52 protein-coding genes and 1 pseudogene (1 of these 53 cut by a window edge) are annotated in these 56835 nt (G+C 63.1%); 25 read left to right on the top strand and 28 right to left on the bottom strand.

The features are described from left to right. Both BLW05_RS30520 and BLW05_RS30525 read right to left on the bottom strand, forming a co-directional pair. Positions 1-449, bottom strand: partial view of a CBS domain-containing protein gene (locus tag BLW05_RS30520; RefSeq protein ID WP_093167750.1) — the 5' portion only. 13 nt of this gene lie to the left of the window's left edge; only the first 449 of its 462 coding nucleotides appear in the window; its start codon is at positions 447-449; its stop codon lies beyond the left edge, outside the window. A gap of 19 nt (positions 450-468) precedes the next feature. Further along, positions 469-822 (bottom strand): BON domain-containing protein, encoded by a 354-nt coding sequence (locus BLW05_RS30525; protein ID WP_177142874.1) that lies wholly within the window; start codon positions 820-822, stop codon positions 469-471. Between the two features lie 255 nt (positions 823-1077). Between BLW05_RS30525 and BLW05_RS30530 the strand changes: the two genes are divergently transcribed. Both BLW05_RS30530 and BLW05_RS30535 read left to right on the top strand, forming a co-directional pair. Continuing rightward, the gene (locus BLW05_RS30530) at positions 1078-5571 is read left to right on the top strand and encodes a LodA/GoxA family CTQ-dependent oxidase (protein ID WP_093167754.1); all 4494 of its coding nucleotides are present in this window, start codon (positions 1078-1080) and stop codon (positions 5569-5571) included. Continuing rightward, a complete protein-coding gene (locus BLW05_RS30535; protein ID WP_093167756.1) occupies positions 5568-6659 on the top strand; it encodes an NAD(P)/FAD-dependent oxidoreductase in 1092 nt (363 codons plus the stop codon). The genes BLW05_RS30530 and BLW05_RS30535 overlap by 4 nt, the downstream gene beginning before the upstream one ends. Before the next feature lie 167 nt (positions 6660-6826). On the opposite strand, the gene BLW05_RS30540 is transcribed toward BLW05_RS30535, so the two are convergent. Further along, entirely contained in the window at positions 6827-7210 is a 384-nt protein-coding gene (locus BLW05_RS30540; protein ID WP_093167758.1) for a dienelactone hydrolase family protein, read from the bottom strand. A gap of 202 nt (positions 7211-7412) precedes the next feature. Here BLW05_RS30540 and BLW05_RS30545 point away from each other — a divergent pair, with 202 nt between their 5' ends. Beyond that, positions 7413-8558, top strand: a complete 1146-nt coding sequence (locus tag BLW05_RS30545) for a DUF3095 domain-containing protein (RefSeq protein ID WP_177142876.1) — start codon at positions 7413-7415, stop codon at positions 8556-8558. 615 nt (positions 8559-9173) lie between these two features. Continuing rightward, positions 9174-10577, top strand: coding sequence for an eCIS core domain-containing protein (locus BLW05_RS30550; protein WP_177142877.1), 1404 nt, complete (start codon positions 9174-9176; stop codon positions 10575-10577). 155 nt (positions 10578-10732) lie between these two features. Here BLW05_RS30550 and BLW05_RS30555 read toward each other — a convergent pair whose 3' ends face one another. Both BLW05_RS30555 and BLW05_RS30560 read right to left on the bottom strand, forming a co-directional pair. After that, a complete protein-coding gene (locus BLW05_RS30555; RefSeq protein ID WP_093167764.1) occupies positions 10733-10948 on the bottom strand; it encodes a hypothetical protein in 216 nt (71 codons plus the stop codon). 310 nt (positions 10949-11258) lie between these two features. Beyond that, a complete protein-coding gene (locus tag BLW05_RS30560) occupies positions 11259-11540 on the bottom strand; it encodes an HU family DNA-binding protein (protein ID WP_093167766.1) in 282 nt (93 codons plus the stop codon). An 892-nt stretch (positions 11541-12432) separates the two neighbouring features. Between BLW05_RS30560 and BLW05_RS30570 the strand changes: the two genes are divergently transcribed. Then, positions 12433-12615: a hypothetical protein gene (locus BLW05_RS30570; RefSeq protein WP_093167770.1), complete on the top strand. Its 183-nt coding sequence runs from the start codon at positions 12433-12435 to the stop codon at positions 12613-12615. 447 nt (positions 12616-13062) lie between these two features. Here the strand turns inward: BLW05_RS30570 and BLW05_RS30580 are convergent, their stop codons facing one another. The 3 genes and pseudogenes from BLW05_RS30580 to BLW05_RS35675 form a co-directional block, all read right to left on the bottom strand. Beyond that, entirely contained in the window at positions 13063-13608 is a 546-nt protein-coding gene (locus BLW05_RS30580; protein ID WP_093167774.1) for a hypothetical protein, read from the bottom strand. Between the two features lie 247 nt (positions 13609-13855). Continuing rightward, positions 13856-14172: pseudogene (locus BLW05_RS30585) on the bottom strand (aminotransferase class IV); the annotation flags it as partial. 246 nt (positions 14173-14418) lie between these two features. Next, entirely contained in the window at positions 14419-14850 is a 432-nt protein-coding gene (locus tag BLW05_RS35675; RefSeq protein ID WP_143044970.1) for a hypothetical protein, read from the bottom strand. Between the two features lie 20 nt (positions 14851-14870). Here BLW05_RS35675 and BLW05_RS30595 point away from each other — a divergent pair, with 20 nt between their 5' ends. The 5 genes from BLW05_RS30595 (at position 14871) to BLW05_RS30615 (ending at position 19154) form a co-directional block, all read left to right on the top strand. Then, entirely contained in the window at positions 14871-15074 is a 204-nt protein-coding gene (locus BLW05_RS30595; protein WP_093167777.1) for a hypothetical protein, read from the top strand. Between the two features lie 518 nt (positions 15075-15592). Then, positions 15593-16351, top strand: a complete 759-nt coding sequence (locus BLW05_RS30600) for a hypothetical protein (protein WP_093167779.1) — start codon at positions 15593-15595, stop codon at positions 16349-16351. A gap of 64 nt (positions 16352-16415) precedes the next feature. After that, positions 16416-16682, top strand: a complete 267-nt coding sequence (locus BLW05_RS30605) for a hypothetical protein (protein WP_256330562.1) — start codon at positions 16416-16418, stop codon at positions 16680-16682. 378 nt (positions 16683-17060) lie between these two features. After that, positions 17061-17414, top strand: coding sequence for a putative Ig domain-containing protein (locus BLW05_RS36925; protein WP_093167781.1), 354 nt, complete (start codon positions 17061-17063; stop codon positions 17412-17414). A gap of 294 nt (positions 17415-17708) precedes the next feature. Further along, a complete protein-coding gene (locus BLW05_RS30615) occupies positions 17709-19154 on the top strand; it encodes an FAD-binding oxidoreductase (protein WP_256330563.1) in 1446 nt (481 codons plus the stop codon). 458 nt (positions 19155-19612) lie between these two features. On the opposite strand, the gene BLW05_RS30620 is transcribed toward BLW05_RS30615, so the two are convergent. From BLW05_RS30620 to BLW05_RS30645, 5 genes are all read right to left on the bottom strand, one after another. Continuing rightward, positions 19613-22954 carry an adenylate/guanylate cyclase domain-containing protein gene (locus BLW05_RS30620; protein WP_093167783.1) on the bottom strand — a complete coding sequence of 1114 codons (3342 nt, stop codon included), beginning with the start codon at positions 22952-22954 and terminating at the stop codon, positions 19613-19615. Between the two features lie 467 nt (positions 22955-23421). Continuing rightward, positions 23422-24213 (bottom strand): type IV pili methyl-accepting chemotaxis transducer N-terminal domain-containing protein, encoded by a 792-nt coding sequence (locus BLW05_RS30630; protein WP_093167787.1) that lies wholly within the window; start codon positions 24211-24213, stop codon positions 23422-23424. A gap of 828 nt (positions 24214-25041) precedes the next feature. Further along, a complete protein-coding gene (locus tag BLW05_RS30635) occupies positions 25042-25407 on the bottom strand; it encodes a hypothetical protein (protein ID WP_177142878.1) in 366 nt (121 codons plus the stop codon). Between the two features lie 171 nt (positions 25408-25578). Then, positions 25579-26139 carry a hypothetical protein gene (locus BLW05_RS30640; RefSeq protein WP_093167788.1) on the bottom strand — a complete coding sequence of 187 codons (561 nt, stop codon included), beginning with the start codon at positions 26137-26139 and terminating at the stop codon, positions 25579-25581. 28 nt (positions 26140-26167) lie between these two features. After that, a complete protein-coding gene (locus BLW05_RS30645) occupies positions 26168-27727 on the bottom strand; it encodes a methyl-accepting chemotaxis protein (RefSeq protein ID WP_093167790.1) in 1560 nt (519 codons plus the stop codon). Between the two features lie 342 nt (positions 27728-28069). Between BLW05_RS30645 and BLW05_RS30650 the strand changes: the two genes are divergently transcribed. Continuing rightward, a complete protein-coding gene (locus BLW05_RS30650) occupies positions 28070-28480 on the top strand; it encodes a hypothetical protein (protein ID WP_093167792.1) in 411 nt (136 codons plus the stop codon). Positions 28481-29715: 1235 nt separating this feature from the next. Here the strand turns inward: BLW05_RS30650 and BLW05_RS30660 are convergent. From BLW05_RS30660 to BLW05_RS30670, 3 genes are all read right to left on the bottom strand, one after another. After that, complete coding sequence (locus BLW05_RS30660; protein WP_093167796.1) at positions 29716-30921, bottom strand: metallophosphoesterase family protein; 1206 nt, start codon at positions 30919-30921, stop codon at positions 29716-29718. Between the two features lie 493 nt (positions 30922-31414). Continuing rightward, on the bottom strand, positions 31415-31801 hold the full coding sequence (locus BLW05_RS30665; RefSeq protein WP_093167798.1) for a hypothetical protein: 387 nt from the start codon (positions 31799-31801) through the stop codon (positions 31415-31417). 361 nt (positions 31802-32162) lie between these two features. After that, a complete protein-coding gene (locus tag BLW05_RS30670; RefSeq protein WP_093167800.1) occupies positions 32163-33965 on the bottom strand; it encodes a chorismate-binding protein in 1803 nt (600 codons plus the stop codon). Positions 33966-34055: 90 nt separating this feature from the next. Between BLW05_RS30670 and BLW05_RS30675 the strand changes: the two genes are divergently transcribed. After that, positions 34056-34766, top strand: a complete 711-nt coding sequence (locus BLW05_RS30675; protein WP_177142879.1) for a nitroreductase — start codon at positions 34056-34058, stop codon at positions 34764-34766. A gap of 6 nt (positions 34767-34772) precedes the next feature. Here the strand turns inward: BLW05_RS30675 and BLW05_RS30680 are convergent, their stop codons facing one another. The 5 genes from BLW05_RS30680 to BLW05_RS36170 form a co-directional block, all read right to left on the bottom strand. Then, the gene (locus BLW05_RS30680; RefSeq protein WP_093167803.1) at positions 34773-35942 is read right to left on the bottom strand and encodes a thiolase family protein; all 1170 of its coding nucleotides are present in this window, start codon (positions 35940-35942) and stop codon (positions 34773-34775) included. Then, the gene (locus BLW05_RS30685; RefSeq protein ID WP_093167804.1) at positions 35939-37453 is read right to left on the bottom strand and encodes an AMP-binding protein; all 1515 of its coding nucleotides are present in this window, start codon (positions 37451-37453) and stop codon (positions 35939-35941) included. The genes BLW05_RS30680 and BLW05_RS30685 overlap by 4 nt, the downstream gene beginning before the upstream one ends. A gap of 22 nt (positions 37454-37475) precedes the next feature. Then, complete coding sequence (locus BLW05_RS30690) at positions 37476-38051, bottom strand: biotin transporter BioY (protein WP_093167806.1); 576 nt, start codon at positions 38049-38051, stop codon at positions 37476-37478. Positions 38052-38441: 390 nt separating this feature from the next. Next, positions 38442-38576, bottom strand: a complete 135-nt coding sequence (locus tag BLW05_RS36325) for an aspartate 1-decarboxylase (protein ID WP_143044971.1) — start codon at positions 38574-38576, stop codon at positions 38442-38444. 267 nt (positions 38577-38843) lie between these two features. Then, entirely contained in the window at positions 38844-39098 is a 255-nt protein-coding gene (locus BLW05_RS36170; RefSeq protein ID WP_177142866.1) for a hypothetical protein, read from the bottom strand. Between BLW05_RS36170 and BLW05_RS30700 the strand changes: the two genes are divergently transcribed. Further along, complete coding sequence (locus tag BLW05_RS30700) at positions 39090-39341, top strand: SixA phosphatase family protein (RefSeq protein WP_256330564.1); 252 nt, start codon at positions 39090-39092, stop codon at positions 39339-39341. The two genes, BLW05_RS36170 and BLW05_RS30700, sit on opposite strands and share 9 nt — an antisense overlap. A 23-nt stretch (positions 39342-39364) precedes the next feature. On the opposite strand, the gene BLW05_RS30705 is transcribed toward BLW05_RS30700, so the two are convergent. Further along, the gene (locus tag BLW05_RS30705) at positions 39365-40036 is read right to left on the bottom strand and encodes a hypothetical protein (RefSeq protein WP_143044972.1); all 672 of its coding nucleotides are present in this window, start codon (positions 40034-40036) and stop codon (positions 39365-39367) included. A gap of 21 nt (positions 40037-40057) precedes the next feature. Here BLW05_RS30705 and BLW05_RS35685 point away from each other — a divergent pair, with 21 nt between their 5' ends. Next, entirely contained in the window at positions 40058-40426 is a 369-nt protein-coding gene (locus BLW05_RS35685; protein WP_143044973.1) for a type II toxin-antitoxin system RelE/ParE family toxin, read from the top strand. Between the two features lie 80 nt (positions 40427-40506). Here the strand turns inward: BLW05_RS35685 and BLW05_RS36625 are convergent, their stop codons facing one another. Continuing rightward, positions 40507-41013, bottom strand: a complete 507-nt coding sequence (locus BLW05_RS36625) for an H-NS histone family protein (protein ID WP_093167814.1) — start codon at positions 41011-41013, stop codon at positions 40507-40509. A gap of 206 nt (positions 41014-41219) precedes the next feature. Here BLW05_RS36625 and BLW05_RS30720 point away from each other — a divergent pair, with 206 nt between their 5' ends. From BLW05_RS30720 to BLW05_RS30730, 3 genes are all read left to right on the top strand, one after another. Then, on the top strand, positions 41220-41918 hold the full coding sequence (locus BLW05_RS30720) for a hypothetical protein (RefSeq protein WP_143044974.1): 699 nt from the start codon (positions 41220-41222) through the stop codon (positions 41916-41918). Between the two features lie 231 nt (positions 41919-42149). After that, entirely contained in the window at positions 42150-43187 is a 1038-nt protein-coding gene (locus BLW05_RS30725) for a tyrosine-type recombinase/integrase (RefSeq protein WP_093167818.1), read from the top strand. Between the two features lie 94 nt (positions 43188-43281). After that, positions 43282-43503 carry a hypothetical protein gene (locus BLW05_RS30730; RefSeq protein WP_093167820.1) on the top strand — a complete coding sequence of 74 codons (222 nt, stop codon included), beginning with the start codon at positions 43282-43284 and terminating at the stop codon, positions 43501-43503. Positions 43504-43689: 186 nt separating this feature from the next. Here the strand turns inward: BLW05_RS30730 and BLW05_RS35695 are convergent, their stop codons facing one another. Further along, positions 43690-44127, bottom strand: coding sequence for a hypothetical protein (locus BLW05_RS35695; protein ID WP_143044975.1), 438 nt, complete (start codon positions 44125-44127; stop codon positions 43690-43692). 209 nt (positions 44128-44336) lie between these two features. Here BLW05_RS35695 and BLW05_RS30735 point away from each other — a divergent pair, with 209 nt between their 5' ends. Further along, a complete protein-coding gene (locus BLW05_RS30735; RefSeq protein ID WP_093167822.1) occupies positions 44337-44552 on the top strand; it encodes a hypothetical protein in 216 nt (71 codons plus the stop codon). 130 nt (positions 44553-44682) lie between these two features. After that, positions 44683-46722, top strand: a complete 2040-nt coding sequence (locus tag BLW05_RS30740; RefSeq protein WP_093167824.1) for a T6SS phospholipase effector Tle1-like catalytic domain-containing protein — start codon at positions 44683-44685, stop codon at positions 46720-46722. A gap of 114 nt (positions 46723-46836) precedes the next feature. On the opposite strand, the gene BLW05_RS30745 is transcribed toward BLW05_RS30740, so the two are convergent. Further along, complete coding sequence (locus BLW05_RS30745; protein ID WP_093167826.1) at positions 46837-47379, bottom strand: SET domain-containing protein; 543 nt, start codon at positions 47377-47379, stop codon at positions 46837-46839. 417 nt (positions 47380-47796) lie between these two features. Here BLW05_RS30745 and BLW05_RS30755 point away from each other — a divergent pair, with 417 nt between their 5' ends. After that, complete coding sequence (locus BLW05_RS30755; protein ID WP_093167864.1) at positions 47797-48018, top strand: hypothetical protein; 222 nt, start codon at positions 47797-47799, stop codon at positions 48016-48018. An 816-nt stretch (positions 48019-48834) separates the two neighbouring features. On the opposite strand, the gene BLW05_RS30760 is transcribed toward BLW05_RS30755, so the two are convergent. Continuing rightward, positions 48835-49578, bottom strand: a complete 744-nt coding sequence (locus BLW05_RS30760) for an IclR family transcriptional regulator (RefSeq protein ID WP_093167830.1) — start codon at positions 49576-49578, stop codon at positions 48835-48837. A 100-nt stretch (positions 49579-49678) separates the two neighbouring features. On the opposite strand from BLW05_RS30760, the gene BLW05_RS30765 reads away from it, so the two are divergent. The 4 genes from BLW05_RS30765 to BLW05_RS30780 are packed head-to-tail and all read left to right on the top strand — an operon-like array spanning position 49679 to position 53091. Then, a complete protein-coding gene (locus tag BLW05_RS30765) occupies positions 49679-50656 on the top strand; it encodes a Bug family tripartite tricarboxylate transporter substrate binding protein (protein ID WP_177142880.1) in 978 nt (325 codons plus the stop codon). 34 nt (positions 50657-50690) lie between these two features. Next, the gene (locus tag BLW05_RS30770) at positions 50691-51368 is read left to right on the top strand and encodes an RraA family protein (protein ID WP_093167834.1); all 678 of its coding nucleotides are present in this window, start codon (positions 50691-50693) and stop codon (positions 51366-51368) included. A 39-nt stretch (positions 51369-51407) separates the two neighbouring features. After that, on the top strand, positions 51408-52439 hold the full coding sequence (locus BLW05_RS30775) for an amidohydrolase family protein (protein ID WP_093167836.1): 1032 nt from the start codon (positions 51408-51410) through the stop codon (positions 52437-52439). Between the two features lie 10 nt (positions 52440-52449). Then, complete coding sequence (locus BLW05_RS30780) at positions 52450-53091, top strand: hypothetical protein (protein ID WP_093167838.1); 642 nt, start codon at positions 52450-52452, stop codon at positions 53089-53091. 86 nt (positions 53092-53177) lie between these two features. Here BLW05_RS30780 and BLW05_RS30785 read toward each other — a convergent pair whose 3' ends face one another. After that, positions 53178-54152 (bottom strand): AraC-like ligand-binding domain-containing protein, encoded by a 975-nt coding sequence (locus BLW05_RS30785; RefSeq protein WP_093167840.1) that lies wholly within the window; start codon positions 54150-54152, stop codon positions 53178-53180. A 106-nt stretch (positions 54153-54258) separates the two neighbouring features. Here BLW05_RS30785 and BLW05_RS30790 point away from each other — a divergent pair, with 106 nt between their 5' ends. After that, complete coding sequence (locus tag BLW05_RS30790; protein ID WP_093167842.1) at positions 54259-55506, top strand: acyl-CoA dehydrogenase family protein; 1248 nt, start codon at positions 54259-54261, stop codon at positions 55504-55506. 489 nt (positions 55507-55995) lie between these two features. On the opposite strand, the gene BLW05_RS30795 is transcribed toward BLW05_RS30790, so the two are convergent. Next, a complete protein-coding gene (locus BLW05_RS30795; protein WP_177142881.1) occupies positions 55996-56367 on the bottom strand; it encodes a hypothetical protein in 372 nt (123 codons plus the stop codon). Positions 56368-56835 lie beyond the last annotated feature (468 nt).

Here is a 56835-nt window from a genome sequence, read left to right on the forward strand (position 1 = left end):
GTGTGCACCCGCCTGCGACCGCTCGCGACAACTCCGGCCAGTGCCTGCATCTCCTCAGCCAGCACCTCAAACAGGTCATCGAGGGTGACAATGCCGACCAGGACGCCTTCTGGCGTCGTCACGGGCATGCGCCGGACGCCCTTGCGCCGCATCGTCTCCAGCACGTCGAGCGCCGAGTCCTGCTCGCGGGCCACCGCCGGATCGGCGGTCATCGCTTCGGCCACTGTCATCACGCGGGCGTCCAAGTCCTTGGCAACGACAGAAGTGACGATGTCACGGTCGGTCAGGACGCCGACCACCACCCGGCCGGGATCGGCCTCCTCGACCACCAGCAGGCAGCCGACCTCCTGCTCGCGCATCAGCCGGGCTGCCTCGGCCAGACGCGTGCCACGGAACGCGATAGTCACGATGCGGGTGCAGATCTCGCCCGCGGTGAGTCTTTGGTACATCCTGGCCTCCCGTTCGTCGCTAGCCCATCGTCAACTCATTGGTCACCGCGATCGCGCCGGACGCCGACCACGCGACCCCTTGCACTGCATCGCGCTCGTGCCAAGCGTTCACCCGGCCGCGCAAAGTGGCCTCGGTGCCGTCGAGCCGAATGTCGGTCCTGTTCACCTCGTGCTCGACCTGCCGCTTCGGCGCCTGGGTGATGCGGCTCCGCAGGTCGGACGGTGTCACGGCCGGTGTCTTGATGGTGATCTCGTTGCTGATTCTGACCACGCCTGGCACGGCTTCCGTCGCGCCACGCCGCCCGCAGTCACGATGCCCTCCTTTGCCGTTACGTCGATCGACGGCGAGCGGATGCCCGGGGTCTATCTTCACGGCAGCGTTTCCTTGCAAATTTCACCTTCGTCAATCTATGCGAGACGGGCGCAGCCGTACTTGACGCGCGTCAATCCGGTTCATCTGCGCTCTCCAGCATTGCACCGTCATGGCAAAAGGCAGCCCGCCAAGCGGCCGTAGCGACCTTTGTGCCCGGGTACCAGGCTCGCGAGGATGCGCCCCCCCAATGTTGAGGATGTTTGCACACACGCTGGGGGTCTCAAATGAGGCATCTTTACCTTCAGGGGGCGAGCCATGTCCGCATGCGTCAGTCGCGACATCTTCCTGCAAATCGAACCCCTCCCTGACTACAGTCCGCTTGCGCCACTTCTGTGCGCACGGCGATACGGTCGCGACTGCCAGTTCAACGATGGCCATGAGCTCGGCCGGATTCCCGCCGAGGAGATTCTCGACGCGCGCGTCGACGCGCTGGTCTATCGCGAGTACCTGGACGCCGACTACACCGTGCCGAACACCGCGCCCCTGGTGCCGTCCGACGTCGCGGAGCCGCCTTGGGACCGCCGCGTCCCGAGCGCGCTGATCTGGGCCAAGCCCGGCGAGCGCCTGCGTATCCACGTACGCAATGCCGACCCGCACGACTGTCACAGCCTGCACGTGCACGGCCTGCGCTACGGCATCGACTCCGATGGCGCGTGGCCGCGTGGCGTGGCGACCAAGGACGGGCGGCGCAGCGACGAGATCCTGCCCGGCCAGACCTGGACCTACGTGTTCGACATCGGCGCCGAGATGATCGGTGCGTGGCCCTTCCACGACCACGTGCGGCACGTGCAAATGAACATCAACCGCGGGCTGCTGGGCGGAATCATCGTGCGCGACCCGCACGCCGCGCGTGTTGACCACGAGGTGCCGATGTTCTTCCACGTGATGGCCGGCTCCAGCGGTAGCGTGCAGTTCGAAAGCCCGATGCTCTCGCACGGCGACGTGTTCAAGTTCAAGTTCCTGGTGGCCGACCAGATCACCGACTACATCTGCCGGATTCATGGGCCCAGCATGGCGGGGCGGGTGCGCGTGGTGGCTGGTGCGCCCACTGCCGCGGTGAACGTGAAGGTCGAGGACAACAAGTTCACCCCGGCGGACGTCACCATCACCGCCGGCACCGAGGTGATCTGGACCAACTTCGGCGACAACCAGCACATCGTGTTCTCGGGCGGTGGCGGCAAGGCGAGCTTCTGCCTCAACGGCCGCGCCTTCGTCGGCAACACGCCGATCATCAGCGCCAACTCGGGTGAGACGATCCGCTGGTACTTGTTCAATCTCGACACCGGCAGCATGTGGCACAACTTCCACCCGCATGCGTCGCGCTGGCAGATTCCGTCGCCGCCTGGCGGCGCCAGCGACGTGCATGCGCTGAGCCCGGTTGAGACCTTCATTGTCGACACCGAGGTCCCGCCGGCCCTGCGCCTGCCCTGCGAGCTGGAGCAACTGCAGTGCTGCCCTCCCGCCGATGCGTGCCTGACGGAGCTGTGCGCGGACTTCCTCTTCCACTGCCATGTCGAAGAGCACATGATGGCCGGCCTCGTCGGTTTGATTCGCGCGAAGCAGAAGATCTGGATCACGGACGCGGTGCTCAAGCAGACCCAACTGGTGCTGCCCCTGGGGTGCTGCGACAACGAGTGCACACCGGTGGACCTGACGCGCTGCATGGGCCGCAAACCTCTGCCCCCGAAGCCGCCGCAGCAACCCTCGGCGCACGGCGACAATCCGATGGTCATGGCCATGCCAGCCACCGCGGGCGTACCCGAGCATGTGGTGCAGATGCAGCCGCATGCCCACACGCTGGACGCGCTCGTGCACGAGCACCCGTTCGAACCCGTGGTGGTGCCTGCGACAGGCCCGGTGGATGCGCTGACCGTAGCAAAGACAGGCTACTGGGAGCTGCTTCCCTGCGAGCTTCCGGTGCTCGCGGTGCACGCCGCGTTGATGCACACCGGCAGGATCGTGTTCTTCGCCGGCAGCGGCAACGACGAGCTCTACACAACGGGCTTCCGCAGCGCCGTCTACGACTACGAGAACGGCACCATGACGATGCCGACCACACCCGCCGATGTGTTCTGCGCCGGCCAGTCGTTCCTGCCCGACGGGCGATTGCTGGTGGCCGGCGGAACCGAGCGTTACGACCCATTCGTCGGCCTGAAGACTGCCTTGCTGTTTGACCCGGCCACCGAGCAGTGGACCTTCGTGCATCCCATGAAATGGGGCCGCTGGTACCCGGCGCTGATGACGCTCGGTGACGGTCGGGTGATGGCCACCTCGGGCGGCGGCAGCCCCGAGAATGAGCTCTATAGCAACCCCACCGGCTGGTCGGTGGCAGGGCCCGGATTCGGCTGGCCACTGTACCCGCACCTGACCCTGTTGGCCGACGGCCGCGTGTTCCATTCGGGCATGCGCTTGGGCGGCTCGGCTGTGTTGCCCGGTTTCCTGACGCCGGCCACCGGTGCCTATACGCCGCTGCCCGCGGCCGCCATTCCCGCCAGCTTCAACTTCGGCGCGCGCGACCAGGGCGCGACCGTGCTTCTGCCTCCGGCGCAGACGCAGAAGGTGATGGTGATGGGCGGAGGCAGTCCGAGCATCAACGCGGTCCACGTCATCGATACCGATGCGCCCGGTCCGCACTACGTCGCCGCACCATCGATGCTGCGCAACCGCATCCACGTCAATGCGGTCATCCTGCCCGACCGCACCGTGGTCGCGACCGGTGGCAGCGGCATCGCCGAGAACGCGCTGACCGCCTCGACCGAAGCCGAGATCTACGACCCCGTCGCCAACACCTGGACCACCGGCGCTCGCGCTCGCGTGCCGCGCATGTACCACTCGATCGCGCTACTGCTGCCGGACGCGCGCGTGCTCACAGCCGGCTCCAACCCGAGTCGGCGCAACGACGAGATGCGGCTCGAGGTCTATCACCCGCCATACCTGTTCCGAGGGCCGCGGCCCTGCATCGAGAGCGCGCCCGACGATCTGACGCTGGGCGATTCGTTCACCCTGCACATTCCCGACGCGGCGAACATCAAGTGGCTGAGCCTGGTGCGGCCGATGGCCACCACGCACTCGTGCGACAGCGAGCAGCGCCTGATTGACATTGCGTTCAAGCACAGCGGCGTGTGCAAGCTCGTCGCGCGCCTGAGTGACAACCCGAACCTGGTGCCGCCGGGCTACTACATGCTGTTCGCGGTGAATCAGGCCGGTGTGCCGTCGATCGCGCATTGGCTGCGCGTGAAATCCAAGCTCGAGACCATCCGCACGGTGAAGATCCACCCGGCCATCGGCATCGCCCGTGTTGGCAACAGCCCCAGCGAGTTCTTTATCGGACCGGAGGTTCCCGGCGACAGCACGGCGCCGGCCGGCGGTTACAAGGACAAGCAGCATCGCGTGAAGCGCCAGGCCGCACGCTTTCGCTTGTTCGGCTACGACGAGCACGGCAAACTCGTTCAGGAACTGGACGCGAAGGATGCCACCATCCACTGGACCGCTCACCTGGCCAACAAGAAGGCGGCCGGGCCCCGCTTCGAGGGCCTCAAGCAGGACACGTCGTTGCGCAACGAGAGCGTTGCTGATCGCAACACGCTGGTCATCGACCCAGGTCCCCGCTCGATCAGCGGGGTCGCGCAATCGGCCAGCTTCGACAGCGGAAGCTTCCTGGGCACCAAGGTGCCGCTCGGCGAGATCCGCACCGACGAACAGGGCCGGCTGCTGGTGCTTGGCGGCTTCGGCCATTCGGCGTCACCCTCGCATGCGCCGATCACCACCTTCGCCAATAACGACGGTTGGCATGACGATGTGTCCGACGGCCCCGTCAACGCGACGGTGGAACTGCATGGCCTCAACCAGACGCTGCATGCGGTTGGTGCATGGGTCATCGTCGGGCCCCCCAAGTTCGCACCTGCCTTCCAGAGCATCAGCACGCTGTACGACGTTCTCCTGCAAACCGCGGTGGACAAGCTCGGCTTTGCGCTGCCGGAGCAGCCCTCTTTCACCCGCGACATCTTCCCGGTGTTGGCTCGCGTGACGCAGATGAAGTGGGTCAGTTCGCTGGCGGGTTCGGCGCACAGGACCTTGGCCGCTGTCCTTCCACCCCCCGGGCCCGACGCGGTGCGCGCGGCAATATTCGAGCGTTTGCGCAACCCCAACGACGGCTCGGGCGGCGATATGCCGATGGTATGGTCGGAGCACTATGGCTCGCAGGCCGACGAGCGGGCTGCGCCGCGCGAGATGGCCGACATGGACGAGGCCCAGAATCAGCCTGTCACGCGCATCCAGTACCGCGTACTGGAACAGTGGAAGGACGGCGACTTCATCAATGACTGGAATGGGCCGCCGGCGCCCGGGGCCGAGGTCACGCCAGAGGGGCTGGACCGCGCGGCCCTTGAGACCTGTGTCGGCGGGCCGTTCTACCCGGGTATTGAGGCGGGTTGGGCCTTGCGTGATGTATTTCCCTTCGCCGAGCCGTTCAGGCTCTGGCAGGCCTCGCTGTCGGCGGGCGATGTGACGCAGCAGATGTCGGTGCCGTGGCAATCGGACTTCAACGACTGCCAGTTCGAGGAGCCGCTCGCGTGGTGGCCGGCGCAGCGGCCCGACGATGTCTTCGTCGGCAATAGCGACACGCCGGTGAAGTGGACCCGCGGCATCGTCGGCGGTCCGGAGGACATGATCAAGTCCTGGCACCGGCTGGGCTTCGTGGTGAAGGACGGCACGCGTTTCGTGGAACGCGAGCGCGAAGACCATCAATGATGCGACGGCCGCCGATCGTCGACGTGGCCGTGGTCGGCGCCGGCCCGGCCGGTTGCGCCACCGCGCTGGCGTTGCGCCAGCGCGGGCACAGTTGCCTGCTGATCGAAAGCGCCGGCAACGCGCGAGTGCGCGTCGGCGAAACCCTGCCACCCGCCGCCTGTCGTCCGCTCGCCGCCCTGGGCGTATGGGACGCGTTCGTCGCGTCGAGGCCGCTGCCTTCGGTGGCGATCCGCTCGATCTGGGGCAGCAGGGAGCCCCAGGAGCGCGAGTTCATCTTCGACCCCTACGGCAACGGGTGGCATCTCGACCGCGCGCGCTTCGACGCAATGCTGCTCGAGCAGGCGACAAAGGCGGGCGCCACTTTGCTTCAGCCGGCCCGACTGCAATCGGCGGAACTCGACCGACACGGAATCTGGGCACTGCGCATCGCCGGTGACCTACTGCGCGCGCGCTTGGTTGTCGATGCCAGCGGCCGCGCCGCTTCGTTCGCGCGCCGCCAAGGCGCGATGCGAACGGCACGCGACCACCTGATCGGGGTCGTCGCGCGCTACCGGCTTCCGACCCGCCAGCGCGCCGAGGCAGGTGTGATGCTGCTGGAAGCCGCGCAGGACGGCTGGTGGTACGGCGCACGTCTGCCCAACGCCGGGCTCGTCGTCAGCTACATGACCGACCGCGACCTGCTCCCGCGCGGCCTGTCCGAGTTCGAGTCCGTACTGGGTCGGACCGAGGAGGTGGCGCAGGCTGTCGAGGGACACGTCCTCGACAGCCCGCCGCACTCCGTACCAGCCGACACCGCCTGTTTGTGGCCGATGTGCGGCGCCGGGTGGTTGGCCGTCGGCGATGCTGCCGCCTCCTACGATCCGCTATCGGGTCAGGGTATCTTCAAGGCCCTTTCGAGTGGGCGGCTCGCGGCTGACGCCATCAGTGCGAACCTGGCCGGTGACGACTCCGCGCTTCGGTACTACGGCGCCGAGGTCTGCGCCGACTTCAGGCGCGCACTGGCCCTGCGTAGCGTCTACTACGCTCATGAGCACCGCTGGCCCAAATCGATGTTCTGGCACCGTCGCCACGCAGCGGCGGATGCATGACTACAAAGAAGCCACAAGGGACCCTCGAACTGTGTGGCGCGAGCACGCCGACAAAATCCGTATGCGCATCATTGATTCATGCACACGTTCGGCACGTCCACTGATGGCGGATGGCAAGGCCATCGGGCCTGAAATTTTCCGCAATGGTCAGGCACTCGCGGCACTCCTCACCGGGTGGTCGGCGGTAGGCCCTGACGCAGCCATGAGATCGTCCGCACCATGGCATCCGCGGCTGCTGCCTGGTCCTTGGGCGGTGCATTTGATAGGCTGAAACCGTGGCCAACTCCCGCGTACTCATGCAGCGTCAGCAAGGAAAGTGACGAGGCCTTGGACGCCAGCTCGAGCTGGCGCGTCTCTTCGATCAGACAGCAGTCCCTGTAGGTATCGGCTATGCCGGCCATCATCAGGACCGGCACCTTCATCTTGCCGAGAAACTCGGCCGGATCTTTTATGAAGTTGGTCAGCGGGTAGGAAACCGCCACCGTTTCAACCAGCTCCGGCATGCGCGTGGCAGACGCGAGCGCCACTCCGCCACTCAACGAGTACCCCATGCCGGCCTACCGTGCGTTGGCGCCCGACTGAGATGGCCCACGGCCTGCAACCAGTTGCTTAGCCAGATCGGAACAACGCGCGAGAATGAGCGCGTGCCCAGCTGATGGGATGCCTTCGCAACGTACTACTACACTTGCGCTGCAGGCGGCCTCGGAGGCCGCGATCGGTACAACGCCCATGTCTTCGCGTGCAGCTGAACACTTGAGCTCCTCTGAAGGGTTCTTTGGCGCACTGCCGTTGTTGGAGCGCGAGCGCGACGCTTTCGACGTGACCCGCTTTCGCCCAGCACCGGACGACTGGGCACTCGCGGTCACCGACATCGTCGACTCGACCGGCGCCGTCGCGAGAGGACGTCACAAGACGGTCAATTTCGTGGCCGCCATGGGGATCGCGGGTCTTCGCAACCTTTGCGCGCCGACGCGAATCCCGTTTTTGTTCGGCGGGGACGGAGCGGTCGTGATGGTGCCGCCATCGAAGGTCGGTGCGGCACGCGCCGAACTCGCGCGTGTCCGGGGGCAGTCGAGGCGCGACTTCGATCTCGTGTTGCGCGTGGGTCTGGTCACCGTCGAAACACTTCGCCGCTTCGATTGTGACGTTCTGGTCGGCAGGTTCGAGCCGACCCCGGGAAACAGCTTTGGCATCTTCCTCGGGGGAGGGGTGCGGGTCCTCGAAGATGCGGTCCGGGGTCGGGGAAATGCCGAGCTGGGGCGCCTCGCCGCCATCCCAGATGCATTGGACGACGGCGAGCCGGTCGACCTCGAGGGGTTGTCGTGCCGCTGGGATACGCTGCATTCGAGCCAGGGAACGATGTTGACAATGATTGTTCGCGGCAACGCCGACCTGCGCGAGATCTACTGCGAAGTCCTGAGACTCGCCGGCCCAGAGGCCGAGATCCGCCCCGTGAGTTTGAACACGCTGCGCGCGCGCTGGCCGCCAACGGGCTTCATGCTGGAAGCACGGGCGCGCAGGCGTGGCGGTTCGCTGCTTGCATGGACGGCGCGAGTGCTCGCGGAAACCCTGTTGGCCCGCGTTGTCCTCGCGTGTGGAAAGCCCATCGGGGGCTTCGATCCCCAGCGCTATCGCAGCGAGATCGTCACTAACACCGACTTCTGCATGCACGACGAGACGCTCTGCTTCGTGATTGATTGCCCGCTTGCCGCAGTGGACGCGATCAAGATGTACCTGGCCGATGCCGCGTCGACGCGAGGGCTTCGCTACGGAATCCATCTCTCGGATACAGCGCTCATGACTTGCCTAGTCACGGCCCCGGCGGACAGTCTCCATGTGCACTTCGTCGACGGAGGAGGCGGCGGCTATACCAGCGCATCCAAAAGCCTCAAGGTGTGATCGAATCCTGAGTACATCCGCCGGGGGCGGGCCGTGCTGAAATACAAGCCGCGTGAGCCGAGGCAGACGCGGGTGCATCGCATTGCAACGACGTGGGGCCACTCTGGCCTTGCCTACTCGGACATGAGGAGCATGGAGACCACCATGCGTGTGTGGCAGGGTCGCTGGATCCGCGGATGGAGGCGCCGGACGGGCCCAACAGCATCTCGATTCTTCCGATCGCGGCGGAAACCATCGCTGTTGCTGGCAGCCTCGGGCGCTAAATTCCGGCATCTCGTACGCCATGGTGCTAGACAGATACCGGTCACGCGAGCCGTTTGCCTTATGCCTGCTCTCGCAATCACAGATTTGCCGTCACCAGAAAGAAATTGAATCCGGTGCTTCGCAACCGCCCAAGGCACCGCGACAATCCGAATTTGATGGTGAAAGGGCCATCACGGCCACCTCGCGTTTCTGATCATGCACGCCGCAAAGATCAACGCCCCGAAGGCGGGGTACGCCAATGCGCCTTGGCCGGGGCGGGCTCTATCGCGGCCAGCACTGGTGCAGCGCAAGTGCGCCTGTGGCGGCACGGCCGGAGTGAGTGGGTCCTGCGATGCATGCGAACGAGATCACATGACGGGCCTGCAGCGCCACGTCGTGGTGGGTGCGGCTGATGACGCCTACGAGCGCGAGGCGGACCGCGTGGCCGACGCCGTGGTCGCCGGGTCGGTTGCGCCCGCTCCGCGGGCCATCCAGCGCCTCTCGGAGCAGCCCAAGGGTTCTGCCGGCCATATGCCGGCCAGTGTCGGCCAGGCACTTTCAGGGACCGGACACGCACTCGAACCATCGCTGCGCGTCGAGATGGAACGGCATTTCGGACACGAATTTTCGAAGGTGCGAGTGCATGCCGACGCCGCGGCCGATCGGTCGGCCCGGGATCTCGCAGCACATGCCTGGACACTCGGAAACGACATCGTGTTCGGCGCCGGCCGCTTCGCGCCGCAGACCAGCGAAGGACGTCGGCTGCTGGCGCACGAACTGACGCACGTCGTGCAGCAGTCGCAGGGGTCACGCGGGCCGCAGCACTTGCAGCGCGGCGGCTCGGGGCCCACAGCGAAACCCCACCACTGTGGAGGGTGGACCTGCGTGGCGCGCGGCGATTGCAACAACACTGACGACATGAAGGCGCCGAACAGCGCGCCTTCCACGAGCTGGACGTTGACCGCCAATTTGGACCTGGACGTGCTGAAGGCCACCGAGATCCTGACACCGTCCGACGTGGGGCATGCTTTCGTCGAGTTCACCGAATCGAACGGGAACCGCTATACCTATGGCCACTATCGGGAAAAGCTTCAGGTGCCGACCGAGTTCAAGCCCGAAGTCCCGGGCTGCATGGCGCATCCGGATCAGACGCACGCCAGCTGCATCGACATGCGCATCCCGTATGTTCTCACGCAGGCCGAGTACGGCAAGGCGCTCGCCTTCGCCCAGAAGTGGTGCTTTGCCCAGCCGGCCTACAACATGTTGACCGCCAACTGCGCAACGTTCGTGGAGGCCGCGGTTCGCGAGGCCGGCAAGACGCTACCGAGTCCACGAGGTACGGTCGCTGCCGGCAAGTTCCATGCAGACAATCCAAACACGGTGTTTGAGGCCTACATCAGCCCATCGGACGACACCGCCTGGCGTGGGCGGGTCACTGGCGACTTCACGGGCTTCTACGACTATGCCGGTGGCAAGTCGATTTCCTTCCTGAGCTTCAGGCTGAAGACCAACGAGACGCACACGGTTGGTGGAACGTACACCTACACCGGCAGCTCCGGCGACAAGATCAAGGGCACGCTCGAGGGGCAACTGATCTTTGACGTCGATTCCGCCACGAAAGCCGTGACCGCGACGGTCAGGTTCGACTGGCACGAACCCAGCGGCAGCGGTAAGGGCGTGTGGACCGTCAGCACCTCTGGTGCGCTGAAGGGGACATGGGGACGCGGCAGCGCCGACAGCGGTGTCGGCACGTGGGAGCTTTCAAAGAAGCCTTGAGGCGGGGATGCAAATATTCCGTGCGGCCGAACGGAGGGGCCCATGCGTGACGCTGTTGCGATGTTTCCTCCTCAATCGAGGGGACATACGGCCTGAGCAAGTCGACTTGGGCAGTCAGGCTGCCTTGGCGCGCCCGCAATCGCCAATCGTCACCCCTATTCCTTGGGGACCACCATGATCCCGAGCATCAGCTGTGTGTTCAGCGAGGCCAATCGCTGAACCAACTCCCACTGCCTGGACATCAACGACAAGAATTCCGGATCGGTCGGCAAAGCCCGGGCCGAAAGAGCAAGCTTCGAAAGCTCTTGAGTGATGTTCTGTTGCTCCATATAGATGGCATTTGCCGCTTCGGTGTATTCATTGAGCGTCATCCGGCATCTCCATATGGGTCGCGTGCGTCGAATCTTAGCCGAATAGAGACTGTCGGGCTCAGCACGGATTGCACGACGCGGGGAAACCAGACGCAACCACCCGGAGCGTGCGTGCCATCTACGCACTACAAGATTCATCGAGCGCGAGCATTTACTTGATGCAGTTCGCCCCGGTGCTTCTGCTCGGCGTCATGATGCATGCCGCGATGCCCTTCGTCTCGGGCATTGGCTCTGTCGGTTGGCCAGTCGTCGACCGGATCCCCGGACCGTCCGTAAGAGGAAGATGTCGCGATTCCCAGATCCGAAGCGCCTACGCTGAGGCGTTGACAGCATCCTTCAATGCTTTGCCTGCCGTGAATTTCGGCGCCTTGCTTGCTTTGATCGTCATTGGCTCACCGGTCGACGGATTGCGGCCGGTGCGCTCAGCACGGCTGGCCACGGCGAAATTGCCAAACCCGATCAGCTGCACGACTTCCCCACGTGCCAAAGCTCGCGTCAGGTTTTCAAGTGCTGAATCGAGCATGCGGCCCGCATCGGCCTTGCTGAGGCTGGTGTCCGCGGCGATCGCGGCGATGAGTTCGGTCCTGTTCAAACTGAGGTCCTTTTGAAAGAGTGATGAGCAGGATAGCCTGATCTGAGCTTCTCAGAGACTGACCGAAAGCAACGTTCCCTGTAGACGCGTGTGAGACTGTAAAGGGCCATCCGCGTGCTGCGATCGACCCACGAGCCCAGCGCCACAACCGGACCATCTGCGCCGGCGGGTCGCAAATTTTACGAACGTCCATTGATGGTCCCTGTCGACCAGCGACGTCATCCGCAGTCGCTGGAGCTCGTGAGAATTGTGTCCCGCAGCGACCTCATCAAGCCCTCTTTGGCGCATTTTGACGAGGAAGAAAAGCGCGAACGAATGCGCGGCCTTCCCTAGCGGGTGTGACTTTGGGCGACTGCGCCCTGAGACCTTCCCATCCAAGACCCTCATCAATTTTCTGTCGAACGCCGCGCGCGCTGAACCGACAGCGCGATCGCCCGACCGACGAATGCGCCGTCATCGGTGTCGTTCGCGGCGCACCTGATCGCCGCGACTGCAACATCCACCCCGTCGTTGGCAGAGGGCGCCTTCTGATCGCGCCGACGGCTGCCTCTCGGAGGGACGGTGGTGACCATCGGTGTGTCGGGCATTGCCAGCCCGTTCCGCAGCTTCCTCGCCATGGAGAGGAAGGACGCGCTGGCGACGCCCTACGAGGTGCTGGTCTGTGCGAGAACCTGGAGCCGACGCAACGGATCCATCGCTACGCCTGGCTGCAGCTGTACCTCAAGCGGCGAAGCGCTCTCGTACTATTCCGAGGCGGGCCCACTTGATCTCGTATCGATTCGGCCAGCCGCCTTTGGGCCACTGACACCAGGCCGGTGCTCGGGCCTTTCGACTTCGATCCGCAGGGGCTCCTCATGACTGCCGGCTTGCCGCGACGCGAGACGCCCCGGGTGTGCCGAACGACATTCGCGTCAAGTTCTCGAAGGCCTTCGACGAGATTTTTCGTATCCCGAAGGTTATCGAAACCATGGCGGCGAACGCCGTGACCCCTGAGCATCTGGACTCGGACGCCACGCAAAAGGAACTGCGCGACACCGGCAAGAGCTGGGCCAGCTTGCAAAGCGCATCAGCCTGAAACTCGACTAGGACTCATACGGTGAGCAAGTCTGTCCGACGGTCTCGTTCCGCGCGACCGGTTTGCGGACGGTCACCGAACCTGCACGACATCATCCCTTCCCTATAACCCATGAACAATGAAGGTCGCGTCCGAGGAGGGTACTAACAGGGTCGCCTCGCCGACCCGGGTGAATCGATACTCCTTGCCATCGATCACGATCGACTTCATGTTCGTCCAGACCCGGTACTCGAGGCCGCCAACCGTAGGGGTTACTCCTAAAACCTTGAGCACAGGTGGCACGTTCACCCTGAAAGCGATGTGGGCTGCGGCACTTCTGGTCCCGATGCTCGACTCAGAAGCGCAGGGCTCGGCAAGTGCCAGCAGAACCATCGAGACGGCAATCCCTCTCACGTCTACACAATCATGCAAAGTCTTGTTGGGTGCTTCGATTCGGGTCTCGGGCCGTTATCTCAAATCATTGAGATCGACGAAGTTGCTCTCGATCCACACGCGGCCCTCTTCGTTCAAGGCGAAACTCAATGCCTTCTCCTTGGAAAGCTTCTTTTCCTGAATCGCTCGGGACAGTGGATCTGCACGCCCTACTTCGCCACGCCTGCGGTTGTAGATGTGCTCCACGCCATCGCCGTCGCTGTAGCTGTACGACACTGTGATGCCGTCCAGGTCAGCGAGAGGCTGCAGGAACGCAATGAACTGCGAGGCGGTGATCCCATCGGCCTTGATCGCATTCCAGTGCTTGTACAGGGCTGACTTCACCACCATCTGTTCGCAGTGGGGCGTCGCGGATCCCTGGTGTGCCGGAACCGCGGCGACTGTCGACCCGAGACTCTCCACGTCAGCGTTCCTGCGGAAGAAGTTGACCACGGCGCCCAGGAACGTCTTGGCGTCTGGTTGGGCCGATGGTTGACTGTCCAAACTGTGTGGCACCGTCTCGATTTCGACTTCGCGTTTGTCCGTCTGGCCCTTGCGACCGCTTCTATCTGTGCCGGTCACAGTGCCGAGCCTCGATGTGCGACGAGACCAAAGAAAAAAGTCCTCCGCTTCAGGATCTTCGTATGGGTGGTACTCATAAGTTCTCAATCTTTCTGAGCTCGAATCACTCGCACGGTGCGCGCCCGTTCTGGATGTTGTTTGACGCAGTTGATGAATCGAATCGTGCTTAGCTACCTTCACTTTTTCAATGCCACTTCTTGGCAACATCAACTTGGATTTGAACCCCCGGAGCGAACTGAACCTCTATTCATCCGCGCAAGCTGTTCACGAACGCGATGGCCTCCGCGCGCGACAGGTCCTCGACCCTCACGATGCCCTCCGCCACCCGTCGGTCTGCAAGCGTCTGCGCCCGACCGACGCCAGGAGCAGGCCGCATGCGAGCGACGGCGAGATCCAGCGGTCACGGAGCCACACAGCGACATTGCCGGGCGTGAACTCCGTCACCTCTCTGGCCTCCTTCCAAAGGAGTGTGTCGAACACACCTTCAGCCGGAGCGAAGGCCTCATAGTGGGCGCGCCGTGTGGTCTTGTGGCGCACGAACTCACGATGGGCTTGGCGCACTGGGTACGGGCGCGGGATGAGTCAAGGGCAAAAAGGCGCGATTCTCGCGGCCCAGCGCCGGTAGAAAAACGGCGGCTTGTCACATATGGGGGCTGTTCGATATGGATGTGCCCACTGGCGATTGCGATGAAAATCCACGAGCGGGATGAACATCACTCTTGACCGTAGGTACACCGAACTGCATCAGCATCCGCGCAGTAGAAGCCGCGACGCCTGCCGGCGTGGTCTCACTTCCTGGTCGCCGCTTCCTTAGCCACGCAAACTCCGCTCCAGATGCGTGATGTACTTGTGGGCGGCTTCGCACTCGATAGCCATGAGGATTCTCAACCGTGTGAGTTCGCTGTCGTTCGGCCCGGGGCCGATACGCCCCGCAATTTGCGCATTGGCGGCAGCCACACTGTCGTGCACGCGCTTTCTTTGGGTTCTTGCCCTCTCCCAGGCATCCTTGAGATGCTGCGTTTCGTTCTGCGGATGGGTAATGAACATACCCCCGCACCATCGAAAATCCCGCTGAACACAGCCTGAACGCGACTCTTGCGCCGCGCACCGCAAGGGGCAGCACGGGCTGAGCGCAGCGCAGTCGGCACAAGCCTTGCACGTCTGCGGCTTCTCTTCGCTCAGCGTGAGATATTCCGTTGTCGCTCGCAGCAAGTCGGTCAGCCGCACCTCTTTTTTCTTCAATTGGAGCTATCTTCGGATTCATGAAGACTGCCACTGACTGCCAAACCTTGGACGACTCGCAGCGCCCGGCGATCAATCATGCGGTCGACCGGGAGATGCGCATTTTCAGGCAGGCTGAAGAGAGGAACACGCCGACTCTGACGGAACGCAAATGGTTCCCGTGGGTCGCTTTGCCAGCCGGTGTCGCGCTCGGCGTGTTGGCGGCATTGAGGTTTGGCGCGTAGGGGGTGCTCTGACCCTCAGCGCTCTCGCGAGCCTCTGTGATGAATGTATCCCCCCTCTGTTCAGGTCAGGCGACACGACAAACTGACCCGCCATGCGCATTGTCGTGTCGCCTGACATCTTGCAGCCATACGTGTCGAACGCACGACCTCTGACCTATTGCGAGATCGAACGTCGCCGAGATTGAACACACCCTATGTATCGCGACCCAGCAGGTCGACGCCGGCGCGTGTCACCGCGGGGGGTTGAAGCCTCGCGACTCGCGCGGACACCTCGGGGCCCGAGCCACTCAAGACGAGGCGCCGATGTGACGAACATGGGGTCTCCACGCAAGGAAGCAGCGCGGCGGCACGCTCGCCTCCCGTTTCCAATCGGATCGCTCCATCACGGCCAAACATAAGTTATGGGTCCGATTCTTTTTAACTCTAGGTTGTTGCAGCCACGCAGCAGATGAAGCCGAATGGCCTCAGATTTCGCTCGCGCTCGCGTCCTCCGTGGACAGTCCTCTTACGATTGAGTCATGGGTGCAGGGTTGCAGGTGCGGGACGAGTTGAGCCAATCCTTCTTTTGGCTCCGGCAGTTCGAGATGAGGGTGCGAGGCGTCGATGGCGGCGCTCGCTGGTACACCTCTTCCGAATTGGAAGCACGCATTCAGTACTCCTGGTTCGAAGCCGCTGTCGCCGGCTCTCCAACGCTTTGCATCTCCAACCTTCGCTTCTTCAGCACCGTCGCCGGCCAAGGCTTCATTGAAGCCTTGGCCGACTGGTTCTCCAGCGCGCATCACGCGCTCGAGGCCGAAGTACTCGTCATTGAACATCCGGGCGGCGCTGCTTTGTGCGAGTGGCTTGCGGCCAGTGCATTCGAGCGCTCCGGCGCCTCTGGTGGGCTTGCCCATTCCTGGTACTTCAAGCGCACTCCCGTAAGGATCGAAGCGCCCATGGCAGCCAAGCCACCACAAGAGGCACTCACAGGCATCTGGCTAGGCCTCGAAGGATTCGTTGGGAAAAGCAACGCGAACGACGCGTACGAGGAAGAGGAGACACAAGTGGCATCTAAAGCAGCACTGGGCGGCAGCAATCGAGACGCGATCATGTCCGCACTTCGCAACTCCAAGGGTCCTGCTGACGGCTTCGTCGTGGCCAAGGCGGCCAAGGTGAGTCCTTTGCAAGCAACTCGAGCGATGGAAAAAATGGTGGCCGAAGGTCTGTTGGTCAAGAAGGACACTCTGGATGGCTTCAACGACCCCTCCGCCACTTTCGAAGCGATGCCTCCTCCCTAGCGAACAGGGTTGGCCGTCGCACCGTCATCCGGAGCGCTCCTCCTCCGAATTGATGAGGCATCGGATGTCCAACCGCCGTGTGTCCGAGGCACACTGGGTGAAAGTGATCCCGATCATCATGAACCACCCGAACCATCTTCCTCCCAGTCACCAGATCTTGAACGCCGCGCGCGATGCGAGTGGGGGCGACATCGCGCGGGCTATGCGTTGGTATCGGACCGAGCCGATCATTCCGCTGGAGTACAAGACTGCTGAAAGACTGGTTGCGGAAGGACGTGCGAACGACGTGCTTCTCGCGATGAGTTCCTCGGGGGTCGGCCTCACCAGGTGATGCGCGCAGGCCGTGCGCGTCGATCCCGAGAAATCGCGGCTGCATTGATTCAGCACAGCCATCGGGCGAATCAACCCCGGTCGCCGGCCCGGCCGGTTGTGACCCTGTCTTAAGCTTTGGACGTCGCTCTTCTTGAGCACGGCTCTGATGGTGCTCGAATACCTCAAATCGAATCCTTCTTGGGCGCGGGTGTAGTTGCCGGCAGTCCTGGTTCGGTAAAGGCGCTACAGCCAGGTGCGCCCGGTTCTCAGGCGGCACCGCGCCCGAGCAGGTCTTTCGGATCCTTTGGCGGTTCGATGCTTGGCGGGCAAGCTGCGCACGACGCTCGGTCCGTAGACCGGCGTGATCAGTGGTGCCCCCACTGCCCCGCAGGCCGCGGTGCAGTACACCGTAACGGGTGCCAATTCGGCTGGAGATGTTCAGGCACGTATCTCCATTGCCGTCCAGGACGCGACGGGGATCATCGGACCTCCACCCACGTTTGCGCCTCCGGCCACGATCTCCTATGAGGACGCTGGCTACGTGGGCGGTCAGCCTATCGTGCCGAACGTACCTGCACTGACCGGCGGCCCGCCCACGCTGTTCGCGGCGAGCCCCGTCCTTCCTGCCGGGCTCTCCCTCGTTACCACGACGGGCATTATCAGTGGCGCGCCTACGATTCCGCAGGACGCGACCGCCTACGCAGTGGCCGCCTCGAACTCGGCGGCTCAAGCCCAAACCACCCTGACCTGACCGTGATGGTCATCGGTACGTGGACGTGTCTGGCGGCAACGACATTTCCGGCATTCCAACAAACCAGGCTGAGTTGTTCGATCCGGTTTTCAGGAGCTTGCAACAGTTGCCACCCATGCAGAGCCCTCGCAAGGCACATACCTCCACCACAATAGATGCCCAACGGCCAGGTGGTAGTGGCAGGCGGCCGCGATGTCTCGCCCACCGGGATTGGCCCGGGTAGTGCCTGGCTTGCGCGCTGCCGCAGCGGGCATTCGCAGAGATTACGTGCCACGCCGGCCCGAGCCTGTGTCATTGACCGGGCTTCTCAATGGGCGCATATTGTTTGCCCGAATTTTCAACAGAAACGGAGGTGTGGCGATGACAACGATGGCCAAGCCCACGATCGAAGGTGTTCGGGAGCGCGCCCGCGGGCAGGTGATCACTCCCACCGACGACGGCTACGAAGGGGCACGCAAGGTCTACAACGGAATGATCGATCGGCGGCCCTCGGTCGTGATCCGGGCGGTCGACGTTGCCGACGTGATGGCCGGGATCGACTATGCGCGCGAGAACGGCCTCGATCTGTCGGTGCGCGGCGGGTCGCACAGCGTCCCCGGCTTCGGGACGTGCGAAGGGGGCGTCGTGATCGACCTCTCGCAGATGAAAGGCGTACGGATCGATCCGAATCGTAAGACGGCTCGGGCGGGCGGCGGGACCCTGTGGGCCGACTTCAATCACGCGACGTACCCGTTCGGCTTGGCGACGACCGGTGGGATCATCGGCTCGACCGGCATCGCCGGGCTGACGCTTGGCGGCGGCATCGGCTACCTCACGCGCGGGTTCGGGCTATCGCTCGACAACCTGCTCTCGGCGGATCTCGTAACGGCGGACGGACAGTTCCGCGTGGCGAGTGCCGCGGAGAACGAGGATCTCTTCTGGGCGATCCGCGGCGGAGGCGGGAACTTCGGCGTGGTGACCTCGTTCGAGTACCAGCTGCATCCGGTGAAGGACATTACGGCAGGCATCTTCTTCTATCCGATCGAGAAGGTGCGCGAGGTGTTGCAGTTCTACCGCGATTATGTGGCGAAAGCGCCGGAGGAAATGGGGCTGTTCCCAGCGTTCCAGATTGCCCCGCCACTGCCCTTCATCAAAGCAGAGGACCATGGCAAGACGTTCATTGCGATCGTCTCGTGTTGGGCGGGGGCGATGGACAAGGCCGACGCCGAAATGGCGAAGATACGCGGCGCGGCGCCGGTCGTTGCAGAGATGGTCGCGCCGATGCCGTACTACGTGATCAACGGCCTTTTCGATGCGCTGCTGCCTCCGGGCCTGCAGCACTACTGGAAGGCCTCATTCGCGACCGAGTTGACGGATGGCGCGATCGAGGTCCATGCCCGGTTCGGGCCGCAGGTGCCGGTGGTGAACTCCACGATGCACATCTACCCGATCAATGGAGCCTGCCACCGGGTGCAGCCTGATGCAACCGCATGGGGCCACCGCGACGCGAGCTTCGCGACCGTGATCGCCGGGATGTGGCCGGATCCCGCTGACAACGCCAGGAACACGAAGTGGGTAAAGGACTACTACAAAGCCCTGGAGCCCCACTCGCAGGCAGGCGGCTACATCAACTTCATGGCCGAGGACGACCAGGGCCGGGTCAAGGACAACTTTGGACCGCACTACGACAAGCTGGCGTCGATCAAGCGCAAGTACGACTCGGGCAACCTGTTCCACATGAACCAAAATATCCAGCCGTAGCATGGTAGTCGACGCGCGACGCGGGGTGGCATCTGAATCGTCCACCTCGGGTAGAGCGTGCCGTCGAGTAACTGCTCCTGGCGCCGGCGAACGACCGCTTCTCTGATCGGACCCGTTTGTCAACCGCAGGCTGTCTCTGTGTGCAAGTTGTGCCGGGATCGTCTGACACACCTCGCCATGCTGGTCGACGATGCAAATCGAGAGAGAGCGCAGCGACACATCGATTCCGGTCAAGTAGATCATTCGATCTCTCCGTCATGAAGGGCTACGAGTCTAGAGAGACAACCCCGCGGGCTACCGTGCCCGCCCGATCACCGATGCTCCTGGCCAAACTGAGCCGCGCGAGTGCAGTGCGAAAGCGGCCCTTCGACTGCAGCACAGCTGAGGACGACTGGATACCGGCACTCTGCGGGCGCCCCAGAAGGCCCAGCCTCTCTATCTTCCGCAGCGCCCGAAAATCACGGTGCCAACACCTCCCTTGCCTGACGAACATCGCCTGTTTCCATACTGTCAGCGAAGAATTGGCACACTGGGGCGAGCACTTCACGCGCATCATCAATGCGGCCTCGGGAGATAAGTAGTTGGGCCAGCCGTGTGGATGCCCGAAGTTCCACCAGGCGGTGACCACAAGCCCGCGCTTCCATGACGGCGTTTTGCAACCAGCTTGCGGCTTCCTCAGCTTCGACGTCAGGATCAAGCAAATCAACAAGCCCCCGCGCGTACGTTGCGAGCGGAAGCTCGATTGCTTCGCCGCTGCGTTGGCACGCGGCGCGGCCCTCACCCGCCTCTCGACGCGCCTCATCGAAGCGCGACATTTGGGCCAGAGCCATCGCGCGCCAGGCCCGTAGGTAGCCTTCGCTAGATCGCACCCCCATTGCTCTCAGGTATGCCATGCCCTGCTCGATCAGGTCCGCCGCGCGGACATGGTCCCCTCGTTGATAGCAGGCGACGCCTTCGAATACGGTCGCCCATCCAACAAAAAACGGCGCGCTTTGTGCACGGCAGAGTTCCACGCATTCCGAAGCCAGACGCGAGGCTTCCTGATCGTGTGCCGTCTCTGCGAATGGGAGCACGGCGACCGCGAGAGCAAGGGAGACACTGAAGGGATGGGAGATCTCCTTTGCATGTGCAACACCCATCCGAGCGTAAGTGAGCGCCATTGCAAAGTCGCCGGCCGCCGTGCAGATCATGCCCAGCCACGCGCTTGCGTAGGTCTTGATGTCAGCTCCGGTGAGGTAAATGAACGGCAAGTGCCGCCGCTCCTCATAGTGGCTTACTACAAACTGGAGCAGTTGACGAGCACGATCGAGTTGAGCCACATGGTAGAGAGATGTGCCGAGACACGACCGGGCAAAGACCAAGAGATCCTCGTCCCCGCATTGTTGCGCCACGGCTTCAAGCCTTTCGTAGGCCGCTACCGCCTTCCGATAGTCAGGCTCATTGGTTGCGTTGAACCCGATGGCTGAGAGGGCGTTGCAGAGCACCTGCAAGTCCGTCACCTCATCGAGCATGGACTCCACGGGCTCGAACAACTTCATCGCAGCTTCCGATGCAAAGCCGGCCAGAGCGAAATGGCAAACTCCACCGATCAGGCGCAAGGCCACCTCGAAGTTGACGCGTTGATCGGGCCCACATTGATTGACTATCGCGAGGCCAGCATAGACGTGCCCGATTGCTTCACGATGGCGCGATGCGAGTGAGGCCAACCGTGCCGCAGAAAGCCAGCGAGGCACGGCCTCATCGGTCAGGCCAGCCTTGGTGAAGTGCAGTGCGACTAGTTCCGGCTGCGATCGCCCAATATCAGGGAACTGGCTCTCCAACGCCCGCGCAATCTGGCCGTGCACGATCTGCCGCCGGCTTTTGAGGAGGCTTTCGTAGGCCGCATCCTGGACGAGTGCATGGATGAAGCTGTAGGTTGCGTCGGGCGAGCAACTTTGGAACTTGATCATTTGGTCCTCTGCCAGCTGGACCAGCGCACGCTGCAGTTGGTCGTCGGACATTGGAACGATCGCGGCAAGCAATGGAGTTGCGAACTCGCGCCCGATGCATGCGGCGATCTGTGCGATCTCTTTGATTTGGCCCAATCGGTCAAGCTTGGATGCGAGCGAGTCCCGTAATGTCGCGGGAATATCCAAGTGGACCAGCACACCGTCGAATACACGCTGGTCTTGTGCGCCGTGCGGGAGGCTGGCCTCAACAACCGTCTTGGCCAGCTCCTCGATGAACAGTGGCACGCCGTCGGCCCTGGAGATGATCTGCGCGAGCACGCCCGAAGGCAAGTCTTTGCCAGCGGTCAGGTGTTCGACGATCGACTTGCCTTCTTCATGCGACAGGCGATCTAGCGCGAGCGTCGTGAGATGACCAATATGGGACCAGGACACCGAGAACTCCGGTCGATACGTCATGATCATCATGACTGCCGCGTCACGAATGCGCTCGAGCACGACATTCAGCGCCTCGATCGTGCTGGGGTCCGCCCAGTGCAGGTCTTCGACAATCATCAGCACAGGCTGTCGGACGGTAGCGCGCACGACCTGATCTGCAAGCGCGGCCATCGTGGCTTCTTTTTGCCGTTGCGGCGACAGTACTCGCGGTGGGTAGCGCTCTATCGGCAACGACAACAGGGAGGCAAACAGCGGGATCGCTGCTGCCTTCTGCTCACCCTCGAGCACGAGCACCGACTCTAGCTTGTCGAGTTTGATCTCGGGTGGATCGCCGCGTTCGAATCCAGCCGCGCGTTCCAAATGTGCAATGAAGGGGTAGAGAGCCGATCCTACGTGATACGAGGAGCACTGCAGGCGGATACGGGTAGGTTGGGGTGACTCGATCCGTTGTTGCAGTACGTGAGCAATGCGGCTCTTTCCGATGCCAGGCTCCCCGGAGATCAGGACAACCTGCCCTTCGCCGGCTCGGGCACGTTTCCAGAGCACCAGCAGTTTCTCGAGCTCTCGATCTCGGCCGACAAAAGGTGTCAGCCCGCTCGCGCGTGTCGCTTCGAATCGGCCCTCAGCTCTCCCAACATCCAACACTCGGCTCACCTGCACAGGCGCGGCGATGCCCTTGAGCATGCGCGGACCGAGATCCACGAGTTCGAAGGTTTGCCCCAGTAAATGTCGAGTGTCAGGAGCGACGAGTATCTGGTCGGCATCCGCCAACCCTTGCAGCCTCGCAGCGAGGTTCGGCGTCGGGCCGACGGCGGCCTTCGGCACTGAGGCGTCGCCGGTTCCTGTGCCACCGATCACGACGGGGCCGGTTGCGATCCCGATGCGCACCTGTAGCCGCTTGGATACAGGGATACTCCCGACCGCGCTGACAATTTCACGTGCCGCGTGGACTGCGCGTTCAGCGTCGTCCTCGTGGGCTTGAGGCCAGCCAAAATAGGCCATCAGTCCGTCGCCGAGATATTGGGCGACATGGCCGGCGTATTGCTCGATCACACCGCCGCACACCTTTTGATACGCGTGCATCAGGTCGCGAAGCACCTCGGGATCAAGGTTGTTGGCCATTTCTGTCGATCCGACGAGATCGCAGAACAGTACGGTGATCTGGCGCCGCTCGGCTACCGAGGAACCTTCGGACGCCAACGAGTCCACGCGAAGTGAACGACCGGTGGAGGTCCCCGTGTCCAAGGCGGCAATCGCTCGAAGCAATAGCTTGCGGTGACCAAGAAGCACGCCGAGTGCGGCAAGGTCACTTTCTGCCAGCAGCGGCAGCGACTGCATGTCAACGCCATGCACCTCGAACGATTGGACATATCGATCGAGGCCGAGCTTGCCGAGCCAGGTTGAGAGTGTCTCCACCTTTTTCCCCGTTGGGCGTTACCGCATTGTGGGGGTTGGCGGGGCCTGTTGCCAAGGCTTACGGCTACGGCAGGAATTTGGCCATGCTTTCGAGATACACAACAAGAGCCAAGAGACCGATGTCCATGGCGTGCTTGAGCCCAAAAAACGCATAGAGCAACCTAGCAATCAACAGCGGCTGCCGGAGCGAGGCTTCAAGGCTGTTGCGTCGATGGCAACGATTCCACCTTGACCGAAAACAGTCGCCACTCACCCGGAATTCCACGAAGCAGGTGCGCTCCGCGGTCTTGAAATGTGATACCGGACCCGGCGACCAGGTCCTTGATGGTGGACGAGACGTCGGTGTTGCGCTCGACCCAGCCCCGGGGCTCGAGCTCATCCAAGTGAGCTCCATGCCCTCGCAACTCGGGTGTGCGTTCGGCTGCCGGCTGCCTCGTGGGGCGAGGTGCCCGTGTCGACCTCGCAAGTCAGCTGGCCAATCTGCTGTACATGCCAGTCACCTTGTCCATCACAACCAGAATGTTTTCGCTGGACGCGAAGATGTTCGCGCTCCGTTCCGGAGTCGGAGCGTCTGATCCACGTAGCGCAAGCGCAGCTGAATAGAACACCCATTGGTTGCGCGCCAGCTCGATCTCCTGCTTGATGGCCGTCGTCGCCTCGGGCGCGTTCGCAAGCACTTCAAGCGCAGACACAAACTCCGCGCGCGCCTTGTCCAACTCGGCCTGGCCGCTGGGGAGAGGGACCTTCCAGGCCATCGCAAGATAGAACTTCGCCACCCGCTGCGACAACATGCGTTGACGACCCGCGATGTTGACGAGCCGGCCAAGTGGCTTTCCGGACACCTGTTCAAGTTGCGAGGTGCCTTTGTTTGCCAGCGCCAGCACCTTGCCATCGAGCTCGATTAGCGCCGTTGCGTTCTCGCGTACCGGCGCTTGACCGACAAGCATGGCCTTGAGGTCGCTCCAATGCATCTCGAGTTCGCTGTACGTGGCCCTGACGTCGGGCGTCGGGGCAAACGCCTTGAGCTCAACGAGTTGGCGTTCGAACAGCGTCATCGAAGCCGCCAGAATTTCGTCCGCACGCTGGGTGACGATACCCTGACCGGCTGCCAGATAGGCCTTGACGACGCGCTGCGACAGCATGCGCTGACGCCCCGCCTTGTTGATCGCATCGTTCAGATCGATGGCCTGCGCAAAGTTGTTGCTGACGGTCAGCAGCGAAAGGCTGCCGAGCCATCCGATTGCGTTTCGGCGATTCATCGTGCTCCTCTGTGAATGTTTGGTTTGACGAACGTGCGCTAAGCAAACCGGGCGATGAGGGGAAAGGATCTCGCGCGTTAGTTTGGTAGGCCGTGGGGCGACACTTCGCTTGCGGTTCGCTCGCAAGCCACGTGCCACCACGGCCCCGAACTTGTCCTTCCGGGCCCCGCCTCAAAGGCAGAACGCGCTGGATCGTGAACAATGCCCGATCGACGCGGCGCCGGATCTACAGCCGCTAGGCGCGCCACTTGCGCTGTGTCAGGCAGTCCTTGGCCGGGCCAACGTTAGGGAGCTCGACTCTGAAGCTGTTCATCGCTGCGCCGTCAACGCGCAAGGCGCGCTCAGAGTCACGTAGGCGGCGACCGGGGCTGTCCGTACAAGCGAGTTCATCCAGAGTCCCTTGACGAGATCGGCGCTCCGCTCATGCTGAGAGCCGCTTACGGGCGTGAAGTGCTTTCCTCAGGAAGCAAGCCGCGGATGGGTTCCCGGTCCCGCCGCCCCTGATGTCCCCCGCGCTCGATGTGCGCTGGAGAAGTCAAGAGCCCGGCAGCGAACCTGCCGCCGGGCTGGAACCCCCGTTCATGCTGCGTTTGCCTGCGAGAGGCCGCCATAGACTACGTGAGAGGCCGTACCGGAAGCTCCCGCGTGAGCTCTACGCTCACCCGAAGAAGGTTCGCAGATCCGAGGGCGTTTCAGACCACGAGGAAAACATGCAGGTTTGTGGACGCGGTACAGCGTGCCAGCGGCGAGGGAGAGGGTCACGATTGCCGCCTGCGGCTTCGTCCCACCCAGAATGAGTGCGACCTGGAAAGACGCGCGTTCAGCGCCTCAGTACCGATAGCCCCGTTCGCCGCGATCATCCCAGTCGCGATGGTGATGGCGCCACGCCTCACCCCGCCAGTAGCCCGGCCCTGGCTGCACGTCGTACACGCGCGCCGGTCGGTAGTAGGCCGGCGGCGGCGGGTAGTACGCGCGCGGTGCCGGCTCGTAGTACACGGGCGCGGGCGCCGAGTAGACCGGCGCGGGTTGGTAGTAGCGCACGGGGCCCGGTTCGGCAACGCCGATTGCGACGCCCGGCACGTCGATGCCAACTGACCAGTTCGCGCCCGCATTGGCCGAGGCTGCGAAGAGTGCGCTGGCGGCCACGGCACCAACTGCGGCCAGTTTGAGAAAGGAGGAACGATTGAGGCTCACTGTGGGGCTCCTGTACGGGCGAACACCGCCCTTGCCTACCTACAACGCCCTGCGCCCATCGAATGTCACGTCGCTCACATGAAGAATGTTGCGACCCGTAACTGGAGCTCCCAAGTCGCCAGCGAGCCGCCAGCGGGCGGGTCAACCTTCGTGGTCACTGGCAGTCATTCTTTAGCCACGCGCGCGTTGCGAGCAGAGGGCAGCCAGTTTTGCGAAGACTCGCCCGGCGCGGGATGGCCTGACGATGGGTTTCTCACGGAATATCGCCCGCTGTTTTTCGAGCGCTGTCTGCAAAGCCACCCGGTTCGCCTCGCTGTAAGGCCAGACGCCCGACACGACGTGTACGCCCTGTGTCAAGGGCGTGACCGTAATGTTCACCACACCGATGCGCTCCATTGCCGAAGCGCGCGAAGCGGCTTGCTCTGCGGGACGGCCCAGCGCGTCGATGGGGCGCCCGAACGCGAAGCTGATCGCCTGGATTTGGGGAAAGTGCTCGGTGATGTATGCACAGATCTCGAAGAAGATGAGGCGGCCCACGTGTCGACGCTCGTTCAGGACGACCTGCGTCGGAATGAACGCCTCGATGTGAACCTCGGTGCCGTCTTTCAGGACTTCAACCGGGTCCAGTGTCCCGAGGAGCGTTCTCCCTTCGAAAACCTGCATGGGGCCACCGAGCTTGAACGGCAATCCGTGCGGCCCTGTGATCTTGATCTGCGTGGGTACCATCGGCATGCAACCGCGTTGGACGATCGCCAAGCCACTAGGCAAAGGCCGCGGCCGGCCTACCGTGCCTTGGCGCCAACCTGAAAAGGCTCACCGCCTGCACCAGGTTCCCGGCCTGCGCCTGAAGAGACTGCGCTGCCGCCGAAGCTTCCTCGACCAGCGCGGCGTTCTGCTGGGTGACTTCATCCATTTGCGTCACTGCCTGATTGATCTGGTCGATGCCTGCGGTTTGCTGCTGGCTCGCCGCGCTGATCTCTCCCATGATGTCGGTCACGCGGCGCACGCTTTCCACGATTTCCTCCATGGTTCGGCCGGCTGCTGTGACTAGCGTGCTACCGGCGTCGATCCTCGCAACGGAGTCCTCGATCAGCGCCTTGATCTCCTTGGCAGCCGTGGCAGAGCGCTGCGCGAGGCTGCGTACTTCCGATGCCACGACCGAGAAGCCCCGACCTTGCTCTCCGGCACGCGCGGCCTCGACCGCGGCGTTGAGCGCGAGGATGTTGGTCTGGAAGGCAATGCCATCGATCACGCCGATGATGTCGACGATTCGCCTCGAGGAGGTGCTGATGGAGTCCATCGTGTGGACCACCTGGCTCACCACGTCGCCGCCGCGGAGCGCCACCTCCGACGCCTGAACGGCAAGCTGGTTGGCCTGCAACGCGTTGTCGGCGTTTTGCCGCACAGTGGAGGTGAGCTCCTCCATCGACGCTGCGGTTTCCTCCAGCGAGCTGGCCTGTTCCTCGGTGCGTGAGGAAAGGTCCTGCGAGCCCGCGGCCACCTGCGACGAGGCGCTGACGATGATGTCGGTACCTCGGCGGACGTTGCCGACTACGTCGCAGAGGCTCTCGTTCATCGTCTTGAGGGCCTGCATCAGCTGCCCGATCTCGTCCCTCGAGCGTACCTCGATCCGGCTCGTGAGGTCGCCGCCCGCGACCACTGTGGCGACCTGCACAGCCTCCCGGATCGGCTTCGTGATCGTGCGGCTGAACCACATGCCGGCTACCGCACCCGCCATGCAGACACCCAGCATCAGCGAGAGGCTCAGCCATGTTGCCTGCTTTGCGTCCTCGGAAGCCTGCGCGGCGACGGCGGCACTGTCGGATTGGAATCGGCCCGCCACCTCGTCGAGCAGCCGCGCTGGCTCGCGGTCTACGCCGGCCACGGCCTTGTCGCCCACCGCCGGATCGAAGCCGCTGGTCTTGAAGGCTTCGAGTCCCTTGCGGTAGCCCTGTCCCATGGCCGCGTGAGCGGCGGCGAACCTCTTCACCAACTCGAGGTTCTCGCCCAGTGGCAGCGACGCCTGCAGCGCTTGGGTGGCCTTGGCGACCTTGCTCTCCTGCTCCTCGAAGGCCGACCAGTACGCCGACAGCTTGGCCGGATCCTTGCCGCGCAGCAGCGTGTTCTTCCATTCCTGCACCTGGACCTTGAAGTCCACCAGCACTTGCATGACCGCCTGCTCGTCCGCGGTGCGTGCCTGCACGGTTGTGCGATAGGTGTCGATGGCGCGATTGAGCGACAGCATCCCGTAGAGGGCAGCTGCCAGAAGCAGCGCAACGCCGGCGGCGAATGCCAGTGGAAGCTTGGTGCTGAGTTTCATGAGGCGGTCTTCAGGGTGGGCCAGTCGATGGGGGATAGCGCCAGCCCTCGTCGCCACGCGCCGACTACGGTCGCCTTCCCCTCACCACCGGGTTATCGGCCATGCCCGCCAAGACTTGAGGGTCTACTGGCTTCAGGGCTACCGTCAGCGCCAGATGTCGAGGCATCGATTTCCAGCGGACGCCGACAGGTCACACTTGAAGCGGTATTTCCTTCCCGGGAACTTTTCTCGCTGGATCCTCACCTTTGAGGATTGCGTGACCCACCCGTTCGCATAACGTCCCCGGCGACCGAGCGGCGGCTGCCCGGGCGCACACGAAGAGCAATCACCAGAAGGAATCGGATGCTGGATCGCGGCCATTTTGACAACGAGACCTTGGCGGCCATGGACGATATTGCCCTACTGCTGCACATCAAGACTACGGTGAGCGAGACCAATGAAACCCTCAAGAACGCGGAGGGGCTGGACGCTCGTCGTTCCAAGCCATCTGCCAAGCGCGTCATGAAGGCGGCGCGTGCTGCCGCCGAGGATCTGCTGAAGGAGGCGTTCGTACGCAAATCGAATCGCAGCTATCGCGAGATCCAGCGTCGGAACTTGCCCGATCTGATGGTGGCCCTGGAGTCCGCGACCCTTCTCGCCAGGCAGGAGCACGCTGTAGGCAAGGGAGTCCTTGATCGGCTCGTGGTGCACCCGCTGCAGGAACTGACAGAGCGCTGGAAAGCGGTGGTGCGCGAGAAGTCTTCGGACAAATGATGAAGGTGCGCCCGCAACGCATGGAGGATGCGAAATCAGGAGCCCCGTGGAAGTCGTCCAGCAGGCCGATCGTGCGCGACAGCTCCAGGGCGCCCGAGCAGGACTTCGAACTGATTACTTCCTTGAGAATCGGGCACGTCGTCAAGCACCTGTCAACAGAGCGAACTCCTGCGTGGGTTAGTGCATGCGCCTCAACAGCTCTCCGACGCCCAACTGCGCGGCGCGCCGGCTCGATGATGCCGCTGAAGACTGGGCGACCGAAGCAAGAGGGAAGCTGAGTCGGCGCGGCTCTCGCCTCGCACGACGCTTACCCCGCGCGCAGGTCCGACCCGAGGGGCTTGGGCCGCTGGCTTGGATGCAGGAGGGTTGAGTAGCCTTCCCAGCTGTGTCTGTCGCTCGCCGGTAAGAGGCCTCTGCGACCAAGCGTAAGGAAGCGCCGGTGCCCGGCTTCAATCGCCTCGACCATTTCGAGCTCGCGCCGTACCTGACGCACAGCATCGTCATCATCTCCATAGCGAGCCGTCAGGTCACCCAGCAGACTCGTTAACTCAAAGATGTATCGGGACATGATTTCGCTCCTCACGAACGGGCGGGCATCGAACGGTCGAGCAGCAGGGGTTCAGCTTGCTCGGCCGAGCAGGATAGCCTTCAGCAGGACCGCCTTGTGACAAAAATGTGTCAGCTCGCGTCCGCGGGGTCGCTGTCAAGGGAGCCGCATCCATTCGTGGGGTTGTCGCTGGCGCCTGCCGCATGGGAATCGGAGAATTGCTGCATTGCAGCAAACATGGACTGCGCGATGAAACGAAAGGCACCGGAAGAACGCATCCCCGTGACGGACCAAGTCGGGAAGCGACATGTCGTCCTGCGATACGTGGAGGTGGAGACGAGCCCTCCCCCAGGGAAACAACAGCGGACGACAGAGGTGATCGAGTACCGTCTCGAGGCAGGTCGCAGCGTCGTGCGAACAGGTGCCGATACTTTTCAGACGGCCGACGGATTGCTCTTGTTGAGAGTCTTGGAGTCGTAGGCCTGCCGGTATTGAGCGGCACACATGCGCTGGGTGCTTGGGCCCTCACACCGTGAACGGGCGGTCGCCAGGCGTGCTGCGCTTGCTCAGTTGTACGGCCCCAAGAGAAATTTCTATCGGCCTCGCCTTGATTGTGAGCTGCTCTCATCAACCGTGTTGGTAGACAGAGGGCGGCGTCGATACGCGCCCTCTGCGCTTTTGAAGCAGGTCACTGCGCGAGGACGATCCTCTGCACGAGCTGCGTCTGTCCGTAGTCGGCAGTGTTGCCGTCGAAGCCGAACATGTCGATGTGTACCTTGCCGTTGCGCAGCACCTTGACGTTGGCCCAGCCGTAGTAGCGATCGGTTGGCACGAGGCCCGGGGTGCCCTGCTTCGGGTCGAACGGTGAGCCTCCTGAGCCGACGAGGATCTGCCAGGCCGGGCTGACGCTGCCGTCGCTCACCTTCACGGGATGCATCGCGCGCATCGTGTGCTCGTGGCCACAGAAGTACGTCGCGCCGTACGCATTGAGCAGATCGATGAAGGCCGACTGGTTCGCCGGATCGGCGTCAAAGCCCGATGCACCGGTTGCGGGCGGGTTTCCGTACGCATAAGTGCTCGCCGGCTTGTGGCCGAACAGGAAGAAGTGCCGCGCACCGCGCGTCTTTGCCGCCGCGAGGTCGGTGGCGATCCAGTTCACCGGCGCGTGGCTGTCGTAGCCGACCGGGTCGGTGTTGATGACGGTGAAGTGCGAGTCACCGACGTCGAAGCTGAAGCTGAGCTGACGCTGGTCGGTGTTCACGTGGTCTGCCGCACCGGGCACATTGGTGACGCTGAAGTTCGAGGCCGGCGTGCCGACGATCGACTGGAACCGGCCGGCGTCGATGATGAGATCGCCCATGTTGGCGCGCCAGGCGTTCTCATTCGCCGGCACCGCGTTCTTGCCCTTCTTCGGGCACGCCGCGCTCACCTTGTCGCTGCACTGCACTTCGTGGTTCCCCGCCACCGGCACGACGTAGGTGCCCGTCTCCATCAGGTTGGCGACCATGCCGCGCCAGAAGGCGTACTGCTTGGTCGTCTTCATGACATCGGACTTCAGGATACCGTCGAGTGTGAGGTCCTGCGGCTGATCCGCATTCCCGTAGCCCATGATCATGTCGCCATTGAAGAACAGCATATTCGGCTTTTGCGCCTGGATTGTGCGCAGGATGCGCGAGAACGGGCGCGTGCTCTGCAGCCAGATCGCATCCTGCGCGGTCAGCGGTGACGACGGGTCCTGCGTAGTCGGGTCCTGGCGCGAATCGCCCACCGTGGCGAACGACAGCACGACATCTTCGTTGGCGTTGATGTCCAGGGACCGCTCCCTGTCGGCGAATGCCGGGCTCGCGACCAGCACACCTGCGGCGATGGCCAATGAAATGAAGTGACGGTTCATGGGTAGGTTGTCCTCGCGGTTGTTGGAATTGGATTTCGCGCGACTTTGCGATCAGCGAATGACCGGGCCGTGACATGCGAGACGGCATGCATGCCCACGGGTAGCTCACGGCCGGCTTGTCCAAGAGGGAACGATTGAAGAATGTGCACCGCCGATCCGAGCCAATGGCCGGGGCAGCTCGCGGCCCACTTTGTCTATCAAAATCGCGTCTCCGAACGCGAGGAGAATCGCCGCCACGAGAACAATCGGGCCACTCCGGTATGCGCAGGATTGGGTGCGCCGGCTGTGGTTTCCGCTGGGTGCTGTAGGTCGTCCGCTGGTGCCCCGCATCCAACGGCGCCTGTGAAGTGACGATGTCGCCAGGAAGCACCTCCCCCGTCGCATCTCTGGCTTCGTGCCTTCCTCCCGAGGATTGAGCGTTTATTTCACCTCCCAACTTGCCATCTTCGCGTGCGGTTGACCAACAGGCGCATCGGACCCGGGTCCCCGGCTTCTACTTCAGATCCTTGAGGTCGATGAAGTTGCTTTCGATCCACACACGGCCTTCCTCATTCAAGGCGAAGCTCAACGCCTTCTCCCTGGATAGCTTCTTCTCCTGGATAGCGCGGGACAGTGGATCTGAACCTCCGAGTTCCCCGCGCCTGCGGTTGTAGACGTGCTCCACACCATCGTCATCGCTGTAGCTGTACGACACTGTGATGCCGTCCAGGTCAGCGAGAGGCTGCAGGAAAGCAATGAACTGCGACGCAGTGATGCCGTCGGCCTTGATCGCGTTCCAGTGCTTGTAGAGGGCCGACTTCGCCGCCAGTTGATGAAGCTGGGCTACCTCCGGTAGCTGGTGCGTCGGCACTCCGGCGTCCATCGACTCCGGAGCGTCCACGTCGGCGCTCCTGCGGAAGAAGCTCGCCACAGCGCCCAGGAATGTCCTGGCGTCCGCTGGGGATGGTCGACTATCCAAGCCATGCGGCACCGTCTCTATTTCGCGCTCCCACCTGTCGCTCAGGCTCTTGCGACTGCCTCGATCTGCGCCGGTCACTGCGTCGAACCTCGAAATGCGACAAGACCAAGGAAGAGGTCGCCTGCCTCAGGATCTTTGCTGCCTTTAGTATTCATATATCTCAATCCCTCCGAACTCAACTCGCTCGCTCGTCATGGGCCGGCTATGGCTATCTTTTGTTCCAGTCGGAAGACCAGATCGTGCGCAGCTACCTTCACTTTTTCAATGGCACTTTTTGGCAACATCAGTTCCGATTTGGGCCCTCTGAATCCAACTGCACGTCGATCCATCCGCGCAGGCTGTTGACAAAGGCGATGGCCTCCGCGCACGCCAGATCCTCCACCCGCACGATGCCCTCCGCCATCCGTCCGAGAGCAAGCGCCTGCGCCCGACCAACGCCAGGGAGCAGGCCGCATGCGAGCGCAGGCGTGATCCATCGGCCTTGCAGCTTGACGGCGACGTTGCCACGGGTGAACTCCGTGACCTCGCCGGCCTCGTTCCAAAGCAGCGTGTCGAACACGCCTTCGCCGGGTGCAAAGCTGTCGTAGTGCGCCCGCCGGGTGGTCTTGTGACGCACGAACTCACCATTGGCTTCACGCAGGGGTGATGATGCAAGGCGTACGTGCGCGGGTCCCGTGTAGTCGGTCATCGGAACGGCTTGTGCCTCAAGACGACCATCGGCGTGGAGTAGCAAACGCGCGCGGTGCACGCCTCGTGAATGCTCCGACAAGAGGCGATCGAGGGCGCGGTCAGCGTCTTTGCGATCCCAGGAATAGCCAAAGTGAGCCGCGCTCGCTGCCATCCGAGACAGATGCGCATGGGCGTTGCGCGCAATGCCGTCCTCGATCCTCAGTGTTTCAAGCACGGCGAACGGTACGCTCGCCCGCTGGACGAAGGCTGCCTTGTGGCGCCATTCGGCCCATTCCCCCTCGAACCCGGCATCGATCGTGATGCCACTTCCGATGCCGCAGCGCGCCCTGCGTTCTTCGTCGATCTCGACCGTTCGGATCGCCACGTTGAAAGTAGCTGCACCACCCGGGCGAACCACGCCGACCGCGCCGCAGTAGACGCCTCGGGCTTCGTTCTCCAGTGCGTGGATGGCGTGCATGGCCTCATGCTTGGGCGCCCCGGTGACAGAGCCGCAGGGAAAGAGCGCGGAAAACACGTCCGTCAAGGTAACGCCTGGCCGCGTTCGTGCCGTGACGTCGCTGGTCATCGACCACACGGTCGGAAGCGCTTCGGCATGAAGAAGCCGCGGTACGGCAACGCTGTGCAGTTCGGCGATGCGCGAGAGATCGTTGCGGATCAGATCCACGATCATGACGTTCTCCGCACGCTCCTTGGCGCTCGAGCGCAGCGCGGCCAGGTTTGCAGCGTCATCCTGCTCGTTGGCACCGCGTGCTGCCGTGCCTTTCATGGGGCGCGAAAGAATGCTGCCGTCCGCACGCCAATCGAAGAAGAGCTCGGGCGAGACCGAGAGCACCTGCTGGGATCCGGTGTCGATGAACGCCGCATAGGTCTCGGGCTGGAAGCGCTGCAATGCGGCGAAAAGATCGGTCGGTGAGCCCTCGCGCAGCGCGCCATGCATACGCCCCGTCAGGTTGACCTGGTACACCTCGCCCGCGGTGATGCGACGGTGGATATTTGCGACACCGACACGCGCCGCAGTCTGCTGAATGGGCGTGTGCCAATCGAGCCATGCGGGATTCGCGTCCTGGATTAACCACGGGTTGAGCTCGTCGAAGACACCGAACCATGCAATGGGTCCGGAACGAGGCCGGTGCGTGACCAGTGCGGAATCAAACGCGGCAGCAGCCTCGTAGCCCACGAAGCCCACGCACCAGCGGCCGGCGCTCGCAAGTTTCTGCACTGCATCGAGCACACCACGAACTTCATGGATCGACTCGGCAGCAAGTACTTCCAACGGACGTTCAAACGCGCCGCGCAAGGCCGGCGTGGCGGGATCGGGCGATATGAAGTCGATCAGCACCCGCACGGGCGTGGGATGGGTCACAGGCAAAAAGGCGCGATTCTGGCTGCTGAACATGGACGAAAAAACGGCGGTCTGTCACATATGTGGGCGGTTGCATTGCGTGTGTGCCCATCGGACGATTGCGATGAAAATGGCCCAATGGGAATGAATGACATTGGCAGCCTGCAGGACGAGCGCGATGCAGCCGTGCGAGGCTGGTCGGCACTGGCCGATGGTCGGACTTCTACACGCCGTTTCACCGACAGCCCGGTACCGGACGAATGGATCGCATACATGTTGCAGGAGGCGCGACGCGCGCCCAGTGGGGCGAATCTGCAGCCGGGCGAGTTCATACGAATCGACGGCGCGGCGCGCCAGAAGCTCTCGGACCGGCTGGTGGAGATGTACCGGAGCGGTGCTCCCCGGAACGAGGACTACAGCTACTTCCCCATTCCCATGCCGATGACGCTGCGCCGGCGTCAGGTGGCAGCCGCCCAAGCGCTCTATGGCGCGCTCGGCGCAGCGCGGGACGACCAGGAAGCAAGGCGCAAGCAGTTCGAACGCAACTTCCGTTTCTTCGACGCACCGGTCGCGCTGGTGGTCACCATCGATGCCCGCATGGGCAGCGGTTGCTACATGGATCTGGGCATGTGTCTGTACGGCTTCATGCTGGCGGCAGCCGCGCGGGGTCTGGGCAGCTGCGCGATCGGCGCACTCGCCTCCTACCCCGGTGTCGTGCGCGAGGTGCTGGGGCTCGACGCTGGCCAGTCCATCGTGTGTGGTCTCTCGATCGGCTATGCCGACCCATCGGCTCCAGAGAACATGGTGCGCACTGTGCGACGCGACGTGTCGGACTACCTGCGCGTGATTCGATAGCGGAAGCTAGAGTCTTTCGACCAACGCTGCCGAGCCGAGGCCGCCAGCAGCGGCGATGCTGGCGAGTCCCATTGCGCCGGACGGCGCTTCGCGCGCCATATCGGCGAGAAGGCGGACCAGGCTAACGGCACCGGACGCGCCGATGGGGTGCCCACGTGCAAGCCCCCCTCCTCCGCGGTTCAGCCGCTCGGGCTCGATGCCCAGCTCCTCTGCGAACGCGATGGCCTGGACGGCAAATGCCTCGTGCAGCTCCGTGCCCCAAAGAGCCGTTGCCTCGATGCCTTGCCGATGAAGCAAGTCCTTCGCAGCACGCGCTGCAGCCAACATGGGCATCTCAGGCGCGGTGCCCACTGCGAGCGCGGCCCGCCAACGCAGCAAGGCCCGCGCGCCAAGGGCGGCCGATGCCCGCGGCGAGGCCATCAAGACGAAAGCCGCGCCGTCGGCCTGCGGCGCGATCGCGAGCCGACTGACCGCCGTGACCCGTCGATCGTCTGATGAGACCCATTGATCCGAGAGAGCCTCGATGGGTATGCGCGCCGCCCGATCGACCGTGATCGAGCGCGCATAGGTGTCCTGTACTGCCGCCCCGACGGGAACGATTTCCGAGGGCATGTGCTCGCGCCATGCAAGAGCCTTGGCATGACTGCTCACTGCGTATGCATCTTGCGCCGCACGCGTGATGCCCGCCTGCGCGGCATATCGGGCCGCAGCCAGCGTCAGATCCGGGTCGCGCGATGGGTCGGGTGCGAACGCCGGCCGCTCGTAGGACACCGGCGCCTCATTCTGCGTGCGCGGACGATGCTGCCGGATCGGTGAGCGGCTCCAGGCTTCGACACCGCCCGCCACGACGACTTGCGCCTGCCCGGCGGCGATCAACCCGGCGCCCATTGCGACGGCATCCAGGCCGGAGCAGCACTGCGTGTCGATCGAGAAGGCCGCGGTGCCATCGGGCAAGCCGGCAGCGAGCGCGGTCATGCGCGCCGGATTGCCGCCTGCGCCGAGCGCGTTGCCACAGATCACCGCATCGACGGCCGACGCATCGATACCGCCACGCACCAGCAGCGCCCGGACAACCGGTGCCGCAATCTCATGGGCTGCCAGATGGGCGAGCGCACCGCCCCGCGGAACCACCGCGCTGCGGGCCCAAGCGAGCAAGACCGACGCATCCGATGTCATGCGCCTGGAAGCCGCCAAGGCAGTGCTTGCCAGTCCGTTGGTCCCTCCGGATTTGCGGCCAGGCATTGCGTCAGGGCGGCATGATCGGTCTTGCCGCCCGTCGTGCGTGGCCAGTCGGCACAAACATAGACCCGGCGCGGCGTCTTGTAGGGCTCCAGGCGAGCCCTGCACCAGTCCGCGAGGGTCGCGCGATCGATGGGCTGAACCAACTCGAGCACCGCCACTGCATGCATGCCGCGCACGCCGTCGGGCACGGCCTGGACCGAAGCTGCCGCAATGGATGGATGGTCGGTCAGGACCTGCTCCACTTCCTCGGGAAACAGGTTCTTGCCTTGCACGACGAACATGCGCTGCTTCCTGCCCACCAGGTGGAGCACGCCGTCGGCATCGAGATGACCCATGTCGCCCACGGACAGCCATTCGCCGTCGCGCAAGATCGTCGCACCGCAGGCCAGAGAGGGTGTCACATAGTCGGTGAACACCATGGGGCTTCGCACGTAGATCAAACCCGGGGATGCAGCAAGAGCCGAGTCTTCGCGTGCCCCGCCCACCCTGTCGATGCGCAGATCCACGCTCGCAAACGGCCGCCCCACGGCGGTCGCTGGCAGGTCGCTGCGGCTGTCGGTCCAGGCGATGAAGCTGGTTTCGGATGCGCCATAGAACTCGACGATGCGCGCGTTGGGAAACAGGCTCTGCAACTGCGGCGTTCGTGCCCGCGGCCATGCTGCGCCCCCGATCATCACCAGTTGCGTCTTCTCGATGGCGCGCAGGCCGTGACGATGAGCCTGCTCGAGCATCACGATGAGCTGGCTGGGCACGGCGATGAGGCTTCGAGCATCGCCCTGCCCCAGCGTCTGCAACGCTGCGCCCGCCGAGAAGCGCGATTGCAGGCGCACGCCGGCTCCGCTCCATAAGCCCATCAGCGCACCGAACAGGAACAGCGAATGCGAAAGGCGTCCTGGCGCCAGCAACGGGGTGCGCACAGCCGGGCCGAATGCTTCGAGGCAGGCCTCGAAGCTGCTCGTCCAGGAGCGGTGGCTTCGCACGAAGCCCTTGGGGACACCCGTGCTGCCAGACGTGAAGCCCACGTAGAACGAGCCCGGGGGAAGCGTCAGGTCGCGCGCCGGCGTCCCGGTCGATGACGCGCCCAACAACTCGGTGATCTTGCATCGCAGCTCGGGCGACCAGTCGGGATCACCGACCGCGGCTGAATCGCCTGCAGCGAGGATCCTCAGAAAGCTGACGAGTTGCTCGCCCGGTGTGCCTGCTTCGTCGACCCACACCGGCGCTGGGCCGAGCGCTCGGGCACTCGACTTCGCTGCGGACTCAATCTGCTCGGCCAGTGCCTCGAAACTCAAGCGCAGCGAGCCATCGTCGATGGCCGTCGCCTTCGGTGTGCGGGCGGCCCAGTACGCGATCGGATCGTGAACGGTTTCGAACTCGGGCGGCGACGCAATGCGCGCGGCGCCAGCTACGTACGAGCGCTCGCTCGCATGATCTGGATCCAGCATAGCCAAGCGGCGTCGGTCGGCCTCACTCGGCCAAGCGCCAATGGGGCAATCCGCGCACGACCGTCTGCACGACCACCGCGCAGATCGCGCATTTCAGCAAGTCACCTGGGATGAACGCGGCGCTGGCGAGCGCGGCATGCTGGACGGAGAGCTTGGCGATCAACGCGAGGCCGGCGATGCCGAAGACATAGACCACGCCGATACCGCCCACCAGGGCCGAAACGAAGGCGCCGGCCAGCAGCGCGCGGCCGTGGAGGTGCGACAGGCGGCGCATCACAAAACCACTTACCGCCGCACCGAAAGGCCATCCAATCAGGAATCCGGCTGACGGCGCCACGAATACGCCCAAGCCACCACGTCCCCCGGCCAGCAGCGGTATCCCCAACGCGACCGCGAGCAAGAAGAGGCCGACCGCAAGAAAGGCGCGCCTTGCGCCAAGCAGGCAACCGGCCATCATGACGCCCAGCGTCTGCAGGGTGATCGGGACCCCGAAGGGCAGATCGATCTTGGGGATCATCCCCATCGCTGCAATCAATGCCGCGAAGAGCGCGATGTGTGCGAGGGTGCGGGAGGAATTGGCCGAAGGCGCTTTGTTCATGTTTGTCGTGGGGATGAATTTCAGAATGCGTCAGGTTCGCGCCGCGACCTGCCCCGTTGGTCACCAACGACGCCGATCCGTGACCCTTCCAGGCTCAGTTGAGATTGATGAAGACGCGCTTGCCATCGCGATCGGCCAAATCCATTTCGAGGTGGATGCCGAAAAAGGCAGGATGTGCGTGCAGACAGCTGGCGGTTCACGTTCGATCGGATGTGACCCCCGCTCGATAGGTCAGGGCCGGTGGCTGGTGAGGAGTCGCTCCTTGATGTCCTTGATGCCGAAAGAACTGGTCGTGCAAGACACCCTCTTCTGTCGGTCGAGCAAGTTCTACATGAAGGTCGTAGTCGCCCGGCTCACCCTGTGCCGCGCGAACTTCCATCAGACATCGCCTCAGATATCCCATGGGTTGTCCTTGGCGTAACCGTTGTCAGCCGGGCTCTGCCCAGTTGTGAGGAGATCGACCACGAGGCCGCAGTCCGTCACGGTGGCGCGATGGATCTTGGACTTGAGCAGGATTCGGAACATGGGGAGTTCAGAATGGGAAAGATGAATCTGGATGGATCGCGTCACCTTCATGACGGCGGTGTCGCGAAGCAAAAGGCGCGATTCTGACAATGCCGACGCTGTCGAAAAACGGCGGTGGGTCACATTTGCGGCTGCGCATGTTTACACCGGACTTGGCTTTCGAGGTCGAAGACACCGCTGCCCGTACGTATGCCGCCGGAACCGTCGGAGCATGGCCAAAGCCCTCGACCTGTTCTCCGCGCCCCTTCACCACTCCCCTCCGAACCCTCAGTGCTGTGCAACGTCGTCCATGAGGAAATCGAACTCCATCTCGAACCCGGCGACTGCAACATCACCCCTGGCGTGGCGCTGGACCTGCTTCAGGGGTGATGAGCAAGCAGTGCTGGCCACGACGGGCGCCATTGGCTGCATCTCGCCGAAACCGTGGCGCGGGTCTTCAGCGGTGCCAGCGGGGTCTCGCAAGCGGGTGTAGAGCTGAACGAGACCGAAAGCTGATCGTGAAAACCTTTGCTTGTGCGGCATGCCAAGTCGAGTCGCGACGATCCGTCATTGCCCGACCCGGAGCGACCGTTGGATGACCGTGGCCGGCAGGACGCCCCGACGATGGGCAAGCGCCTCGGAAAGCGCGGGGTGAGGCCCGACCTGCTTGTCTCGAGCCCAGCTCTGCGCGCGCTGACAACAGCGCAGTTGATCGCCGACGAGATCGGCCGCCCACGCAAGAGGATCGTTGTTCCTCGGCAAGAACCATCTCGTCTGTGCGCCTAAGTGCTCTTGAGCCAAAGCGACCGTCAATGTTTCGTCGCGCTTGCGCCCTGACCTATCTGCAATAACTCGGCTTCCCGCGCGAGCTCTGTAGCCGCCACGATTTCCTGGATGGAGAGCGGCCCCTCCAACTCCACCTCCCCTGAAAGAACGCTCGCAAGAGCGTCGCTCCCAGCCTTGCCAGCCAACCAGGCAAATGCGGAGGTGATCGAGCCTCCCCCGAACTTCGCACGCAGTGCCTTTCCCGCGGCGAGCCTGACCGAGGCGAATTCCTCGTGATCCTTTGCTGCGGAAGCCTGCCGCACGATGAGGCAGAAGGCTTCGAGCTTGTCCGCCTCGGTTCGCAGCCGTCTCGCCTTTGCTGCGCTGTGCGGCGTATGTTCAAGGAGCGCAGATTCGAAGGCCCCGGTGAAAACCTCAATGTCGCGCCCCTCGACCCAGCCTGAATTGCCTCGTGTCAGGATTTCAACGGGTCGGCGGCGGGCCTCGGCCGCGCGCGTGGCAGCTTCGCGGGCGGCCTCCAACTGCGAAGAGGGCCAAACGAGCAAAGGCGCACGCGTTGAACCTTGCACAGCCCATCGACCTTCGATGTTCAGGCAGCGGGCATAGCTTCCCGGGTCCTGGCCGTGCTGTGCAAGCTCCAGAGATGACGAACGGTGATCAGCGAGAGTGAGGAGGAGGTACTGCGCCGGAAGCATGGGATTTGACTGCGATAGAGGATGCAACGATTGTCGTCGGCGTTCCGTCGAGTTCTCCGAGTCGGTGAAGCCCCGCTTGGTGAAGGATTCAGGGACGCCTCTTCGAAGGTGAATTGCGCCGGTCGCCCCAATGCATTTGACCGTTTCCTCGATCACATGGAGCGACATGAGGTCGAGGACATTTCCGTGCGCATTGAGGAGATCATCGAGGCTGTGGAAGTGCTCTCTCACAGCCCTCTGATTGGCAGGCCCGTCAAGAATGGCAAGCGGGAATTGGTCATCGGCAAAGGCCGCAGAAGCTACGTCGCGCTCTACCGCTACTTGGCCGAGGCCGAAACGGTTTTCATCCTGGCCTTGCGGGCGCAGCGAGAGTCACGCTTCAAGCATTGATCCCAAGCGGCCGATTGGCCCGCGCCGCTTGACGTTGCCTGCAGCCCACGCGATTGCGAGCAATGGCGTCAGGCCGGCGCTCAGCCTTTGAAATCCTCGAGCGATTTTCCTGCGGCCAACGATTCCTTCAGCCATCGCGGCTGTGGACCACGGCCGGTCCAGGAATGCCCGGCATCGTCGCGATACACCACAGTCGAAGGGCGGCGCTTCTTGCGCGCCTTTGTCGGGCGCTGAGCGGTGGACACGTTCACCGTTGCCTTGTCGGTGAGAAACTCGTCAATCGACCTGCCAGCAGCCAGCGCCTCTCGCAACCAGTTCGGCCGCTTTCCCATACCCGACCAACTGTTGCCACTTCCATCGCTGAGTTTCACGCGGGTCGCAGTCTTCTCTTTCTGGACCTTGCTTTGCGTTGGCTTCGTGGCGCCAGGAACAGATCCAAAGCCAAGTTGCTCGGCAGTCAGGCCATAGTGATCGATGGCAACCTTGATTCGCGAAATCACGCCCGTCACTTCTTTGCTTCGGAGGGCTTCGGCTTGTTGTTGCAGCTTGGCAATCTGCTGCTGGATTTGTTCAAGGGATCGGGCCATTGGCTAACCTCATTCAGTGTTTTGAGAGCGCAAGCTTACTGCACTCGGATTTAGCCCGATCGACAACCAATAAGAGACATCACGAAATTAGATACCCGGATCATTGAAATTCTCGCGGCCACGCGTCGTGCAGTCTCGACTACATTCTTGAGATCACTCGTCGATCGACACTTTCGAAGTGCTGCCCTTGATTCCTTCGACTTCCAGTGACCAACTACTACGAGCAATATTTTCGTCAACAGGTGGCCACGGGCGCTTCCCCCAAAGACGCGGCAGATGCGACGGCCACTGCCTATCTGGACGGAAGACCCCGTCTGCGTGGCAAACAAAAGATCACCTCTCGCGAACGAGATGCTGACGTCTGGATGAATCCGCTCTGGAATGAGCTTCCGGCGGAAATCTGGGAATCGGAGGCGATGATGTTGTCTCTGGCGCGGTACTTTGCGCAGGAGCGCATCGCCAACGCCACACTCCTTTCGCGCATTGCAACGGCGTTCCTCGCTATCGTGTGTCGTGCGGTTCGCTATTCCGAGCTGGTTCTTTGTCAGACTTCGCCCCGCCGCACGGAGCTGGGCCAACTGGCCGTCTGCCATCGCGGAGTTGTGTCGAGTCCTTGCCATCTTCGATTTGGCGTATGGCAGCGTTTGGCGTTGGTCGGCCATCTGAAGACAACGTTCAAGGCTTCGACACCGTTTGACCTGCTTGTCCTCGCGAGCCTCCATGCGTTCGAGCACCTCGTCCCTCGACGGCTCACGCAGCCGCCAGAACCCGACGGCACCTATTCCGCTGACGAACTTGCGTGGGACGCGATCAATGACATTCTGGCCTGGAGCCTTGGCAATGCAGATCAAAGCGCACTGAGATTGAACGAGGCAGCGATTGAAAGATCGCTGGTCCTGCGGTGACCCTTGCTCCACTCCCAAGGCGGAGTGGGATTCGGGTCGCGCCAGAGGTCGACATGCTTTGCTGTATCGATCGATCCCTGGTCAGGGCCAATGCGTTAGAGGAAAATAGGTTAACGGAGTGCCACGATAAAGAACCCATACAGGAAACACCGCCCTACCCTGAAGGAAAATTCAGGCTCATCAGAAGTCAATTCGCTCGCCGTTAACCGATTTATGCGATCTCGTACCTCCATGGGCAGCGCTAGCCTTTCGCTGTTCGACGATGCTTCCTCGCCCGAAGGCGCTGCCACGAGCTTTGGCGATGCGTTTGCGGCCTGGCTCGCCGACCAGCGCGGCACGGGTGCGCTGCGCCGGCCCAGCGCCGCAGAGGTCTACCAGGCCATGTGGGACAGCTTCTCCGGCTGGTGCCTGGGGCAATCCCCGCGTGTGACGCTTGAAACCCTGGGCCTGCATGATCTGCAGGCCTATCAGGCTGCGCGCTTCGGGCGCAAGGCCTCGGACCAGTCGCTCTCCCCTCGCTACGTTCTGCGATTGATGCGCCTGATCGATCGGGTGCTGCGACACCGTGCGGCGCAGACGGATGCCCTGCCCAACACTGCGGCGGCCGACTGGATCGCAGCCAATCCGGAAGTGCGGTTTTCCGAAGCTGAGCGCGAGGATCCGTTGCCGGAATACCTGACGGTGGGTGAAGCCCGGCAGTTGATCGTTCACCTCTCCTCCGCCCGACCTCGGCCGGGTCGCAATCGGGACGCGCTGGCGGCGATGACCTGGCAGGAAGTGCGCAATCGGGCGTCCGTGGCACTGCAATTGGGCGCAGGGATCACGCCGGGCGACGTGCGGGCGCTAACGCTAGAGTCACCGGTGACACAGGGCAGCAGGATCCGTGGCCTGCCCTGGAAACTGCAGGTGCCGGGCAACGGCACGTCCAAGCCACGCGAGACGCCGATCGCGCCCTGGGCAGCGGAACTGCTGCAGTACTGGCTACAGGTACGCCAAGAGGCGCGTGTTGCGGGGACGTTCCTCTTTCCTTCGACGCGCACGGGCAAGCCCTGGCAGGCGGACTCGCAGTACAAGAACGCTCTGCAGGTCCTCGAGGACGCTGGTATGGCCTCGCGCGAAGGGGGCTCATTCAGGTTGAGGCACACGTTCGCCATCCGGCAGTTGCGCCGAGGAACAAGCGCGGAGCAGATCGCCCGGTGGATGGGCGTCGAACCTGGCGAGATGAAACGGTACGAGCGGGTGCTCCCGGCTGCGGTCGAGGTCGTCTAGTCGGTCACTTCTCCCAAGCGGAACGTCAAATTTCGATCGAGTCACGAGCAACGACCCTTGGCGCTCCTGAAAACCATGTTGTGCGGACCTGCCCTTGCTGGATTTCGAGTTCATCATCGTCGGAAGTCAGTCGATTCTTGGTCCGGTTCCGAATCCCGAAGAGGTCTTCACTGTCTCAATGGAGGTCGACATCTATCCAAAGGATGCCCCGGATCTCGCGCAGAAGATTGATGGAGCGATCGGCGAAGGCTCTCAGTTCCACGAGAAGCTTATGGCTACTACGCCCAGGCCGTGGCGCACGCTGATCCCGCCTTGAGCGCAGACCTTGCTGCATCTGTTTGGCAATTTTCACGTAGACAAGCACCCGCGGCCGGCCTAGACTGCTCCGCACCAGTCACACATTGAACGCATTCATCGTGTCCAAGCGCCTATCGATTCTGAGCTTTCGCACCTTCGTTGCATTTGAGCAGCGCGGTCGAATTATGTTGGGCACTTAGCCCGCTCACTTCGCCAGACGCCCCCTCAAAGGCAACGAGTTCGACTCGTTGCCTTTTTGCATTTTTGGACCTGAATCATGTTCGATCTCAATTCCCTGACGCGGTTGCTCCTGCTCCCACGTGCATACCTCCAGACCTGCGGCGTTTCGTCGTGGCCAGGACTGGCGGTTTTCATCTGCTGTGCTTGCGTTGCCGGCTGCGACCTCACGCCCAATGTCCTCTTCGTTGCGGATGGAAGCCCGCTTCGCCTTTTGCAACTGACCGACGCTCTCGGCGAGTGCCCCGCGCCGCGTCGGGTTTGCTTCTTGGCCACGTGGGACGGAGAGGTGGCTCGTGGCTGTTGGGTGCGAGAGGAGGCCAACGTTCGGGTCATCCTTTCCGAGGAAGAGCGAACTGTGCCGGTCGTCGATTTCCGACCCACTGCATACGCCGAGTATCGACATGCGGTCTTGAACCTGCCGCCGTAGATGCAAGGCTGAAGGCGAACCTGGATCTGGCACCGCGCAAGTGCACGGGAGCGAGCCGGGCTGCTGGAACAGTAGATCAACCCTTTGGTTGGGGGATCGGCTCGACTTCTTCCTCCGAATTGATGAGGTGTTGATTTTCCAATCGGCGCCCGTCCGAGGCACACTGGCCGAAAGAGATCACGACCATGACGAACCTTCCACTCAGTCACCAGATCCTTAATGCCGCGCGCGATGCCAGTGGGGGCGACATTGCGCGAGCAATCCGCTGGTACCGGACCGAGCCGATCATTCCGCTGGAGTACAAGACTGCGGAGAGATTGGTTGCGGAAGGACGTGCGGACGACGTGCTCCGCGCAATGAGACGCCGCGCTGATGAAGACTCACAGCTCATCCCGAGATGATGCGCCAGGGGCGGTGGTGAAGCCGCGGGTCGCTTCTTGTACAGCGGCGAACGTGCTTCGACTCTTCGTCGCTGGTTAACGCTCATGCGGTGTAGCGCAACATCGATCAAACCCTGAGGGAGGTGTAAAGATGGACGAGCAACTCGATCCCACCGTCGGCAGCCCGCGAGGCGAGCGCAATCTCGTGGTGTGCTGCGACGGCACCAACAACACTTTGACCGGCGGCTTCGAAGATACCAACGTCCTGCGGCTCTACGGCTATCTCCGCAAGCACGTGGACCCTGACACCTCGACGCTCTACTACGACCCTGGCGTTGGGTCGCCTGACAGTGCCCCACCCACCGGGCTCGTTGATCTAGTCAAGCGCCGCTGGCAGCGGGTTGCTGGTCTGGCGTCCGGCGGCGGTGTGTACGAGAACATTGGTGAGGCGTATGCCTTTCTGATGCGCGAGTGGGTACCGGGCGCGCGGATCCTCTGCTTCGGCTTCTCTCGGGGAGCGTTCACGGCCCGTGCCGTCGTGGGCATGGTGAATCTCTTCGGTGTGCTGCGTCCCCAGCACGAGGCGATGATCCCCACGCTGGTTCGCATCTATTTCTCGCAGCCGGCCTTCTCGGAACAAGTGCACGGGCGCAAGAACTGGCGTCGTGCAGCAGCGACGTGGCTGCATGTCGGCTTGGCCAGGCCAGGCAAGGCGCAGGGGGATGCCGTGCACGGCTCCGAGGAAGTTGCCTCGAAGGTCACGCGCAAGGATCTGGCGCTGCAGGTCAAAAACAACTTCGCGCGAGAGGCACAAATCTATTGGGTCGGCGTGTGGGACACGGTGGAATCGGTGGGACTGCCAATTCTCGGTTCTCTCGACAATCCATCGACCGCCACATTCCACGACAAGCCCAACATTCGCAACGTGCGTCACGCGCTGGCACTCGACGAGCATCGGTGGCCGTTCCTTCCGCGCCTGTACGACTCACCGAGCGAAGTGACGACACCTGATGGCCGTACTCTCAAGCAACTGTGGTTTCCAGGCGTGCACTGCGACATCGGCGGCAGCTACCCTGGTGCCCAGAGTGACAGCGCCGCATATCCAAACCAGCGGACCGGTCTGTGCGACGCGTCGCTGCAGTGGATGGTGAACGAAGTGGCAAAGGAACTCGAAATCCCCGAGCTCGAATCCTTGTCAGATCCCGGACGTCCCGACTCCGACGAATTCGGCACGCCTTCACGATACGTCTTTCCCGGGCAGCTTCCGTTGCGCCACGATCCATTGCACGACACGCCTCTGTGGGCCCTGGCGGGCATGACAGTACGCCGCATGCAAGACGAAAAGATCCTCACCAACGCTCAAGCGAAGGCAGGCGCGAAGGATGGCATTGCGGTCGACGTGAAAGCGCCCGAGCCGAAGTACCTCGCGGGGCCAAGCGTGTGGGATGAACGCCGCAAGCTCTGGCCGTTCGTGATGGCTGTGGTGTTCGCCGTGCTGTTCTCGATGCTTTCCGGGTGGAACCTCGGCCCCCCGGACGGCCGGGTCACCCTAGGCAACGCCGCTGGCTGCAGCTTTGCCATGCAGCAGTTGGCCACCATCTCGCCGTGGACCATCGATGTCACGGCCATTCGTCCGGACTGCAAGCCCGCTCCGCCTGGTGGCCTGCGCAATCCGGAGGTCTGGACCGAATACGCGAAGTTCTCTCCGGGATGGGCGATGTTTCTTGACCTGCTCTTCGTGGCCTGTGCCGGATACGTGATCGCGCGGTTGGCCTCGCGCGTGTTCACATGGGCGGCAGGATGGAGACGCCCCGGGCAGTCCAGGCCGGCTTGGTTACTGACCATGGGATGGCTGCCGGCGTTGGCAGTGGGTGGCGATGTGCTGGAGGACCTCGCGACCCTGCTATTCATGGCCCTCCAGGCCGTGTCGCTTCCAAGCTTTGCGCAGGCAACGCTCTACCTCGTAGGCATCTCGTCGTTGGCCAAGGTGACCGGCTATCTGTTGTGCCTGTCGGTTTTTGGAGGTGGACGGATGCTACTGGCCGTATGGCCAACGAAGGCAGTCGGCAAGGTGGGGCGAAAGCCAGACGAACTTCTTGTTGTCTCCCATGACCCAGCCGCTTCGGGTGAGGTTAGTCGCGGAGCCCGAGGACCGACCTCGGAGAGAGACACGCTCGCCTTAGTTCAGTAGTTGGCTCACCCTCATACGCCGGCTCGCCTGATCGCGCGGCCAGATTTGCGCGCCGATAGAAAGTCAGGTGCTGAAATACCCGTTCTCAGAACTCGTTCCGCTCTCGCCTGAACCTCAAGCGACCACCACCTCTTTGGCTTCCTTCTCTGCTGACCCTTCCATCGTCTCGTGCTGACGGCCCTCTGCCTCGGTCACCAGCATGGTGCCGCGACAACTGTCCGAGCCGCAGTGGCAGGGGTAGTCGGATGCCCGCGCGTCGTCGTCGGCCGTGAGGTTGTAGTCGATGAAGAGCTCCTCGCCAGGCTCTATCGGGACGAGGGTCACGAACTTCACGATGAGCTCGCCCGCCTCGTCATACTCCTCGATCGCCTCGCAGTTCGGATCGCACGCGTGATTGAAATGGCGCGTGGCATTGCCGCCCTTGGCGCCATCGATCATCTCGTCGTTCGTGAGCGAAAAGAGATAGGTGAGCTGGTTGTCCCAATCCAGGGCAGCCACCTCGGCGGGGCTGTAGCGCCGCCCCTCATAAAGTCCGAGTACGGCACCGGTAGGGAGCGAGCAGGTCGCAAAGGCACCAAGCCCATGGACGCCGCTCGCCCCGACGCGCACGAAAGGCGTTGAGGAACGCTTGAGGGTCTTGAGGGAACGCCTGGACATAGAACCTTTCCCGGGGGGCCGACGATTCTATGTTGCGGTGCGCAAACCTGAAGCGGCCTCACGCTCAAATACGCCTTTTTCTTGCTCGCCGTTGGTCGTTCGTCCGACGTGCCGAACGATGAAAGGGCGACTGCGCGCGCCGGCTGACGGTGCGTCCGCGCAGGTCGAGCTTCTTCAACAACTTCGCAGCAAGATGCGAAAAATTCTTGCCGGGTAAAATTCCGCCCCTATGTCCGACACCCAGTTCTCCCAGGACGGCCTGCGATACGTGAAAAAGTCGCCGGGATCCATCATCACCACACCCCGCGCCGAATCGATGATGTCGTGCTTCAAGTGCGGCAAGTTCGCACCGCGATCGAACATGACCTCGAAACGGTTCCTCGGCAAGAACCATCTCGTCTGTGCGCCGAGGTGTTCGTGAGCGAGACTCTCGACCTTTTCGCCAGCGACCGGTCTCCAGCAGTGCTTCGAACGCCGTCATGGCTCGGGCGGGATTTCCATGAGGAAATCGAGCTCGACTTCGAGCCTGGCGACTACAAGATCACCCCTGGTGATCGCTGGACGGTCATCGCCCTGAATACAGGGCAGACGGTCTACTCGGGCATTGGTCCCGTGGAGATCGTCCGCGTCAAGGCGTAGAGCCGCCGCGCAGGTCAAGTCGTACCTCGCCACAGATTCACCTTGATGCAAGTCGTGGCACCGGAACGCGCCATGGCGACGTAGAGTCGGCACCGAGTCTTCCGGTGCGCCTCTCACGTAGGCAATCGCAGCCTCTCAAAGGCAAACGCAGCACGAACGGGAAACCCAGCCCGGCGGCAGGTTCGCCGCCGGGCTCTTCGGCTGGTGCATGTTCGGCGCCCACGACCGCAGACCTGATCAGCTCAGTCATCAAACCTGGCCCCGCGCAAAAAGCCGCACGAGCCATCGCGATTCGAACATGGCGTTGGCGGCCGCAGGCCGTGTGGGATGGAATATCGCCACCGTGAAACGCGAGACGCCCATGATCTGCGCGTCGCAATGAGATCGTCTTTGCCTCGCCGAAGCATGAGCGGGCGCGGGCCTTTCTGGGGGATGTTCTGCGACACTGACGGACGCAGTTGCTAGCCACTTTGTGAATCGCCACAAGAGAGCTGGATAGCTCGACGGCCGATGACCTGTCGTGCCGTACTGCCATCTTTTCCTTGGCAGCTTCCACTTCTCATCCGCAACGCCACCAGGCCAATCTTAGAGAAAGCCGTTCGCCGGCGACGCAGCCCAATGCTGATGCCACCCCAAGGTCGTTGACGCTATCGGAAGGCGATTTTTGCCGCCTTCCAGCGAAAGCCGTCTTCTAAGTAGGCAGAAGCGCTCGACTGCAAGCTCGCTGCGGATTCAGGCGGTCGATGCAATGGAACGGTTTCCACCGCCGACCCTAGCGAACGAACTCACGACTTCCTGGTTAGGCCACCGACGGCATCAGGGATGCCAAGTCGACCGTGCGACTATCAGGCGTCGCGTTGCGACGTCATCGTCGTAACTCAATGCAGCCGAAAGCGACTCGGCCGCGCGTTTCAATCGTCCTGCGAACCGGGTCAGCTTTGTCTCTGCGTCCGCGCCTGCCGGCGCACCGATGCATAAGGCCCCAACGACGCGCCAGCGGCTGCCGAAGACGGGCACCGCAATGCTGGCCGATGTTCGCTTTGCCTCGCCCACGGTCACGTGGTAGCCACGGGCCCTGATCTGGTCGTACAACTCGCCCCGCTGCCCGAGCGCCGCCAGCATGACCTTGCCAGCAGCGCCCTGATCGAGCGGCATCGATTCCCCCACGCGCGCGGGGCTGTGCTGGGCTTCCGGACACATGACCTTGACCAGACGCACCCGCCGATTGCCGTCCTGAACGAAGAAGGATGCGTCCTGCCCTGTTGCATCGGACAGTTTGCGCAGGGCGGGCTCGACATTCGCGCGGATGTCAAAGGACACCTGGTACCGCGCCCCGAGCGACGCCGTGGCGGGCCCAAGGCGCCACTCGGCGTTGTCGTTCTGGGCCACGTAGCCACTCGCCGCCAAGGTTTTCAACAGGCGCAGCGCGGTCGCCTTGGGCAGGCTCGTGCGGCGGCCGATTTCGCTCAAGCCGAGGTGCGGTTCTTCGATGGTGAAGACATCGAGGATCGCCAGCGCGCGCACCGTCGCCTGCACTGTCGACTCAGGGTTAACACTCATTTGTTGAATGCCGTCGGTTCATCTGGTGAACCGAAATTGTAGTGAGTTGGATGCCGGCCTAACCTACAGGCTTGCAGCAAGCATCCAACGGAGAGACAACATGAATCGGCGCCTCGCAAGCTTCGCAGCCCTCGCCACCTTGGTCTTGGGTTCGCTCGGAATCCATCCATCCATCGCATCGGCGGCAGACACCTACCCCGACAAGCCAGTGAAGATGATCGTGCCCTACGCCGCTGGCGGTGGGGTCGACAACATTGCCCGCGTCGTTGCCACGCATCTGAGCGCCCGCCTCAAACAGCCGGTCATCATCGACAACCGGCCCGGCGCCAACGCCAACATCGGCGCCGACGCCGTCGCCAAGGCCTCGCCCGACGGCTACACGCTCCTGATGGGGGCGACCTTCCTCGCCTTCAACCGTGCGACGATGAAGTCGACGCCCTACGATGCCTCGCGCGATCTCGTTCCGGTCGCCCGCACAGGCAAAGCGCCTTTCGTGCTCGTCGTGCCCGCGAGCTCGCCGTTCAAGACGGTGGCCGAACTGGTCGCCTACATGAAGGCGAATCCGGACAAGGCGTCCTACGGCGCCGTGGGCGCCGGATCGCCGACCAACCTGATCTTCCCCAAGAACACCGGCACCACCCCTGTCCAGGTTCTCTACAAGGGTGGCGCAGCAGCAATGCCCGACCTGATCGCCGGGCGTCTGACCTACATGATCCAGACGACCAGCGAGGTGCTTCCGCACATCACGACCGGCAAGCTGCGTGCTCTGGCCGTTTCCGGCAGCACCCGCTTTGGGCACCTGCCAACGGTTCCCACGATGAAGGAAGCCGGCGTCGCGGATCTCGAAGGGACTGGATGGTGGGGTCTCTTTGCCCCGGCCAAGACGCCGGCGGCCGTGGTGCAGCGTCTTTCCGACGAGATCCAGGTGGTGATGAAGCAGCCCGACGTGATTGCCGCACTGGACAAGCTCGGCATCGAGTCCGCGCCCATGCCTTCGCAGACCTTCATGCCGTTTTTCCAGGAAGAGCTGAAGAGCTATGTCGACGTCGCGCGTCAGTTCAACCTGACCGTCGAATAGCGGCCGGACCCCGATCAAGGAACAAGGAATCACCATGCAACCAGGTTTTCAAGTGCTCAAGCGCCGCCATGCCGTCGGCAAGGAATGGGTCGACAAGTTCGCGTCGATCCCGGTCGCGAACATCAGCGATTCGATGTCGCGCCTGAACTCCGGCAGCGCTAGGCTGCGCCCCATGCATGCGGGTGGCGTGCTCTGTGGGCCAGCCGTCACGGTCAAGAGTGCGCCCGGCGACAACCTGATGACGCACATGGCACTGAACCTTGCGGTCGAGGGCGACGTGCTGGTGGTGGACGCCGGGGGAGATCTCACCAACGCGATCATCGGCGAGCGCATGCTGGCCTACTGCATTGCGAAGAAGTTCTCGGGGATCGTCATCCATGGCGCGGTCCGTGATTCGGGCTGGATCCGTCAGCAGCGCTTTCCGGTGTATGCCTGCGGCGTGACCCACCAGGGGCCCTACAAGAATGGACCCGGCGAGGTCAACACGACGATTTCGATCGGCGGGATGGTGGTCTGCCCAGGCGACCTCATCGTGGGTGACGAAGACGGGCTTGTCTGCATTCCGCAGACCTCGGTCGAGGTCGTGCATGCGAAAGCAGCGGCCAAATTCAAGCACGAGAGCGAGACCTTCTCGGCTATCGGCCAGGGCGACAACGACGCCGCGGGGTACCGCGCCAAGCTCGCCAAGCTCGGCTGCTACTTCGAAGCCTGAGCCATCCAGACAACCATCAATCCACGAGGACAAGACGCCATGATCATTGATTGCCACGGGCACTACACCACCGCGCCCGCCGCGCTCAAGGACTACCGGAAACGGCAGACTGCCGCCTTCGAAGCGGGCCGGCCGCTGGCGCCCGATTTCAGAATCGGCGACGACGAGATTCGCGAGTCACTCGAGCAGAACCAGTTGCGCATTCAGCGCGAACGCGGTGTCGACATGACCATCTTCTCGCCCATCGCGGGCGCCATGGCGCACCACGTCGGCAACGCCACGACGAGCCAGCACTGGACGCAGGCATGCAACGACCTGATCTACCGTGCGGTAGAGATGTTCCCCGATGAGCTCGTGGGAGTTTGCCAGCTGCCGCAGTCGCCCGGCGTGAGTCCGGCGAACTGCGTCGACGAGCTGACCCGCTGCGTGGAGGAGCTCGGCTTTGTGGGCTGCAACGTCAACCCCGACCCGACGGACGGGTTCTGGACCGACCCGCCGATGACGCAGCGCTACTGGTATCCCCTGTTCGAGAAGATGGTGGAGCTCGACGTGCCGGCCATGGTGCATGTCAGTTGCTCCTGCAACCCGAACTTCCACCACACCGGCGCGCACTACCTCAACGGCGACACCACGGCGTTCATGCAGTTCCTGCTGTCGGACATCTTCAAGGACTTTCCGACGCTGCGCTTCGTGCTGCCGCACGGCGGCGGCGCAGTGCCCTATCACTGGGGCCGCTACCGCGGCCTGGCCGACCAGCTCAAGCGACCGCCGCTCGAGGAGATGATGCGCAACGTCTTCTTCGACACCTGCGTGTATCACCGCCCGGGCGTGGAGTTGCTGCTGGAGGTCGTCCCACCGGACAACGTGCTGTTTGCGTCGGAGATCGTCGGCGCAGTCAAAGGCATCGACCCGCGCACGGGCTACCACTACGACGACACCAAGCGCTACATCGACGCGGTGGAATGGCTCACGCCCGAGCACCGGGCCAAGGTGCTGGGCGACAACGCGCTGCGCGTCTACCCGCGCCTGGCCCAGCGCCTGTTGGAACGGCAAGCCATCGCCACCGTTTGAAGAGGGATCCATGAAGAAAGCTCTCGCGCTGGCATGCCTTGTCGCCTCGCACTTCCTCCTCGCGGGTTGTGCGACCTCAAAAGGTACCGCCCTGAGTCGGATCAACCCGACCGACCCCCAGCCGACCTGCACGATGTGCCCGGGCACCTACATCCCGCTTTCCGAAATGGAGCTGTACGAGCAGAAGGCCCTCAAGGAGCGGCTGGTTGATCAGCAGGTGCGCGCTGTCGACATCGGCAAGGCCAACGTGGGGATCGGGCGCGTCCATCGCGGCAAGCTGGACAAGCCGTCGCCCAACTCCGTGGCGGAGCACGATCATGTCAGCGAGGTCTACCACGTCATCTCGGGCTCGGCGACACTGGTCCTTGGTCCGGACATCCTCAACCGGGAAAGGCGGCCCGCCACGATGCCGACAGTGGTGCTTCAGAACGGTCCGGGCAACAATGGGTCGGAAGTGCGCGGTGGCGTGGTGTACAACATCAAGGCGGGCGATGTGGTCGTGATTCCGGCCGGCACGGGCCATTGGTTCACAAAGATCGATGACCATATCGACTATCTCATGGTGAGGATCGATCCCGACAAGGTGACGCCTACCAAGAGCGAAGCGCAATCGAAGGAATACTTGTCGAAGCCGGCGCGGCGCGGTGAATAGCTGGCGCGCGATTTTCGCGAAAGACAACTCCGCCAAGTACTGAGCGACTGCTTGCCTGAGGAGCCAGAGCCCGCATTTTCCGTGTATCAGAGTCGCCGCAATCTCAGTTCTCGTCGACGATATTCCGAGGGGCTGCACCCATAGCGCATGCCGAAGGACTTCGTGAAGTTGGGAATGTCCTGGAAGCCCCAGCGGCTGGCGATTGCCGAGACCGAGCGCCGGTCTTGCGGATTGCCCAGATCCGACGCGCAGTGCTCGAAGCGCTGCAGGCGAATCCAGGCCGCCAGGCTGGATGGCTCCTGTGCAAAGGCCTTGTGCAGATAGCGGGGCGACACGTTGAAGCGTCTCGCAAGCGCTTCGGCGCCGAGATCGTGCGAACCGAGGGCGCCCAAGATGTAGGCTTTGACGACACGCACCAGGGCCTGCCGGTTGGCCTGCGACGGTTCGGCGCCGAAATCCCCGCTGGCACCTGGTCCGCGCGCCGCCTCCGAGATCAACTCGCACAATTGAACGGACATGCGCTCGGCCGCTTGCGTGGTGAAGCTTTCTGCGCCGGCATCAGCGAGCGAGCGCATGAACGAAGCGGCGACGAATCCTGTGCCGTTGAGCCCTCCCAGAGTTCGCGCCATGAGGCCGTTCGGATCGCTGACTAGAGGCAGCAACAGGCGGCGTGGAACCCGAAAAGACAGGAGCTCGAAGCGCCCCTCGAAATGCAGCGTGTACGGTCTTGCAATATCGACAACCGTGAACGAGCCGGGCATGACCTTGGCCTCCCGATGTCCTTGGCGCACGAAACCATGGCCGGCCAGTTGCAGGTTGACGAACAGGCGGTCCTGCGGATCGTGCCTAATCTGCGCGAACCCCCGCACCACGGTCTGCGCGGCCGAGCGGATGCGAGCGACGTTGACAGCCCCCATCTCGCTCAGGTCCGCCCGGCTGCTGAAGTTGACGCCCGGCTCCAGGGGCCGCGGGTCGAGGGCGGCAAATGCCTCGCACACGACTTCCCGCCAGTAATCGAACTGCTCTGGGCCAGGAACTGCTTCTGTGGACCAAGACTTCATGACCAACGAGTTGTATGTCAGCGGGCGCGTTTCAACAAGACGCCGTGCACGAAAACACAAGACCCGCGGAACAGACTCCGGCCATCAGCAATCACCGGAGCAAGCCATGGCGATCGATTTCACATTCAGTCCGAATCAACGCGAGCTGCAACGCCACGCGCGCAGCGTGGCTCGTGAGGTGCTCTCGCAGGTTCCGGGCGCGATCCGGCACCTCGCGACACCCAGCGAGCGTTTTCTCGCGACGCGTCCGATGTACGAGCAGGTCATCCGGGAGGGATTTCTGCGGCGCCTGATCCCGTTGCCCTTCGGCGGGGAGGGAACCGGGCTGCTGGACATGGCCATCGTGGCCGAGGAATTCCACGCGGTGGACTGCAATGTGTCGTTGACGCTATTCGCCAATATCCTGGGGCTTGCGCCGATCTTCATCGCCGGAAGCCCGGAGCAGCAGCGGCGGTTCATCGCCCCCTTCCTGAGTGGGGAAGGGGCGCCGCTGGCGGCACTGGCGAATAGCGAACCCGGCGGGAGCGCCAATTTCGCCTCGCCGGAGCCCGGCGCCGGCGTCAGGAGCACCGCCAAGCGGGTCGACGGCGGATGGTGTATCAACGCCGAGAAGCAATGGGTTTCCAGCGCCACCGGGTGGGACGGCACGGGCGCCGACCTCCTGTGCGTGGTCTGCAGGACGGATCCCCAGGCGCCGCCGGACCGATCCATCTCTGTCATTGCCGTGCCCCGGGGAGTGCAAGGTCTGAGCACCGTGCGCGACCTCGAATCCATGGGCCACCGCGGCCACCTCGTGCCGAGATTCCGACTGAGCGATGTCACGGTAGACGAGGACAATCTGGTAGGCCGGCTGGGCGCAGGCAAGGAGATCATCGAAGGCAGCTTCGCCGGCACCGCTGCGCTGGTCGGCATCATGGGCGTGGGGCTGATGCGTGCCGCCTTCGATTTCGCTCTTCGGTTCGCCAAGACCGAACATCGCGGCGGACCCGTCCCGATCATCGAGCACCAGGCGGTGGGCTATGCCTTGGCGGACGCGAAGACAACGATCGAGGCGGCCAGGTATCTGGGCTGGAAGGCCTGCCAAGCGATGGACCAGCAACTGCCGGGGGCGCTCGAGCTTGCGCTGCAGTCCAAGATCTTCGGCTCCGAATCGGCGGTCCGCGTGATCACCGACTTGATGCGGGTGGTCGGCATCGACAGCTACGACCAGGCACTGCCCCTGGCCGGCTGGTTGCAGGACGCAATCGCACTTCCGCTTTTCGACGGCGGGAACATGGGCGTTCGCCGGCGCCAGCTGCATCAGATCTTGCGCGAGCCGGCCTACGACCCATTGCATGCGCCCGCGAGCGCTTGAGCGATCGGTTCAACGCTCTAGCAAGAAGGAAACGGTGCGCCTCGTATTTCTCACCTTTCTCGACATTCCGAGAATCCGCGCACCCTTGGCCTTGGAATACTCGACAGCAGAACTGGCGTCCGGCAGACGGCAGTTCCCTCTTGCTTGAGGCTACAGGCGCTCCGCAGCGAAAGCGGTCTTCCGGTCAGGCAGATGCGAATGACTGCAGCTGTGGCCACGTCAGCCGGTCGTGACGCCTTACACACTGTAGCGGCGAGGTACTCAGGCAGCCACGCCCTTTGGTCGTTCGTCTGACTGCAGGGCTTGGCTCCTATCGGTACCTATTTTTCCGAGAGCGGCCCGATAGATGCGCCAAACCCGATAGCTCCCAAAATGTGATGTCGAGCCTCGCACGTTCCCGGCGGTTCACCTTCGGTGTTGCAAGCGCCCGCAGCGACCCCTTCTTACCGGCTATTCGCTCGCGCGCGTCCACACCAGAATTCTCCAGCGCTAGCCGCCGGTGCACGCAACCGGCATGGCGCGCCCCACGGCCCACGACGTGCGGCCTTGCTCGGTGAGCAGCGTTTGGCGTCCGTTGGAAAACGTGGTCCCTGAGTTTCCGATCGCGGGAAGATCGATGGCGGCAGCTCCGTCAACGGAGACCGAGGCGCTCTCTCCCATCAAGCGCACAGCCAGGCGTGTGCCATCGCAGACGTAGCTGCTGACTGGATAGGGATTGCCGACACCGATCGACGCACTTGGCGTCGGATGGTGGCAGGCCGCCAGCGTCCAGATGACAAACGCGCCAACGATTCCGCGAAGAACGCGTTGCACCTTGCCTCCCACAACGTCCGCCATGTCGTTCGGCAGTGTGATGCTCATTGGCTGCGTGATTCGCACGAAGGGCTCCTTGATTTCGCAGGATGCACCCTACTCTCTCGGGCTATGGTCGTCCAGCCAGGCCAATCGGCGCGGCATCTGAGAGCTGTCGACATGCGCACCACCTTGAACTCGGCCAAAGGCAAGATCAACGGCCTGCAGACGAGCTCATCGAACGACATTTGACCCGCTGATCACCCCGGACTGATTTCCCACTGGCATTCGGGAACTATGACAAGAATTGCCGGAAACTCGCAATCCGGCGACAAGCGATGCCGGAAATATCGGCTCGTCCAGCGCTACTCCAGAGGCGACAACCAATGCCGGAATCAGCGAGATTCTTTGGCCAAATTCACAAATGCTCTCGCGGCGGACACGAACCACGCGGCGCCCACTGCCGCGATGCCGAATACAAGCGGCACCAGCAGGCGCAGGAATGACCGAGGGCCACGTGCGAGGGTGGCTGCGTAC

The organism is Variovorax sp. YR216, assembly GCF_900107745.1.
Taxonomy (GTDB): domain Bacteria; phylum Pseudomonadota; class Gammaproteobacteria; order Burkholderiales; family Burkholderiaceae_C; genus Variovorax.

What these genes read in the sequence shown, in the direction of transcription:
- BLW05_RS30530 (WP_093167754.1), top strand. Translation starts at nt 1,078, where the DNA reads ATGTCCGCATGCGTCAGTCGCGACATCTTCCTGCAAATCGAACCCCTC.
- BLW05_RS30535 (WP_093167756.1), top strand. Translation starts at nt 5,568, where the DNA reads ATGATGCGACGGCCGCCGATCGTCGACGTGGCCGTGGTCGGCGCCGGC.
- BLW05_RS30540 (WP_093167758.1), bottom strand. Translation starts at nt 7,210, where the DNA reads ATGGGGTACTCGTTGAGTGGCGGAGTGGCGCTCGCGTCTGCCACGCGC.
- BLW05_RS30550 (WP_177142877.1), top strand. Translation starts at nt 9,174, where the DNA reads ATGACGGGCCTGCAGCGCCACGTCGTGGTGGGTGCGGCTGATGACGCC.
- BLW05_RS30555 (WP_093167764.1), bottom strand. Translation starts at nt 10,948, where the DNA reads ATGACGCTCAATGAATACACCGAAGCGGCAAATGCCATCTATATGGAG.
- BLW05_RS30595 (WP_093167777.1), top strand. Translation starts at nt 14,871, where the DNA reads ATGAAGACTGCCACTGACTGCCAAACCTTGGACGACTCGCAGCGCCCG.
- BLW05_RS30600 (WP_093167779.1), top strand. Translation starts at nt 15,593, where the DNA reads ATGGGTGCAGGGTTGCAGGTGCGGGACGAGTTGAGCCAATCCTTCTTT.
- BLW05_RS30605 (WP_256330562.1), top strand. Translation starts at nt 16,416, where the DNA reads ATGTCCAACCGCCGTGTGTCCGAGGCACACTGGGTGAAAGTGATCCCG.
- BLW05_RS30630 (WP_093167787.1), bottom strand. Translation starts at nt 24,213, where the DNA reads ATGAATCGCCGAAACGCAATCGGATGGCTCGGCAGCCTTTCGCTGCTG.
- BLW05_RS30640 (WP_093167788.1), bottom strand. Translation starts at nt 26,139, where the DNA reads ATGCCGATGGTACCCACGCAGATCAAGATCACAGGGCCGCACGGATTG.
- BLW05_RS30645 (WP_093167790.1), bottom strand. Translation starts at nt 27,727, where the DNA reads ATGAAACTCAGCACCAAGCTTCCACTGGCATTCGCCGCCGGCGTTGCG.
- BLW05_RS30650 (WP_093167792.1), top strand. Translation starts at nt 28,070, where the DNA reads ATGCTGGATCGCGGCCATTTTGACAACGAGACCTTGGCGGCCATGGAC.
- BLW05_RS30660 (WP_093167796.1), bottom strand. Translation starts at nt 30,921, where the DNA reads ATGAACCGTCACTTCATTTCATTGGCCATCGCCGCAGGTGTGCTGGTC.
- BLW05_RS30670 (WP_093167800.1), bottom strand. Translation starts at nt 33,965, where the DNA reads ATGTTCAGCAGCCAGAATCGCGCCTTTTTGCCTGTGACCCATCCCACG.
- BLW05_RS30675 (WP_177142879.1), top strand. Translation starts at nt 34,056, where the DNA reads ATGAATGACATTGGCAGCCTGCAGGACGAGCGCGATGCAGCCGTGCGA.
- BLW05_RS30680 (WP_093167803.1), bottom strand. Translation starts at nt 35,942, where the DNA reads ATGACATCGGATGCGTCGGTCTTGCTCGCTTGGGCCCGCAGCGCGGTG.
- BLW05_RS30685 (WP_093167804.1), bottom strand. Translation starts at nt 37,453, where the DNA reads ATGCTGGATCCAGATCATGCGAGCGAGCGCTCGTACGTAGCTGGCGCC.
- BLW05_RS30690 (WP_093167806.1), bottom strand. Translation starts at nt 38,051, where the DNA reads ATGAACAAAGCGCCTTCGGCCAATTCCTCCCGCACCCTCGCACACATC.
- BLW05_RS36325 (WP_143044971.1), bottom strand. Translation starts at nt 38,576, where the DNA reads ATGTTCCGAATCCTGCTCAAGTCCAAGATCCATCGCGCCACCGTGACG.
- BLW05_RS36170 (WP_177142866.1), bottom strand. Translation starts at nt 39,098, where the DNA reads ATGCCGCACAAGCAAAGGTTTTCACGATCAGCTTTCGGTCTCGTTCAG.
- BLW05_RS30705 (WP_143044972.1), bottom strand. Translation starts at nt 40,036, where the DNA reads ATGCTTCCGGCGCAGTACCTCCTCCTCACTCTCGCTGATCACCGTTCG.
- BLW05_RS35685 (WP_143044973.1), top strand. Translation starts at nt 40,058, where the DNA reads ATGCAACGATTGTCGTCGGCGTTCCGTCGAGTTCTCCGAGTCGGTGAA.
- BLW05_RS36625 (WP_093167814.1), bottom strand. Translation starts at nt 41,013, where the DNA reads ATGGCCCGATCCCTTGAACAAATCCAGCAGCAGATTGCCAAGCTGCAA.
- BLW05_RS30725 (WP_093167818.1), top strand. Translation starts at nt 42,150, where the DNA reads ATGGGCAGCGCTAGCCTTTCGCTGTTCGACGATGCTTCCTCGCCCGAA.
- BLW05_RS35695 (WP_143044975.1), bottom strand. Translation starts at nt 44,127, where the DNA reads ATGTCGATACTCGGCGTATGCAGTGGGTCGGAAATCGACGACCGGCAC.
- BLW05_RS30735 (WP_093167822.1), top strand. Translation starts at nt 44,337, where the DNA reads ATGACGAACCTTCCACTCAGTCACCAGATCCTTAATGCCGCGCGCGAT.
- BLW05_RS30740 (WP_093167824.1), top strand. Translation starts at nt 44,683, where the DNA reads ATGGACGAGCAACTCGATCCCACCGTCGGCAGCCCGCGAGGCGAGCGC.
- BLW05_RS30745 (WP_093167826.1), bottom strand. Translation starts at nt 47,379, where the DNA reads ATGTCCAGGCGTTCCCTCAAGACCCTCAAGCGTTCCTCAACGCCTTTC.
- BLW05_RS30760 (WP_093167830.1), bottom strand. Translation starts at nt 49,578, where the DNA reads ATGAGTGTTAACCCTGAGTCGACAGTGCAGGCGACGGTGCGCGCGCTG.
- BLW05_RS30765 (WP_177142880.1), top strand. Translation starts at nt 49,679, where the DNA reads ATGAATCGGCGCCTCGCAAGCTTCGCAGCCCTCGCCACCTTGGTCTTG.
- BLW05_RS30770 (WP_093167834.1), top strand. Translation starts at nt 50,691, where the DNA reads ATGCAACCAGGTTTTCAAGTGCTCAAGCGCCGCCATGCCGTCGGCAAG.
- BLW05_RS30775 (WP_093167836.1), top strand. Translation starts at nt 51,408, where the DNA reads ATGATCATTGATTGCCACGGGCACTACACCACCGCGCCCGCCGCGCTC.
- BLW05_RS30780 (WP_093167838.1), top strand. Translation starts at nt 52,450, where the DNA reads ATGAAGAAAGCTCTCGCGCTGGCATGCCTTGTCGCCTCGCACTTCCTC.
- BLW05_RS30785 (WP_093167840.1), bottom strand. Translation starts at nt 54,152, where the DNA reads ATGAAGTCTTGGTCCACAGAAGCAGTTCCTGGCCCAGAGCAGTTCGAT.
- BLW05_RS30790 (WP_093167842.1), top strand. Translation starts at nt 54,259, where the DNA reads ATGGCGATCGATTTCACATTCAGTCCGAATCAACGCGAGCTGCAACGC.
- BLW05_RS30795 (WP_177142881.1), bottom strand. Translation starts at nt 56,367, where the DNA reads ATGAGCATCACACTGCCGAACGACATGGCGGACGTTGTGGGAGGCAAG.